60 protein-coding genes and 1 rRNA gene are annotated in these 57,097 nt (G+C 37.7%); 21 read left to right on the plus strand and 40 right to left on the minus strand.

Annotated elements, in window-relative coordinates; genetic code table 11:
• Nucleotides 1-293 precede the first annotated feature (293 nt).
• Complete coding sequence (cmoA, locus tag K0A91_RS02245; RefSeq protein WP_295007730.1) at nucleotides 294-1,001, minus strand: carboxy-S-adenosyl-L-methionine synthase CmoA; 708 nt, start codon at nucleotides 999-1,001, stop codon at nucleotides 294-296.
• A 79-nt stretch (nucleotides 1,002-1,080) separates the two neighbouring features.
• Here cmoA and K0A91_RS02250 point away from each other — a divergent pair, with 79 nt between their 5' ends.
• Nucleotides 1,081-1,425 carry a hypothetical protein gene (locus tag K0A91_RS02250; protein WP_295007732.1) on the plus strand — a complete coding sequence of 115 codons (345 nt, stop codon included), beginning with the start codon at nucleotides 1,081-1,083 and terminating at the stop codon, nucleotides 1,423-1,425.
• Between the two features lie 28 nt (nucleotides 1,426-1,453).
• Here K0A91_RS02250 and fbaA read toward each other — a convergent pair whose 3' ends face one another.
• Nucleotides 1,454-2,527 (minus strand): class II fructose-bisphosphate aldolase, encoded by a 1,074-nt coding sequence (gene fbaA / locus K0A91_RS02255; RefSeq protein ID WP_295007843.1) that lies wholly within the window; start codon nucleotides 2,525-2,527, stop codon nucleotides 1,454-1,456.
• 113 nt (nucleotides 2,528-2,640) lie between these two features.
• Here fbaA and K0A91_RS02260 point away from each other — a divergent pair, with 113 nt between their 5' ends.
• The 7 genes from K0A91_RS02260 to K0A91_RS02290 all read left to right on the plus strand — a co-directional run bounded on the left by K0A91_RS02260 (nucleotide 2,641) and on the right by K0A91_RS02290 (nucleotide 8,475).
• Complete coding sequence (locus tag K0A91_RS02260) at nucleotides 2,641-3,312, plus strand: hypothetical protein (RefSeq protein WP_295007734.1); 672 nt, start codon at nucleotides 2,641-2,643, stop codon at nucleotides 3,310-3,312.
• Nucleotides 3,293-4,966: a flagellar assembly protein A gene (locus K0A91_RS02265; protein WP_295007735.1), complete on the plus strand. Its 1,674-nt coding sequence runs from the start codon at nucleotides 3,293-3,295 to the stop codon at nucleotides 4,964-4,966. The genes K0A91_RS02260 and K0A91_RS02265 overlap by 20 nt, the downstream gene beginning before the upstream one ends.
• A gap of 218 nt (nucleotides 4,967-5,184) precedes the next feature.
• On the plus strand, nucleotides 5,185-5,424 hold the full coding sequence (locus K0A91_RS02270; protein ID WP_295007737.1) for an XRE family transcriptional regulator: 240 nt from the start codon (nucleotides 5,185-5,187) through the stop codon (nucleotides 5,422-5,424).
• Between the two features lie 4 nt (nucleotides 5,425-5,428).
• Nucleotides 5,429-5,662 carry a hypothetical protein gene (locus tag K0A91_RS02275; RefSeq protein ID WP_295007738.1) on the plus strand — a complete coding sequence of 78 codons (234 nt, stop codon included), beginning with the start codon at nucleotides 5,429-5,431 and terminating at the stop codon, nucleotides 5,660-5,662.
• Between the two features lie 96 nt (nucleotides 5,663-5,758).
• On the plus strand, nucleotides 5,759-6,043 hold the full coding sequence (locus K0A91_RS02280; RefSeq protein WP_295007739.1) for an HU family DNA-binding protein: 285 nt from the start codon (nucleotides 5,759-5,761) through the stop codon (nucleotides 6,041-6,043).
• Between the two features lie 158 nt (nucleotides 6,044-6,201).
• Nucleotides 6,202-6,747, plus strand: a complete 546-nt coding sequence (locus K0A91_RS02285; protein ID WP_295007741.1) for a peptidylprolyl isomerase — start codon at nucleotides 6,202-6,204, stop codon at nucleotides 6,745-6,747.
• A gap of 78 nt (nucleotides 6,748-6,825) precedes the next feature.
• The gene (locus K0A91_RS02290; RefSeq protein WP_295007743.1) at nucleotides 6,826-8,475 is read left to right on the plus strand and encodes an inorganic phosphate transporter; all 1,650 of its coding nucleotides are present in this window, start codon (nucleotides 6,826-6,828) and stop codon (nucleotides 8,473-8,475) included.
• A gap of 29 nt (nucleotides 8,476-8,504) precedes the next feature.
• On the opposite strand, the gene K0A91_RS02295 is transcribed toward K0A91_RS02290, so the two are convergent.
• Nucleotides 8,505-9,002 carry a nitrous oxide reductase accessory protein NosL gene (locus K0A91_RS02295; protein ID WP_295007745.1) on the minus strand — a complete coding sequence of 166 codons (498 nt, stop codon included), beginning with the start codon at nucleotides 9,000-9,002 and terminating at the stop codon, nucleotides 8,505-8,507.
• A 23-nt stretch (nucleotides 9,003-9,025) separates the two neighbouring features.
• Between K0A91_RS02295 and K0A91_RS02300 the strand changes: the two genes are divergently transcribed.
• Nucleotides 9,026-9,577: a protein disulfide oxidoreductase gene (locus K0A91_RS02300; RefSeq protein ID WP_295007746.1), complete on the plus strand. Its 552-nt coding sequence runs from the start codon at nucleotides 9,026-9,028 to the stop codon at nucleotides 9,575-9,577.
• Between the two features lie 70 nt (nucleotides 9,578-9,647).
• On the opposite strand, the gene K0A91_RS02305 is transcribed toward K0A91_RS02300, so the two are convergent.
• From K0A91_RS02305 to K0A91_RS02345, 9 genes are all read right to left on the minus strand, one after another.
• Nucleotides 9,648-13,040, minus strand: coding sequence for a molybdopterin-dependent oxidoreductase (locus K0A91_RS02305; protein ID WP_295007748.1), 3,393 nt, complete (start codon nucleotides 13,038-13,040; stop codon nucleotides 9,648-9,650).
• A gap of 12 nt (nucleotides 13,041-13,052) precedes the next feature.
• Nucleotides 13,053-13,952: an NrfD/PsrC family molybdoenzyme membrane anchor subunit gene (gene nrfD / locus K0A91_RS02310; RefSeq protein ID WP_295007750.1), complete on the minus strand. Its 900-nt coding sequence runs from the start codon at nucleotides 13,950-13,952 to the stop codon at nucleotides 13,053-13,055.
• Entirely contained in the window at nucleotides 13,952-14,590 is a 639-nt protein-coding gene (locus K0A91_RS02315; RefSeq protein ID WP_295007752.1) for a 4Fe-4S dicluster domain-containing protein, read from the minus strand. Before K0A91_RS02315 ends, nrfD begins: the two co-directional genes overlap by 1 nt.
• 206 nt (nucleotides 14,591-14,796) lie before the next feature.
• Nucleotides 14,797-15,270, minus strand: coding sequence for a DUF2231 domain-containing protein (locus K0A91_RS02320; protein WP_295007754.1), 474 nt, complete (start codon nucleotides 15,268-15,270; stop codon nucleotides 14,797-14,799).
• Nucleotides 15,271-15,347: 77 nt separating this feature from the next.
• Nucleotides 15,348-16,640, minus strand: coding sequence for a histidinol dehydrogenase (hisD, locus tag K0A91_RS02325; RefSeq protein ID WP_295007756.1), 1,293 nt, complete (start codon nucleotides 16,638-16,640; stop codon nucleotides 15,348-15,350).
• Nucleotides 16,640-17,059: a thioredoxin family protein gene (locus tag K0A91_RS02330; RefSeq protein ID WP_295007758.1), complete on the minus strand. Its 420-nt coding sequence runs from the start codon at nucleotides 17,057-17,059 to the stop codon at nucleotides 16,640-16,642. Before K0A91_RS02330 ends, hisD begins: the two co-directional genes overlap by 1 nt.
• On the minus strand, nucleotides 17,052-17,567 hold the full coding sequence (locus tag K0A91_RS02335; protein WP_295007760.1) for a shikimate kinase: 516 nt from the start codon (nucleotides 17,565-17,567) through the stop codon (nucleotides 17,052-17,054). Before K0A91_RS02335 ends, K0A91_RS02330 begins: the two co-directional genes overlap by 8 nt.
• A 2-nt stretch (nucleotides 17,568-17,569) precedes the next feature.
• A complete protein-coding gene (locus tag K0A91_RS02340; RefSeq protein WP_295007762.1) occupies nucleotides 17,570-18,868 on the minus strand; it encodes a hypothetical protein in 1,299 nt (432 codons plus the stop codon).
• Between the two features lie 15 nt (nucleotides 18,869-18,883).
• Nucleotides 18,884-19,324 carry a hemerythrin domain-containing protein gene (locus K0A91_RS02345; RefSeq protein WP_295007764.1) on the minus strand — a complete coding sequence of 147 codons (441 nt, stop codon included), beginning with the start codon at nucleotides 19,322-19,324 and terminating at the stop codon, nucleotides 18,884-18,886.
• A gap of 152 nt (nucleotides 19,325-19,476) precedes the next feature.
• On the opposite strand from K0A91_RS02345, the gene K0A91_RS02350 reads away from it, so the two are divergent.
• The 7 genes from K0A91_RS02350 to crcB all read left to right on the plus strand — a co-directional run bounded on the left by K0A91_RS02350 (nucleotide 19,477) and on the right by crcB (nucleotide 24,745).
• Complete coding sequence (locus K0A91_RS02350) at nucleotides 19,477-20,793, plus strand: S41 family peptidase (RefSeq protein WP_295007766.1); 1,317 nt, start codon at nucleotides 19,477-19,479, stop codon at nucleotides 20,791-20,793.
• A gap of 4 nt (nucleotides 20,794-20,797) precedes the next feature.
• A complete protein-coding gene (gene purC / locus K0A91_RS02355; RefSeq protein WP_295007768.1) occupies nucleotides 20,798-21,511 on the plus strand; it encodes a phosphoribosylaminoimidazolesuccinocarboxamide synthase in 714 nt (237 codons plus the stop codon).
• Nucleotides 21,512-21,655: 144 nt separating this feature from the next.
• Nucleotides 21,656-21,898: a phosphoribosylformylglycinamidine synthase subunit PurS gene (gene purS, locus K0A91_RS02360; protein WP_295007769.1), complete on the plus strand. Its 243-nt coding sequence runs from the start codon at nucleotides 21,656-21,658 to the stop codon at nucleotides 21,896-21,898.
• Complete coding sequence (gene purQ, locus K0A91_RS02365; protein ID WP_295007771.1) at nucleotides 21,895-22,569, plus strand: phosphoribosylformylglycinamidine synthase I; 675 nt, start codon at nucleotides 21,895-21,897, stop codon at nucleotides 22,567-22,569. Before purS ends, purQ begins: the two co-directional genes overlap by 4 nt.
• The gene (locus K0A91_RS02370; RefSeq protein ID WP_295007773.1) at nucleotides 22,566-23,711 is read left to right on the plus strand and encodes a hypothetical protein; all 1,146 of its coding nucleotides are present in this window, start codon (nucleotides 22,566-22,568) and stop codon (nucleotides 23,709-23,711) included. The genes purQ and K0A91_RS02370 overlap by 4 nt, the downstream gene beginning before the upstream one ends.
• The gene (locus K0A91_RS02375; protein WP_295007775.1) at nucleotides 23,689-24,387 is read left to right on the plus strand and encodes a lysophospholipid acyltransferase family protein; all 699 of its coding nucleotides are present in this window, start codon (nucleotides 23,689-23,691) and stop codon (nucleotides 24,385-24,387) included. Before K0A91_RS02370 ends, K0A91_RS02375 begins: the two co-directional genes overlap by 23 nt.
• Nucleotides 24,356-24,745, plus strand: coding sequence for a fluoride efflux transporter CrcB (gene crcB, locus K0A91_RS02380; RefSeq protein WP_295007777.1), 390 nt, complete (start codon nucleotides 24,356-24,358; stop codon nucleotides 24,743-24,745). Before K0A91_RS02375 ends, crcB begins: the two co-directional genes overlap by 32 nt.
• On the opposite strand, the gene K0A91_RS02385 is transcribed toward crcB, so the two are convergent.
• The gene (locus tag K0A91_RS02385; RefSeq protein WP_295007779.1) at nucleotides 24,735-25,304 is read right to left on the minus strand and encodes an ATP-binding cassette domain-containing protein; all 570 of its coding nucleotides are present in this window, start codon (nucleotides 25,302-25,304) and stop codon (nucleotides 24,735-24,737) included. The two genes, crcB and K0A91_RS02385, sit on opposite strands and share 11 nt — an antisense overlap.
• A 3-nt stretch (nucleotides 25,305-25,307) precedes the next feature.
• A complete protein-coding gene (locus K0A91_RS02390) occupies nucleotides 25,308-26,000 on the minus strand; it encodes a dUTP diphosphatase (protein WP_295007781.1) in 693 nt (230 codons plus the stop codon).
• 74 nt (nucleotides 26,001-26,074) lie between these two features.
• Here K0A91_RS02390 and K0A91_RS02395 point away from each other — a divergent pair, with 74 nt between their 5' ends.
• Nucleotides 26,075-26,248, plus strand: coding sequence for a uracil-DNA glycosylase (locus K0A91_RS02395; RefSeq protein ID WP_295007783.1), 174 nt, complete (start codon nucleotides 26,075-26,077; stop codon nucleotides 26,246-26,248).
• On the opposite strand, the gene K0A91_RS02400 is transcribed toward K0A91_RS02395, so the two are convergent.
• The 8 genes from K0A91_RS02400 to ovoA all read right to left on the minus strand — a co-directional run bounded on the left by K0A91_RS02400 (nucleotide 26,223) and on the right by ovoA (nucleotide 34,524).
• Entirely contained in the window at nucleotides 26,223-26,648 is a 426-nt protein-coding gene (locus tag K0A91_RS02400) for a pyridoxamine 5'-phosphate oxidase family protein (RefSeq protein ID WP_295007785.1), read from the minus strand. The genes K0A91_RS02395 and K0A91_RS02400 overlap by 26 nt on opposite strands.
• The gene (locus K0A91_RS02405) at nucleotides 26,638-26,874 is read right to left on the minus strand and encodes a hypothetical protein (RefSeq protein WP_295007787.1); all 237 of its coding nucleotides are present in this window, start codon (nucleotides 26,872-26,874) and stop codon (nucleotides 26,638-26,640) included. The genes K0A91_RS02400 and K0A91_RS02405 overlap by 11 nt, the downstream gene beginning before the upstream one ends.
• 2 nt (nucleotides 26,875-26,876) lie before the next feature.
• Nucleotides 26,877-28,067: a PatB family C-S lyase gene (locus K0A91_RS02410; protein ID WP_295007789.1), complete on the minus strand. Its 1,191-nt coding sequence runs from the start codon at nucleotides 28,065-28,067 to the stop codon at nucleotides 26,877-26,879.
• Between the two features lie 46 nt (nucleotides 28,068-28,113).
• Entirely contained in the window at nucleotides 28,114-28,839 is a 726-nt protein-coding gene (locus tag K0A91_RS02415; protein WP_295007791.1) for an iron permease, read from the minus strand.
• Nucleotides 28,823-29,284 carry a restriction endonuclease gene (locus K0A91_RS02420; RefSeq protein WP_295007792.1) on the minus strand — a complete coding sequence of 154 codons (462 nt, stop codon included), beginning with the start codon at nucleotides 29,282-29,284 and terminating at the stop codon, nucleotides 28,823-28,825. Before K0A91_RS02420 ends, K0A91_RS02415 begins: the two co-directional genes overlap by 17 nt.
• Before the next feature lie 3 nt (nucleotides 29,285-29,287).
• Nucleotides 29,288-29,671, minus strand: a complete 384-nt coding sequence (locus tag K0A91_RS02425) for a hypothetical protein (RefSeq protein WP_295007795.1) — start codon at nucleotides 29,669-29,671, stop codon at nucleotides 29,288-29,290.
• 39 nt (nucleotides 29,672-29,710) lie between these two features.
• A complete protein-coding gene (gene dcm / locus K0A91_RS02430; RefSeq protein ID WP_295007797.1) occupies nucleotides 29,711-32,197 on the minus strand; it encodes a DNA (cytosine-5-)-methyltransferase in 2,487 nt (828 codons plus the stop codon).
• 227 nt (nucleotides 32,198-32,424) lie between these two features.
• On the minus strand, nucleotides 32,425-34,524 hold the full coding sequence (gene ovoA, locus K0A91_RS02435; RefSeq protein ID WP_295007799.1) for a 5-histidylcysteine sulfoxide synthase: 2,100 nt from the start codon (nucleotides 34,522-34,524) through the stop codon (nucleotides 32,425-32,427).
• A gap of 28 nt (nucleotides 34,525-34,552) precedes the next feature.
• Between ovoA and pgeF the strand changes: the two genes are divergently transcribed.
• Nucleotides 34,553-35,278 (plus strand): peptidoglycan editing factor PgeF, encoded by a 726-nt coding sequence (gene pgeF / locus K0A91_RS02440; protein ID WP_295007800.1) that lies wholly within the window; start codon nucleotides 34,553-34,555, stop codon nucleotides 35,276-35,278.
• On the opposite strand, the gene dxs is transcribed toward pgeF, so the two are convergent.
• The 17 genes from dxs to bioD form a co-directional block, all read right to left on the minus strand.
• Nucleotides 35,259-37,082 (minus strand): 1-deoxy-D-xylulose-5-phosphate synthase, encoded by a 1,824-nt coding sequence (gene dxs / locus K0A91_RS02445; protein WP_295007802.1) that lies wholly within the window; start codon nucleotides 37,080-37,082, stop codon nucleotides 35,259-35,261. The genes pgeF and dxs overlap by 20 nt on opposite strands.
• 9 nt (nucleotides 37,083-37,091) lie before the next feature.
• The gene (gene fliH / locus K0A91_RS02450) at nucleotides 37,092-37,886 is read right to left on the minus strand and encodes a flagellar assembly protein FliH (protein WP_295007804.1); all 795 of its coding nucleotides are present in this window, start codon (nucleotides 37,884-37,886) and stop codon (nucleotides 37,092-37,094) included.
• A 1-nt stretch (nucleotide 37,887) separates the two neighbouring features.
• Entirely contained in the window at nucleotides 37,888-38,916 is a 1,029-nt protein-coding gene (gene fliG, locus K0A91_RS02455) for a flagellar motor switch protein FliG (protein ID WP_295007806.1), read from the minus strand.
• On the minus strand, nucleotides 38,913-40,628 hold the full coding sequence (fliF, locus tag K0A91_RS02460; RefSeq protein WP_295007808.1) for a flagellar basal-body MS-ring/collar protein FliF: 1,716 nt from the start codon (nucleotides 40,626-40,628) through the stop codon (nucleotides 38,913-38,915). Before fliF ends, fliG begins: the two co-directional genes overlap by 4 nt.
• A gap of 133 nt (nucleotides 40,629-40,761) precedes the next feature.
• Nucleotides 40,762-41,856, minus strand: coding sequence for a histidinol-phosphate transaminase (hisC, locus tag K0A91_RS02465; protein ID WP_295007810.1), 1,095 nt, complete (start codon nucleotides 41,854-41,856; stop codon nucleotides 40,762-40,764).
• Nucleotides 41,843-42,937 carry a prephenate dehydratase gene (gene pheA, locus K0A91_RS02470; protein WP_295007812.1) on the minus strand — a complete coding sequence of 365 codons (1,095 nt, stop codon included), beginning with the start codon at nucleotides 42,935-42,937 and terminating at the stop codon, nucleotides 41,843-41,845. Before pheA ends, hisC begins: the two co-directional genes overlap by 14 nt.
• Nucleotides 42,934-43,725 carry an HAD-IIA family hydrolase gene (locus K0A91_RS02475; protein ID WP_295007814.1) on the minus strand — a complete coding sequence of 264 codons (792 nt, stop codon included), beginning with the start codon at nucleotides 43,723-43,725 and terminating at the stop codon, nucleotides 42,934-42,936. Before K0A91_RS02475 ends, pheA begins: the two co-directional genes overlap by 4 nt.
• A 1-nt stretch (nucleotide 43,726) precedes the next feature.
• On the minus strand, nucleotides 43,727-44,938 hold the full coding sequence (gene lysA / locus K0A91_RS02480) for a diaminopimelate decarboxylase (RefSeq protein WP_295007816.1): 1,212 nt from the start codon (nucleotides 44,936-44,938) through the stop codon (nucleotides 43,727-43,729).
• Between the two features lie 64 nt (nucleotides 44,939-45,002).
• A complete protein-coding gene (locus tag K0A91_RS02485; RefSeq protein ID WP_295007818.1) occupies nucleotides 45,003-46,073 on the minus strand; it encodes an LptF/LptG family permease in 1,071 nt (356 codons plus the stop codon).
• Between the two features lie 93 nt (nucleotides 46,074-46,166).
• Nucleotides 46,167-46,727, minus strand: coding sequence for an aminoacyl-tRNA hydrolase (gene pth, locus K0A91_RS02490; protein ID WP_295007845.1), 561 nt, complete (start codon nucleotides 46,725-46,727; stop codon nucleotides 46,167-46,169).
• Entirely contained in the window at nucleotides 46,727-47,263 is a 537-nt protein-coding gene (locus K0A91_RS02495; RefSeq protein ID WP_295007820.1) for a 50S ribosomal protein L25/general stress protein Ctc, read from the minus strand. Before K0A91_RS02495 ends, pth begins: the two co-directional genes overlap by 1 nt.
• Nucleotides 47,264-47,329: 66 nt before the next feature.
• A complete protein-coding gene (locus K0A91_RS02500; protein ID WP_295007822.1) occupies nucleotides 47,330-48,526 on the minus strand; it encodes a PilT/PilU family type 4a pilus ATPase in 1,197 nt (398 codons plus the stop codon).
• Nucleotides 48,523-49,503 (minus strand): transaldolase, encoded by a 981-nt coding sequence (locus K0A91_RS02505; RefSeq protein ID WP_295007824.1) that lies wholly within the window; start codon nucleotides 49,501-49,503, stop codon nucleotides 48,523-48,525. Before K0A91_RS02505 ends, K0A91_RS02500 begins: the two co-directional genes overlap by 4 nt.
• 86 nt (nucleotides 49,504-49,589) lie before the next feature.
• Nucleotides 49,590-50,990 (minus strand): ATP-binding protein, encoded by a 1,401-nt coding sequence (locus tag K0A91_RS02510; protein WP_295007826.1) that lies wholly within the window; start codon nucleotides 50,988-50,990, stop codon nucleotides 49,590-49,592.
• 13 nt (nucleotides 50,991-51,003) lie between these two features.
• Nucleotides 51,004-51,942, minus strand: coding sequence for an aminodeoxychorismate synthase component I (locus K0A91_RS02515; RefSeq protein ID WP_295007827.1), 939 nt, complete (start codon nucleotides 51,940-51,942; stop codon nucleotides 51,004-51,006).
• On the minus strand, nucleotides 51,932-52,825 hold the full coding sequence (locus K0A91_RS02520) for an aspartate carbamoyltransferase catalytic subunit (RefSeq protein ID WP_295007829.1): 894 nt from the start codon (nucleotides 52,823-52,825) through the stop codon (nucleotides 51,932-51,934). Before K0A91_RS02520 ends, K0A91_RS02515 begins: the two co-directional genes overlap by 11 nt.
• 39 nt (nucleotides 52,826-52,864) lie before the next feature.
• On the minus strand, nucleotides 52,865-53,521 hold the full coding sequence (bioD, locus tag K0A91_RS02525; protein ID WP_295007831.1) for a dethiobiotin synthase: 657 nt from the start codon (nucleotides 53,519-53,521) through the stop codon (nucleotides 52,865-52,867).
• Nucleotides 53,522-53,581: 60 nt separating this feature from the next.
• Here bioD and K0A91_RS02530 point away from each other — a divergent pair, with 60 nt between their 5' ends.
• The 3 genes from K0A91_RS02530 (at nucleotide 53,582) to aat (ending at nucleotide 56,859) form a co-directional block, all read left to right on the plus strand.
• On the plus strand, nucleotides 53,582-53,881 hold the full coding sequence (locus K0A91_RS02530; protein ID WP_295007833.1) for an ATP-dependent Clp protease adaptor ClpS: 300 nt from the start codon (nucleotides 53,582-53,584) through the stop codon (nucleotides 53,879-53,881).
• Nucleotides 53,881-56,058 (plus strand): ATP-dependent Clp protease ATP-binding subunit ClpA, encoded by a 2,178-nt coding sequence (gene clpA / locus K0A91_RS02535; protein WP_295007835.1) that lies wholly within the window; start codon nucleotides 53,881-53,883, stop codon nucleotides 56,056-56,058. The genes K0A91_RS02530 and clpA overlap by 1 nt, the downstream gene beginning before the upstream one ends.
• A gap of 111 nt (nucleotides 56,059-56,169) precedes the next feature.
• On the plus strand, nucleotides 56,170-56,859 hold the full coding sequence (gene aat, locus K0A91_RS02540) for a leucyl/phenylalanyl-tRNA--protein transferase (RefSeq protein ID WP_295007837.1): 690 nt from the start codon (nucleotides 56,170-56,172) through the stop codon (nucleotides 56,857-56,859).
• Nucleotides 56,860-56,993: 134 nt separating this feature from the next.
• On the opposite strand, the gene rrf is transcribed toward aat, so the two are convergent.
• Nucleotides 56,994-57,097: ribosomal RNA gene (rrf, locus tag K0A91_RS02545) — 5S ribosomal RNA — on the minus strand; the annotation flags it as partial.

A 57,097-nucleotide genomic window follows, 5' to 3' on the forward strand; every position in this document is an offset into this window, starting at 1 on the left:
ATGGAAAATACAAAACGGTTTTAGGCAGTTTAGCGAAAATCTACTCTGGTACATTGAAACAAGCTAACGAAGAAATATGAAGCAGTATGCAACAACTCTATAAATTAAAATCGCAAAATAGTTCTAGGCAGTTTGTTGAAAATGTACTCTGGTACATTGAAATAAACTAACGAAGAAATATAAAGCGGTATACAACAACTCTATAAATTAAAATCGTAAAATTGTTCGAGGCAGTTTGTTGAAAATGTACTCTGGTACATTAAAATAAACTAACGAAGAAATATAAAGCGATTTTATTTTATAGCTATGAAAGTTGCGAAATTTGCCCAGCGAAATACCACCTCACAGTGTGAGAAACCGCAGTTTTTTGCCATCTTAATATTTTCATCCTCGCTGTAGGGAACTAGAACATTCTCAAGCGCTTCTCTCTTTTGCATTATCTCATACTCTGAATAGCCCTGCTCTTTTTTAAAGTCATAGTAACACTCGATCAGATCTTTGTTGAGTTTTGAATGATGGCTTATAACCTTTTCGCTAAAGATAAAAATACCCTCTTTTTTTAGTGAAGCGGATATCTTCTTTACAAGCTCCTCGCGAATAAGAGGGCGTATAAACTGAAGCGTATAGTTACTGATAAAGAGGTCAGCCTCTTTGTACTCATACTCAAGTATATCCGCGTTTGCAAGCTCAATGTCCGCCCTGAATGCTTCGCACTTCTTTCTGGCCTGCTCAAGCATAGCTTCTGAGTTGTCAAGACCGATGAGAGTTGCGCTTTTTTTTAGTTTTCTGCTTATGTTTATAAGAAGTGTTGCGGTAGAACAGCCCAAGTCATAAGCAACTCCGCCCTCTTCAAGCTGTTTTAGGGCAAAAAACTCCGTAATCTTCTGAGACTCTTTATAAAAAGGCACACTTCTTTGAAGCATATCATCAAAGACTGCAGCGACCTCTTCATCGAACTCAAACTGTTTTTTTATCGGTTTTGTAAATACTTTATCATTCATTTTAATTTCCTAGGCTGAAATTTTAACCAAAATATTATGATACAAACCATATAATCTGCAAAAAACTAAAGGCAGACCTATGGAGATAGAGACATCGCATTTAATGATGATATTTTTTATACTGCTTTTTGCAGTCAGCTTCTGGAAGATATATGCATTTTTACCCAATAAACAGCTAGAAGATGATGACACGACAAAAGAAGCACAAGAAGAGTTGCAACATTTAATGCTAAAGGTAATCAAGAAAAACGGCGGGAATCTTGAGAGCAAAAAACTTTTTGATTTAATGATTAGTGATGAAGAATTTGATAAAAAAAAATTTTGGAGATTTAACGAAAACAGATTAAACAGAGTGCTCTCTTTATATTTTTTACAAAATCCGCATCTCAAAAATATAGAAGACATTTATGAAGAGCTAAAATAACATGTAGTGGCTCTACATGTTATTTGTGTTAATTTCTACCTAGAGCATTCAGATCTGAAAAAGCACTCTCAACTCTTTGAATCAAAGTCAGCTGACCTGCCCTAAGCCATTTTCTAGGATCGTAGTAACTCTTGTTAGGCTTCCCTTCGCCCTGTGGATTTCCAATCTGCCCCTGAAGATAATCTCTATTTTTCTCATAATACTCTTTGACGCCTATCCATGTAGCCCACTGTGCGTCAGTGTCGATATTCATCTTAATTACGCCGTAGCTTATTGCTTCACGAATCTCTTGTAAAGTTGAGCCTGAACCACCGTGAAATACGAAACTAACAGGCTTTTCGCTAGTGCCAAATTTCTCCTCTATATATTTTTGAGAATTATCCAAAATTTTTGGAGTAAGCACTACATTACCGGGCTTATAAACACCGTGAACATTTCCAAATGAAGCGGCAATCGTAAAGTTTGAAGAAACTTCGCTCAGCTCCTTGTATGCATAAGCTACATCTTCTGGCTGGGTATAAAGAAGCGAGTTATCTACATTTGAGTTGTCAACTCCATCCTCTTCTCCGCCGGTAACACCTAGCTCTATCTCTATGCTCATACCGATTTTGCTCATTCTCTGGAGGTACTTTTTACAAATTGCAACATTATCCGCCAAAGATTCCTCAGACAAATCGAGCATGTGAGAGGAGTAGAGAGGTTTGCCATGAGTTTTGTAATGTTTTTCACCCTCATCCAAAAGAGCATCTATCCATGGGAGAAGTTTTTTTGCCGCATGGTCTGTATGAAGAATAACGGGTACGCCGTACGCCTCTGCCATCATATGTACATGCAACGCACCTGAGACTGCACCTACAATTGCTGCCTTTTCTCCTTCATTACTTAAACCTTTTCCTGCATAGTATAATGCTCCACCGTTACTAAACTGGATAATTACCGGAGACTTTACTTTAGCCGCAGCTTCTAAAACAGCATTTATAGAATCAGTTCCCACAACATTTATAGCAGGGATGGCGAATCCGCCATCTTTTGCATACTGATAAACTTTTTGCACATCGTCACCAAACAGTACCCCTGAATTTACAATATTTAAAACACCCATTCTTAGACTCTTTTTATAAAATTTTTGCCTAATTGTATTACAGGCTTCATTTAAAATAACTTTCATAAAAACTTTATTATGCTAAAATATCCAAAAAATAATCGGGAATTAAAATGAGACTAACAATTGATGAGTATTGTAAATATTTTAAGATGTCTAAAGAGATGATTAACTCCAAGATTAAAGCAAAGAAATTAAACTATATTATTGAAGAGAGCAAGACCTATATAATTGTCACCAGAAGTTCGCTTGATAGAGAAAAAAGGGAAGAGATTCACCAAGAAAAAAATATGACACCAAGAGAAAATACACAGATAGCAAAACCTAAAACTACTGTTGCCACCGTTATAGCTCTTTACCAAAAAGAGAACAGCTTTCTCAAGGGCAAAATCGCCCAGCTAGAGGCAAAAATAGACAAACTAGTAGATGACAAAGAGCAGATGCTGCGCGATGAGATAGAGAAAATCGAGCGTATATACATTACAAAAGATGCTCAGCTAAAGAATATTTTAGAGCTCATAGATAAAAAAATGAAGTTTGAAAGAGCAGATGCAACTATACTTGAAATTGAGAGCTTCAATTATCAAAGCGGGACTGAATTAGAACAGGGAGTTGTTGAGCTAAAAGAGTATCTAAAATCGCTAAATATTAAATCTTCTCAAAGAAAAATAATTAAAAAACGATTTTTGAATGCTTATGACAACGATTCAAGAGTGATACACAAAGAAGGCAAACTCTACCTTGATTTTTCAAAATACGATTACAGTGATTTGCTTGCTTACTAAAAAAACAAAAACCAAAAATATCATAGCCTCAATAAACAAATTTGCGACAGAGAACGACTCTTCTCCTTTGGAGTTCTCTTTTAACATCAATGGCTTAGATACATATATAAAAACAATCGCTGATGATGATTTTGTACTCTACAAAGAAGACCCAATGGGTTATTATAGTAATCATGAAAAAATGGTAAACGAACATGTAAGATTAAAACAGATATATTCCATTACAATAAAACAGAATATTAAACGCTTAATAAAGCTTAGCTACAATATAAATTTCTCAGAAAATAACGCCACTCCGGCTATAATCCTGCATCCTGAGTCTCAAATTCCCTATAAACGCTATCAACCAAAAGAGATATATCTGCTTCTCCTCAAGGAGTTTAATAATATAAAAGCGACAAACAACATATTGATAAATATTTTTGACGAAGAGATGAAAGAGAAACTCAAAGCTTTTGTAAGATATCTCTACAGCGGAAAGTTTGTTAAAAAAATCAAAATTCCGCTCTTTAATGGTATCGAGCCTGAGGTAAGAAGAAATAGCAAGCTTTTGATGCGCTTTTTAGACAAAGATACAAATCATCAGGTGATAGAGGTTGATGAGGGAGAAGTACTTGTCGAGTTTATAAAGCCAGTTTTTGGAAAAAACGGTTTAAATGCATTTGGCGAGATTATCGATAATAACTACCTAAAAAACAGCGACGATTTAAAATGTAATGTTGATAGAAAAAGCATCGAGATTTTAGAGAATGATGAGAGAAAAATCTACAAAAGCAGAATAAAAGGGTATGTTCATTTCGACAAAGACGATTTCTATATCGATAATAAAATAAAAATGCAGCATCTCTCCCGTGTTCAAGATTCTGTGGCAAAAGATGAAACCAACAATATAGAGGTAATTATTTCGCAAAGTGACACTTCGCTTGACAGCCTTGGAGAAGGCGTAGCACTGACATCAGAAACAATCCATATAAACGGGCATGTAGGCGCAAAATCAACACTAAGAGCAGTCAACCTTACAATTGAGGGCGCAACACATCAAGACTCATCGCAAGAGTCCAAGTATGCAGATATAAACAGACATAAAGGCAAACTTAGATGCCACAGCGCAAAAATCAAACTTCTTGAAGGCGGAGAGATTCATGCCACAAATGTGGATATAGAAAGCTCACTCGGGGGAACCGTTTATGCAGAAAACGTAACAATCGGACATGTAAAAAACAATCTAAAGGTTTATGCATCAAACTCTATCACCATTAGACTCGTAAGCGGAGAGGACAATCTGTTTAAAATCAACTATAAAGACATTCCTACTCTCAACAGCAGATATAACTTTATAACCAATGAGATGGAAGACCTTAAGTATAAGCTTGATGGCGTAAAAAAACACACGCCCTCTGATGTTCCGGCTATAAAAGAGCAGATCGACAAGCTAAAAGAGCAGCAAAATGCGATAACAAACGGTGTCAAGCATGCAAAAATTACAATCCAAGAGCCTTTAAGAGGGCTAAATACAGTTATTTTTACATTAAATAACGGCGAAGAACTTATATTTAAAACTGAAGAGAGGGCTTATGAGCCTTTCTATCTTCTAGAATCCAACAACTATATCACTCTTCATCCAACAAACAAAAAAATCTCCATAGACTCTTAAAAACTCCCTTTTTCTCAATAAATTTTTTTTATTTTTTTTATCTTAAAAAGATTTTTTTGTCTATCGTATACGTTATTCCGTATAATTAATACAATATAAACAATTTTATATAGCTATAAGTAATAAAAATATATGTTTTATAGTATGTATTAGTATTTATATATTATAATTACATAATTTAAATGTATATTTAAGTATTAATTCCGTACAATCGCTTCATGCAAATTAATGATCTGTTTAACATTCTTCACAACTCCATAGAATCCAAAAATAATGGAAAAAAAATATCCCTAAAAGATATGGCCAACTCATTAGGGATATCTATGCGCACATATCAGGATTGGAAGCTTGGTCGAGCAAAGCCTCAAGCTGCAATTACCGTTATGAAGATGCTAGGCAAACTTGAAGATGGAGAGATTATTAGAGCTGTAAGAAAAATCAATAGCCTGAAGGATTGAGTTTATGAGTGCACTAACAAAACAAGAGAGAGAAGGTTTGGAGGATGTATTTTTGTCTATTCATACGCATAAAGATAGATATGAAAAAATGAGAGAATTATCGTCTTTTATTATAGCTAGCAAAATTAGCAGCGTTGCCGCAAGACTACTAAAACGTGCAAAACTAGGACTTAAAAAGAGAAAAACTTCGTGTTTTTTATCATTTTTTGATAAAAAGAAGAAATCTTTAAGCAAATAAACTATAAAGTGTCTATAGCTGAATTACCTTGTTCTGAAATTTTATTTTAAGGTCTAGGTAGTTTCGGAAAATCTTTATAAATTCAAGGGTAGATTTATGAATAAAGCTCAATTCGTTGAACTAGTGCAAGCAAGCGGTAAATACAAAACTAAAGTTGAAGCTGAAGCAGCTATCAGAGCATTCACGGATGCAGTTGCATCTGCATTGGTAAATAAAGAGGATGTTTCTCTTGTAGGATTCGGAAGCTTTGGTGCTTCATTACAAAAGGGAAAAAGCGGTAAAGTTCCTGGAACTGACAAGTCTTATTCTACTAAAGATAAAATGGTTCCTAAATTTAAGGCTGGCAAAGGTCTTAAAGACCGCGTTGCTGCTGGTAAATAAAACCTAAAGTTCTGCCGCAAGTAAATTGCGGCAAACTCCATTCTCAACAAACTCATACTTTTCTCACCAACTCTTTTCAAAAAAACACATTCATTACATTTTAAATTTCAACAAAAATAGATACAATATAAATATCACATACGAAACGGGGTAAAAAGATGAAAAAAATTATACTTATCTTACTGATGTTATTCTCAGTAAACCTTAGTGCACAAGGCAAGAATCCGCATGTTGTTTTAGAGACTAGCCAAGGAGTTATAGAGATAGAGTTATTTCCAGAAACTGCACCTATGGCTGTAGAAAACTTTACCACCCTTGTAAAAAACGGCTACTATGACGGTCTTATATTTCACAGAATTATCAAAGATTTTATGATTCAAGGCGGGGATCCGAGCGGAACAGGCAGAGGAGGAGAGAGTATCTGGAAAAAAGATTTTAAAGATGAATTTACAAATAAAATATTTGACAGAGCCGGTATTCTTGCAATGGCAAACAGAGGTCCTCACACAAACGGCAGCCAATTTTTCATAACAACCGCTCCTGCTCCGTGGCTAAACGGGAGACATACGATTTTTGGACAGGTGACAGCACAGACCATAAATAGTGTGAAAAAACTTGAAAACGTTGCAACACTCGGACAAAAAGGTGGAGACAGACCTGTTGAAACACAAAAGATAATAAAAGCCTATATAAAAGCCGATTAGTTCTTTTAAAATTCAACCTGTAATAACTTTATAAATATTATTACAATATAATTGCGCCACTAACAAAAAAGGTGTTTAATGGAAATCAAAACTATTGCCAGACTCCAAAAACAGGCACTTAAAAAAAGTGCTTCTGATTTCACTAGATTGGGCTTTGCGCTTTTTTTCATGATATGTGTTTTAACATTTACATTTCTAAGCAACGGTGGCATCTCTAACAATATATTTTTGGCAGTGGCTGCGCTAATCGGCGCATACATGGCTATGAATATAGGAGCTAACGATGTGGCAAACAACGTAGGTCCCGCAGTTGGCTCAAAAGCGCTTACTCTCACTACAGCAATTATTATCGCCGCTGTATTTGAAGGGGCAGGCGCGCTTATTGCAGGTGGCGAGGTTGTTAAAACTATAAAGAACGGCATTATTGACATCTCTGCATTTGATGGCAATCCAGACCCTTTTATATGGGCAATGATGGCCGCTCTTCTTGCTGCGGCTCTTTGGCTAAACTTTGCAACAATGATGAAAGCCCCCGTTTCCACGACACACTCTATTGTCGGAGGCGTAATGGGAGCTGGAATAGCGGCTGCCGGATTTGGCGTTGTGGACTGGTGGACAATGGGAGGCATAGTTGCTTCTTGGGTTATCTCCCCTGTCTTGGGCGGAATTATCGCCGCTGCGTTTCTCTTTGCAATCAAAAAATCTATTGTTTTTCAAGAAGACAAGGTTCAAGCCGCCAAAACTTACGTTCCGGTATTTGTGGCGATTATGTCTTTGGCATTTGTAACATACCTTATACTCAAGGGTGTTAAGCAAATATGGCCTAAAATAATAGAGTCTGTCAATATATTGCCTCTTGTTTCTTTCGAAGTTACAAAAAAACCGGCATTTACAACTGCACTTGCTATCGGTGCTATTATTGCAGTTGCTGTCTATTTCTTTGTTAAGAAAAGGGTTAACTCAAATACCACGGCTCTGCAAAATACAAAAGCTTCAGTAAACACCATGTTTACCATCCCCCTTATTTTTGCAGCGGCTCTGCTAAGCTTTGCACACGGTGCAAATGACGTTGCAAATGCTATCGGACCATTAGCGGCAATCAATGATGCAGTGGTAAATAACGGTGTTTCGGCGAGTGCTTCTATTCCGCTGTGGGTTATGGGCGTAGGCGCAGTCGGTATTGCGCTTGGACTAGCGCTGTATGGTCCAAAACTAATCAAAACAGTTGGAAGTGAGATAACTGATTTAGACCAGATAAGAGCATTTTCCATAGCAATGTCAGCATCTGTAACCGTAATCATAGCTTCGCAACTTGGTCTTCCCGTCAGCTCTACACATATTGCTATTGGCGGTATATTCGGCGTTGGTTTTCTAAGAGAGTGGCTACATATAAAAGATGAAAATAATCACACGATTGAAGATGATGTCATTATTATAAAAGATGAACAGCTCAACAGAGAAGCATACAAGGCTGAGTTAAAATCGCTGCAGGAAAAAAGTGAGAAAACTCAACCAGACTATGCAAGAATAGTCGACCTTTATAAACTTATCGAGAATGAAAAAAGAATAATTAAATCGACTAAGAAAAATATCAAAAAAGCAAAAAAAGTCCAGTTTGTAAGAAGAGATGCTATCAAAAAAATAGTAGCTGCATGGCTAATTACAGTACCTGCTGCCGCTGTGCTTGCAGGAATGCTCTTTTTTACAATAAAAGGAATTATGATTTAAAACAACAGTTGAGATATTTTAAATTATAGTTATCTATAATTTTTAAAATCTCCTCTGGCAACCTCTAGCGCTTCGTAAAAATCCATTATCTCTCCGCTGTTTTGAGCCTGAAATTTTCGTGCATCCTCTTCGTTTAAAAAGGCATATTTGCTGATTTTGCTCATCGTTCCTCTAACTCTGCTTCCTACAACATAATAGGCCTTTGTAGCGTCAATAAATTTTAAAGTAGTTACATCAACTACCAATGGATTTTTAAGCTCAATGCCATCTCCTAAATGCTCTTCAAGACAATGAATAGAGCAGTATTGGTAGACCTTTTTTTCATCTGAAGCACTATGGCTTGTTTTATAATATTTGACCAAATCCATTCCGCATCTAGGACAATAATTTTTATCTGAAGCGTCTTGAAGCAAAACGGCATCCTTCTCGTCAACGCTCTGGAACATTGTTAGTTTAGTATTAAGCTCTTTTTGTGCACATCCAGCAAAAAATATCATAAATACTACTAAAATTGTATTTTTATACATATCTAAACTCCTATATTTATGTAATGTTAGCAATATATGATTACTATTTTGTTAACCGTAAAGAAAAGATGACCATTATGAAAAACAGAGCTATTAAATATGTTAAAGAGATTATTCTCTTTGTTTTTGTTATGACTATTTTTGCCAATGCATTGAGCCTATACAGAAGCAACGAGTTAAACAAAGAGGCGTTGAATATATCCAGCGTTACACTTCTGGATAACAGCATATTTACACTGCCCGTAAATGAGCCTATATTGATCCATTTCTGGGCTACTTGGTGTCCTACATGTAAAGCCGAAGCTCCAAATATACAGACTATATCCGAACACTATAACGTCTTGACAATTGCCATAAAATCTGGAAATAACTCAGAAATAGAGGAGTATCTAAAAAGCCGTGGTTTAAACTTTTATGTCGTTAATGATACAGAAGGAGTATTGGCAGAAAAATTTGGTGTATTGGTATTTCCAACAACAATTATTTATGATAAAAATGGTGAGGTTTTCTTTAGCGATATAGGATATACGACTACGTTTGGATTGTGGCTTAGAATGTTCTTTGCCGGTATGTAAAATAAGTCATAAAATGGGTAAAGCCCAAAAGATAGGGCATAAGAGCCCATTTTATGACTGCTGAGAGTAATTATTTATCTATTTTAACTACGTATGCTTTATGAGATAAAGGTACCCATGGGCGCTTGATATGCTTTGGACGTCTAAGAGTGGAGTTTTCATCCAATCCGCGAGTCAGCTGATCTCTCCAGCCCTCATAAACTTTAAAGTTATTGTCATAGTTTACAAAGATATCACCTATCTTATCACCGGCTTGCGCAGGCTCTAAAATTACCTTTTGGTGCCAGCAGTGCATACCAGAAATTGGGTCTGGATGCGGAGCAGCAACGGCATTTTGCCATGAACCGCTTAGTCCATCCCACCAGACATTTGCACTGTCTTTATTGTAGTCAGCAAATCTTTCACTGTGGAAAGGCTTGATACCATCAACATATTTGAGTTTACCCTCTTTTCCATCCATTTGAAGTTCGGCAGTTGGAACACCAAAGCTGTTAATTCCGCCTGCACCTTTATAATCTTCAATCTTAATCTGTGCTCCGTCTTTACCTGCATTTTCAAATGAGTGAGCCATGAATTTAGGATCGTTCATATTTCTTGCTATCGGCTGCGAATCAACTTTTCCATCCGTTACACCGTTAGGAATAGATACAGAGTTAACTAATTTCCATCTTCCACCGTGGTGTGAACAAGCAAGCGTTCCAGGAAGAACACCTTCTGTTGGTATTGCCATTGCTACAAAATAACCAGATTCAAGCCCTGTTAGACTATCCACAATTCTAACTCTTATGGCTTCTCCGCGCTTAAATCCTTGACGAGCTGCATCTCCTGTTGAAATCCAGATAGGGTCATGGTTTTGCGAAATTTCCATAAGGTGCTTAGAGTTAGCAGAACGAGTATGAATATTATACGGCAGACGAAAAACTGTATTAAGCGCATATGAGTTTTTCTCTGTCATAAAAGAGTGGTTTACGTGTGATACAATATGAACCATCTCTTTTTTCTCCTGCTCATTTCTTGGATAGAAAGGAATAGCATACTCAGGCCACTTCCAATCATCAGCAAGCCACTCACAGAAGAAGTCAAGTTTCTTGTCAAGAGTTGCAAAACCTTCCATGTTCTTGCCGTCAACAACAATACCGATGGCTTTCTTCTTGCCATGAGATTCAGCACTCATAACGCCTGTTCTCTTGTTAATTGTTACATCTTTTTTACTATATTTATGTCCGTGAGAAATATAGTTCTCTCCGTCATCTTTGATTTCACGCTCTTGCGCAGAGTAGATATTATTCTCTTCCATCCAAGCGCCGTAATCTCTCATGTACTCATACACAGGGTATTCTGAATTCTTGTATCTCTCATCAGATGTAGCTGTTGCTTTAAGATTTGGCAGGTTGTCTCCAAATGCAGCATCATACCACTCTGCAATAGTAACAGGTTTGCCGGGATTCTTTTTAGACTCCCACATTTTTCTAATACCAAGCTCACCGGTAGGGTCAACGTAATTAACACATAAATCAATCCAGAACTCATTTTCTTCCCAAACTTCGCCAAGTCCTGCTTTAATATGAGCTTCTAATGTAGCACGGTTTGGATTATTTGGTTTCCAGCCTGCTTTTTCAAGCGCAACTCTCATAACAGGCTGACGGAACGATGTCCAACGAGCTGGCATAGAAGGCTCAGAGTGTTGGTCATGTCTCTCGCCGGCGAGGCCAACAGGAAGAATGTAATCAACATACCAGTTAGTCTCAGACCATACAGGAGAGAGATTAAACGTAAGTTCCATTTTAGACTCATCTTTAATCGTATCAATCCATCTAAATCCATCAGGATTAATCCAAACAGGATTGTACATACGAGGAGCCCATACAGCAAGCTTCTGAGGGACTTTAAGACCTTTGTCTATCCATTTTTGCTGCCACTTTTTATCAGCAAGAAGGTGCGGTAACAGGTAAGACATCTCATAGGTTGAAATAGGCCATTCAGGCGGCCAAGAGAGTTCGTTATAAACATCTATAGGGGCTACATTAGCACCGCGCGTACCTTGTCCTACGGTTGAGCTTCCGCCTTTTCCGCCGACAGATATAACGTGCCAATAGTGAAAAAATGTACCGCCCTCAGGTCCGATAGCACCACGAAGAGCAAGCGGAAGATAGCCTGCGCGTCCACTCATCCATCCACCACGATTTCCTGCTGCTGCTGCTCTCCAGAAGTATGTAGATATCGCAGATCCAGCCCAGATAAACATATCATATAACGCCTCAAGTTTGTATCCAGGAACGTGAGTCTCTTTTACAGCAAAATCTAAAGTATAAGGAGAATATAGCTCTCTTAATACCTCAATAAACGTATCAAAATCGTCACCATCCGGAATTTTTGAGATATAGCCTTTGCTTACCATAAACTCTAGATATTTTTTATTGTCTAAGAATACTTCCCAGTTTAACCATCTTCTAACAAACTCTTTGTCAACTTTGTTTTCACTTAGAATTCTGTTTGTAAGATAAAGATAGATTACAGGCTCCGTTCCAGGCCATGCAGCAATCCAGAGATCAGCCATACCAGCCGAATTTGAAAGACGAGGGTCCATAACAACCATCTTTGCGCCCTTAGCTCTAGCCTCTGCTATAAATGCAGCAGCTTGAGCAAAGTAGTGACCAGCATCAGCAGCGTGTGATGAATTTAGAAAAAGCAGTTTTGCATTTGCCCAGTCAGGAGATGTTCTGTCATCGTTTGCCCACTGAATGGTAGGAGTACGCCCGCCAGAACTACAGATATTTGTATGCGAGTTTGTACAGTCTTGACCAAGCGTATGCCAAATTTGAGGTGTGAAACCATTCTCATTTGGACGGCCAACATGGTACATGATAGATTTTTTAGAGAGCTCATCGCCCACTTTTATCGTATCACTCATCTTTTTACCGATGGTAGTCATGGCTTCGTCCCATGTAGTACGAATCCACTTACCTTCACCACGTGCAGAACCTGGAGCACGCTTCAATGGGAATGCTATGCGATCTGGATCATACATTTGAGATTGAACAGCATAACCTTTTGCACAGTTGCGACCGCGAGAAGCAGGGTGAAAAGGGTTGCCCATATACTTTTTAACAGTAAATGATTTCTTATCAATCCAAGCCGTTAATCCACATGACGCTTCACAATTTGAACATGCAGTAGGAACGATTGCATAATCGTTAACTTCAATACCGTCTGGATTTGATTCACTTCTAACGCCGTGACGGTCAATACCCCCTCTCTTCCAGTCATCACCGTCCAACTCTTTAAAATCATTCCATTCGTTCATTGGAGGATAAAATGATAGCGAGTCTGGAGTATTTGTAAATTTGCTCTCACTAACTGACTCAGCAATAGCATCAGTAGTAAATACGCCTTTTGCGATTGCAGCGCCTGCAACAGTAAATGCAGCGCCTTTTAAAAATGTTCTTCTACTTTCTAAATACATTAAATATTCTCCCTAACTCATTGGTAATAATTGTGGAATCATCAGCCATACATGTTTAACTATTGCCAAACCAACTAACGCTAAAATTGCTGCTAGTTTTAAAATAGCATCAGATTTACCGACTCTGCTTAGTACTACAAAGAGCATCGGCAGTATATAAGTCATCCATTGACCTAGCCAGAACATAACAGTATATGGTCCGTCACCCTTGATATAATCTATTGTAGCTGCAATCTCTTCGGCCTTCATAGGTCCGAAAATATATTCTGACATGTAGATAATAAACGCCATAAGCGCACTTAGCCCTAACACAACGCCTAAAGTGTTTTTAGCTTCGTCACTAAGCTTGTTACCGCCAAGCAGAAGCATAAACGCAGAACCTGAAAGCAGTGCTGCAAGAATCATTTGAGCTGATTCAGCCGGCATTTGCCATAGTTCGCGTGCCGTAGCCTGAGACATAAGTGCTGCAGTATAAAGCGTAACCGGAATCGCAAGGATTGCTGTCCAAAGAAGTACTTTGTCAAATAGCTCATTGTTTTTCTTAAATGCCAAGAACGCAAGAAGTATTAAAAGTCCCAAGAATGCAGAAGCCATAAAAGAACCGACTGCAATAGCAGAATTCCAGTGTGGATAGACAAATATATGCCACATTCTAAATGGTTGATGTAAGTCAGCCAATGTAAAAAGTAAGAAAATGTTAATAAAAACAAATGCTGCTACTGCACTTGGAAGTCTTAAGCTTTTAGCTGACTCAGGATGCATTCTAAGAAGCATAAATAACACAAAGATAATGCCTGTACCTATACTCTTAGCCCACATATTCACAGTAACCAGCCAAGGCCAAACTATACCCGGAAGCGCTACGTCTAAAGTAACTACAGCATTTGTCGCTGCTAATGTTTCATGTACCATTAGTGGTCTCCTCCAACCGGAAGTGTTGTTATGTTGTTAAACAGTGAGTGTCCATTTACTCTATGAGAAGCAAGAGGGTTAAGAGTAACATTTCCGCCGCCTACATAGTAGTGATGAGGATTTGTTCCTTTTTCAGGCTTACGAACTTGAACTCCGCCTTGGTTAACTTGAATATATTTTGAGATATTTGAAGTTGGATCTTCAAGGTCACCAAATATATTTGCCTGAACAGGACAAGCAACAACACAAGCAGGCATCATACTAGAAGCAACTCTATGTGCACAATATGTACATTTATCTGCGGTTTGCGTCTGAGGGTCTATATATATTGCTCCGTACGGACAAGCCATTACACAGCCTGCACAGCCTATGCAACGCTCTTTATCAATATTTACGATGCCATTGTCAAGGTAGTGAAGCGCACTAACAGGGCAAATTCTCTCACATGGCGCATTTTCGCAGTGGTTACATCTTAAAGGTGTAAATGTTCTTTTTGTTTCAGGGAATGTTCCAACGTCAACATATTTAACACGAAGTCTCCATGTGCTTAGCGGAACTTCATTTTCCACCTTACATGCGATTTCACACCCCTTACATCCCATACACAGATGTAAGTCAACTAGGAAGCCTAATTGCATATATTCTCCTTATAGCCTTCAATAGACAAATGTTAAGATTTATAACTATGGTTAATCTTTTTAAAAAGAGATTCCTATTTCAAAAAGCACAAGAACTCTTATTGCAAGAATACTACCTATATAAAGCTTAAATTAGTTATAAAAATGTGATAATATTGTAATAATTTCTTCCAGTGTGAATATTCGAAAATTCTATTTTACTCATTCTAATCGTCTTCAAACAGAGCCTTTTCTTCGATACAAGCTTTTCCATCTGAATATCCCTCTACATGAGCGCCATACTTATATGTGATTTCTCCGCCCATTTTACCTTGATAGAGTACGCCCGCACTAATTGCTGCAACTAACACTATTGATAAAAGTTCCACTTTATAAAGCTTCTTGAAATATCCAAACAGATTCAGTGCTGCTACTAAACCCGTAGCTATTGCCAAATATTGTCCAAGCTTTGCATGCTCCTTAAGAGCTGATTTTCCATCGCTTGAAAGAAATTCAAAAACTGCTCCCGCATCCTCTTTGCCTGTTAGGAATGCAATGCCGACAAAAATTGCGCCAAACAGCACAAAACCGGTAGATATTTTTTGAATGGAGTCGCTTGGCTTAAGAAGATAAACCAAACCTATAATTAGAGCTATTAGTGGTAGAACCACTGCGAAGTGTACTGTAGCGGGATGTAACATGATAATACCTTTATATTAAAATATAAGTGCATTTTACATGTTAATTTTTATTCTCTCTTGTAAAGAGAAAACTAATTTTATTTTTTAAGCCTTACTCTAACAGACTGCTCGTGTGCGGTCAGCCCCTCTATATTTGCTATAAGCGCACACTCTTCGCCTATCTCGTTTATAGCTCTTTGGCTAAAAGAGATAATCGATGTCTTTTTCATAAAATTTTCAACTCCTAAAGGAGAGTAAAACTTGGCTGTCCCTCCTGTTGGAAGCGTATGGTTGGGACCTGCCACATAATCGCCGATTGCTTCAGGTGTATTATGCCCTAGAAAAATCGCTCCGGCATGCTTAATAAGCGGAAGCAGCTCAAAAGGAGACATGGTTGCAACTTCTAAGTGTTCTGGCGCAATTTGATTCATAAGAGTGATTGCTTCTTCCATATCCGCCGCTACGATTATAGCTCCGCGCTCCTCGATGGATTTTCTTGCTATGGCTTCACGTGGAAGCTTTTTTAACCAATTTTCAATCTCAATCTTAACCTCATCGGCTAGTTTTTGTGACGGAGTTATTAGGATAGAGCTTGCCATCTCATCATGCTCAGCTTGAGATAACATGTCGATTGCCATATGAGAAGGATTTGCGCTATTGTCGGCTAAAATACCTATTTCGCTCGGACCTGCTATCATATCTATATTTACATCGCCAAAAACCATCTTTTTCGCAGTTGCCACAAAGATATTTCCCGGTCCCGTAATCACGTCAACTTTTGGTATAGTCTGAGTCCCATAGGCCATAGCTGCAATTGCGCTTGCTCCGCCGACTTTATAAACCTGACTTACGCCACACAGATGGCATGCGGCAAGAAGAAGCTCATTTGGTTCATTATTTGGAGTCGGTGTGCAAACTACGATATTTTCAACACCTGCAACCTGAGCAGGAATGACATTCATCAATAGTGAAGATGGGTAAGCGGCTTTGCCTCCAGGGATATAGAGTCCTGCGCTATCAACAGGCGTAACTCTCTGTCCGAGTATCGTTCCGTTTGGTTCATCATCAAACCATGATCTAGGCTTTTGTTTCTCGTGATATATTTTAATTCTATCATATGAGAGGTGCAGAGCCGATTTTAGTTTTTTATCGAGATTTTTATATGCTTTCTCCATAGACTCAGTTGATATTCTAAGCTCATCATCACTCTCTGGAGTCCACTTGTCAAACTTGGCAATATGCTCTTTTAGCGCCTGATTTTTGTTACTTCTTATTTCGCTTATAATATTTGCAACAATGGCGCTTACATGCTCCATGTCCATCCTGCCGCGTCCGAGAAGCTCCTCAAATTCGGCTTTAAAATTGCTACTTTTTGAATTTGTAAAAATCATTATCTGCTTCTTCCTTTATTAAACTCTTTTTTTACTATTGAAATCGCCTCTAATAAATTCTCAGCATCTATTGCACCCATAATTGGCTGAAACATCGGCTCTGCGCTAGGTTCTAAAAACCAGATTGCAGGTGTGCCAGACTGCCATAACTCTTGAGGCATATAGTCATTCTCATCGCTGTATGAAATAATTGAGACGAAATTTTTATTCAACTCCTCTATCACTCTGGCATCTTTGAATGTAGTATTGTCTAATATTACACAATATTTACATTTATGGCTTGATGAAACAAACAACACAGGTTTCACTGCCGTTCTCGCATCTTCAATCCCCTCATGATAATCCTTTGCCCACGCTATCTCTGAAGCAAACAGATTGACTGCAATGCCAAGTATTAAATATATAAAAATTTTACGCAAGTTTTTTTACCTTTTCTAAAAGTTCTTTGGCACACTCAAGTGCACTTTTATCAGTCACATCGATTATTATGTCAGCAACAGCCGTATACTCTGGCAAACGCTCTTTATAAAGCTCTTTTGCTTTTCTTAGATCATTTAAAAGCGGTCTCTTTTTAAGTTTTTTGGACGCATTCGGATGACTTTTTATTCGCTTTAATATTTTATCAAAAGGTGAATTTAAAAAAACAACGATGCCGATATCTTTTAAATTTTTCTGTTTATAAAATCCGCCGCCTGTTGAGATAAGAGTATTTGTTACACTCTTTTGCAACCACAAAGAGACTTTTTTCTCCAAATCCCTGAAGTAAACTTCTCCGCTCTCTTCAAATATCTTCTTAACAGCCCTGTTCTCCATACTCTCTATCAAATCGTCGGTATCCACAGAGATAAAATCAGAGTGCTTGACAACTTCACGGGCAACACTGCCCTTCCCAACACCCATAAAACCTACTAAAATAATATTTTTCACTTTTAACTTTCCACTTTCATCGTAAACATACTCATGTCAAAATCAGGTTTTGTTTTAATGGTTTTAATGTAAATCAAAACTGGCACAGCAATATTGTACTCTAATATTATCATGCTTATTATAAATATAACTGCAAAAAGAGCTAAAAGCGAGGGAATAAAAAATGATATCATAAAGCCTATAATAGAGACGATAAAGAGAATAAATTGTAATTTTGACAATCTTTTGTCTATCATCTGGTTCATCGTAGGTATGCTCATATACCCTTTTGAATTAAGATGAAACCAGACTAGAAAAGGGATGATTTTATATAGCATTCCCGACATAATCGAGAAGATAAATCCGCCGCCGATTAGTATAGAAACAACTACAATATATTTTGCATCGTAAAGGTCGTTTATTACCCATGCAAACGAGCCTAGCGTCATAAAAATTGCCGAGCTTTTCCAATACCAGACGGTCACATCGCTTACAGGACGGCGGCGCGCATTCAGTTTTATGTAAACCGTGGTCGCAAATGCCCAGAAAAATAGGGCCACCCATACTTTTGACGCTATTGAGTACTCCTCAAAATAGAGATTAAAAATCAGCCATAAAAAAAGACCCGCACTTATAATCCAAACAACATTTTGTTTACAAAACTTTTTAAATCTAGGAGCAACGTAAAACATAGGCAGAATATGAAAAGCAACACCTATAATCAAAATGCCCGCAAAGCCAAAAATTGCCCATACGCTGTGGATATTTGAAAATAGCACATGTAGTTCTGAAAACTTCTCCAATCCGTACGATAAGAGGAGGTGAACGCCAATCAAAACTATCATAAATGCAAATATCAGGCTCGTTATCATCGCTCTTACGCTTGGAGTTATATTTTTAACCCTTATAAGTCCAAAGAGCATCGAGATTATCATAATTAAAAAACCGCTTCCCAAAAATAGCGATGCTGCAAGAGTAAGTGCTGAGTGTGCATTTTGCAGACCAAATATCATAAAAAGTGTGCCAAAAAGCAAAAGCAGATGCGAAACCGATGCAACCATGCCGACTTTGGCAATTTTTGCTCCGGCTAAAACAGGAAGCATCTGAGTAAGCGCTCCAAGCATCACAAAACTTAAAAAACCGATTGTAATCGCATGCGCAATTGCAATTGCGTCCAAAGAGTGGCGGTTTGAGAGAGTTTGCGCATCGCTAAAAAGAATCAATACTCCAGCCAAAACACCAAAAAGCGGCGCCGTTAAAAAAAATCTAAGCGGCGCTGATATGGGTGGCGCTTGATCTACAGATAGCCCGTCAAAATCCATATCCGCCTCCCTCTTCTACTGAACAATCATCGACTGCATCATATCTACTATGCGATCAGAATCTGCACTTAAGTGCTGCTGAGCCATCGTGTAGAGCATCTGCTCCTCTTTCATATTGTGCTGCTGCATTAAAATCATAAGCGTTTCGCTGTTGCCGAAAAATTTATCTTTATCTTTAGCGTCTATGGCCTTGCCCATCTCTTGTGTTAAGTTTCTCATCTGAACGTGTTCATGCCTCATAACCGCCGTTGGACCCTGCGTCATTCCCGTTTTTTGTTCAAACTCAAAAAACATAACGCGCTCTTCCATCTGGAAATGTCTCTCCGTCTCTTTTGCAAAAGCTTCATAAGCCTCTTTTGCGCTCTCGATAGATTTTGAGACCGCGTCTTCCATATTGGCAAAAAGCTCGTCACACTGCCCGTGGCTTGCAGTCAAATACTCTTTTATAGTGCTCATATTTTATACCCTGAATTTTAAAATTTTCGTATTATATTAAAAATAAATTAAATAGAAATTACTATAAATCAATAATCAATTATAGTTCTTCTTTAAACAGCTTTTTACTATTTTTTACTATAATAGCCTTTTTAATTAAGATAGGATAAATAATGAAAAACAAAAAATTAATTACTCTCGGTCTTGCCTCTGTTACAGTTGCTTTAGCTTTGTTGTTTTCTACTAATCTATTTGCATTGGATGAAGGGAAAAAAGAGAGCAAAGAAGCATCAAGACTTGAGGCTTTGGCAAAATTTACAAAAGTCATCAGTATTGTAGAGCAATACAACGTTGACAATGTTACCATCGAAGAGCTTATGGACAAAGCGCTTGAGGGTATGATGAGCAACCTCGACGCCCACTCAAACTATTTAACGCAAAAAGATTACAAAAATTTAAAAGTTCAGACAAACGGCGAGTTTGGCGGATTAGGAATCACCGTCGGAGTAAGAGACGGGGCACTTAGCGTAATTGCACCTATCGAGGGGACTCCGGCTGACAAAGCAGGCATAAAAGCGGGCGACATTATCCTTAAAATCAATGAGCAATCTACGCTAAACATGACTATCGATGAAGCTGTCTCTATAATGAGAGGCAAAGTCGGCACAAAAATCATACTGACTATTGTTAGAGACGGAGAGACTAAACCGCTTCCAATCACCATAACAAGAGCAACAATCACAATAGAATCGGTTTATGCAAAATCTATCGGGAATGATATTCAATATATCCGCGTAACGAGTTTTGACAAAAAAGTCATAAGCGATGTTACAAAAGCGATAAAGCAGAAAAAATCGACTACAAAAGGAATTGTGCTTGACTTAAGGAACAACCCCGGCGGACTTCTTGACCAAGCCGTAGGTTTAGTAGATATATTTGTAGACAAAGGCGACATAGTTTCTCAAAAAGGCAGAAACAAAGCTGATGACGAAATCTATTCTGCAAAGACTGAAAATACCGTAACCAAAGTACCGCTAGTTGTACTTGTAAACGGCGGAAGTGCAAGTGCAAGCGAGATTGTAAGCGGAGCACTTCAGGACCATAAGCGTGCGATTGTCGTGGGTCAAAATACATTCGGCAAAGGAAGCGTGCAAGTAGTTCTCCCCATAACTGAGGAAGAGGCTATCAAGCTCACTATTGCAAGATACTACCTTCCAAGCGGCAGAACCATCCAAGCCGTAGGCGTAAAACCTGATATCGAGGTTTTTCCTGGCGAAGTAAAGACGGATAAAAATGAGTACGCATTAAAAGAGGCTGACCTTAAAAAACATTTAACAGAAGAGTTAGAAAAAGTTGACGGCGCAAAAGAAGAGGAAGATACCAAAGTGGACTCAAAATTTGTTATAACCGATGAGATGATGAACAAAGACATTCAGCTAAAAGTCGGTACCGATATCATAAAAGCTTTAATTATCACAAAAGGAGTGTAACCAGATGGAAAAAAGAGAACTGCTCTACGAAGGAAAAGCAAAAAAGCTATTCACAACTGATGATGAGAATTTGCTTATCTCTGAGTTTAAAGATGATTTGACTGCATTTAACGGTGCGAAAAAATCAAGCGAAGCCGGAAAAGGCGCACTGAACAATAAAATTTCGACAGAGCTTTTTAATCTTCTAGAAGAGTGCGGCATTCAGACCCATTTTGTAAAAATGCTGGATGATAATAACATGTTGCACAAAAGAACAAAAGTTATTTTGATTGAAGTAATCGTTCGCAATATTGCAACTGGAAGCCTAAGCAAAAACCTTGGCATAAAAGACGGAACGGTTTTACCGTTTACTCTTGTTGAATTTGACTACAAAAACGATGCTCTTGGTGATCCGAAACTAAATGACCAGCATGCACTTATCCTTGGGCTTGTTGATTATCAAGACGAACTTGACAAACTTCGCCGCTTGGCAAGACAGGTAAACGATATTCTAAAGCCCTACTTCGCCTCTAAGGGTCTCAATCTTGTTGACTTCAAACTTGAATTTGGAAAAGACAGTAGCGGCAATATAATCTTAATAGATGAGATTAGTCCTGATAATTGCCGTTTTTGGGATATGACAAGCGGTGAGAAGATGGATAAGGACAGATTTCGCCAAGGTTTGGGCGGACTGAGAGTAGCTTACGAGCAAGTTTTAAACCGAATACTCGGTAAATAATAGCACTAGTGCTATGAGCTTGACGCTGAGTTGCTTATGCCCTTGTGGTACAAACTTAGCATTAGCGTAGGCAGCGGAATCTAGGTGCCCCTTGAGGGTATACTTCCGAAGCCGTAATAAAAAAATAATTTTAGGGAAATAAAAATGAAAATAGTAGTAAATGTGTTTTTAAAAGCCGGCGTTTTGGATTCTCAGGGAAAAGCGGTTCATCATGCACTGGAGTCTCTGCATTTTAACAATGTAAGCGATGTTCGCATCGGAAAACAGATAGTTATGAATATGAATGAGAACGATGAGAAAAAAGCTATGGCCGACGCTACAAAAATGTGTGAGGAGCTTCTTGCAAATACGGTAATCGAAGATTATACGATTGAGCTTGTAAAATGAAAGTAACAATCTTACAGTTTCCAGGTACCAACTGCGAATACGATACAGAGCATGCTTTTAAATCTCTAGGAGCGGATACTGAAATTTTGTGGCATAAGGCCCAGAGTGTTCCATCTGACACCGATCTGCTTGTTGTTGCAGGAGGTTTTAGCTACGGTGACTACCTAAGAAGCGGCGCTATCGCAAAATTCAGCCCTGTTATGAAAGCGGTAATAAAATATGCAAACGGCGGCGGAAAAGTTTTAGGTATATGCAACGGTTTTCAAGTCTTGACAGAGGCCGGTCTTCTTCCGGGCGCGCTTAAAAGAAATGAGACTCTTCACTTTCTCTCAAAGCACCACAATCTAAAAGTCATAAACAATGACAACACCTTTTTAAAAGAGCTAAACAAAGGCGATGTAGTCAATGTTCCTATCGCTCACCATGACGGAAACTACTATATTGATGAGAATAGTTTGCAAGAGCTATACGCTAACAATCAAGTTCTTTTAAAATATTGCGACGAAAAGGGCAATGAAAAAAATCCTAACGGAAGCGTTGACTCAATAGCCGGAGTCTGCAACAAAGAGAAGAATGTTTTTGGACTTATGCCTCACCCGGAAAGAGCAATGGAAAAGCTTCTAGGAAGCGATGACGGCGTTAAAATGCTACAGGGATTTTTTCAAGCGTGATTAAACTACTACTGTTATTGCTATTTCTTTACGGTTCAATATTTGCAAATATTGATGATTTACGTGGAACAAACGACTCTGCGACCGCGGAGGAGATAGTCAAATATAGTGACCTTGAAGAGATAAATATTGCGCCCTCTTCAAAAGTTATATACCTAAGCTATCAAGCGCTCCCTGATAGAGTTTTAAAGGGAGAGATTTTCAAGGTAACTGTCAAATCTCTCTGCGTAGTCAAAGATTTTGCAGATATAACATACGAACTCATAAACGCAAAAGGGGTAAAACTTCTAAGCAATGTTCCATCAAGAGACAAAGACTCAAAGCATTACTATGAGACATTTTATTTCTTAGCTACTTCTGAAAATGCAAAGCTTCCTGACTTTAAAGCCACTCTGCTTGATTATAACAACACCCCTTATGAATATACAATATTAGAGGGCGCAAAGCTCAACGTCATCTCGCTAAATCCGAAAAACGATTTTGTAAACATAATAGCGGACTCCTTTGAGATACTCGAATATAAAACTACAAACTATAACACTACGCACAATATTGTAGTTTTTGTAGCAACTGCGACAAACTGCGATATAACAGCCCTAAAACTGGACGGTGTTCAAAAACAGGGAATAGAGTCTGCCACTGGCTCCTATCTTGATTCTAAAATTACATACTACGCGATAATCGACAAAAAAATTGAAAATCTTCTTATGTCATATTTCAATCTCACAAAAAACAGATTTATACCTATTAACATACCTATTATTGTAAGCGATGACAGCGTAACCACCCAAAGCGACCTAAAACCGAGAGACCAGTCACATCAGATGCTAAAGATGAGCGTTGCTGCTGCAATTGCAATAATCGCATTTTTAATAATACTCTGGAGAAGAAAGTACATCTATCTTGTTTTTATCATCATCCCTCTTCTGTATATAGTCTATGTCGGTTCGCCCTCCAAAGAGGTATGTATCAAAGTAGGCTCTGAGATACACCTGCTTCCTGTTGCAAACGGAACGATATTTGAAACGACCACAAATGAGCATAAAATGCAAAAAGAGAATGAGATAGACGGGTGGGTAAAAGTACAGTTAAATGATAAAAAAATAGGATGGGTAAAAGATGAAAATATTTGCTCACATTAATTGGCTATTTGCGACAATCATAATTGTAACTTCGCTTTCATTTATGATTTTGACTTTTTATCTTTTCCCAAGACCATACGCCAGAAAAATTTCTGCTTGGCTAATCAGACTTAGTATATTTTTCAGAGTTGAGATTAAAGGCAAAGAGGACCCTGATGCCCAGATGTTTCTACTTAATCATCAAAGTGATTTAGATATTGCCATTATGGAGACGATAACAAAGAGAAATCTTGCATGGGTTGCAAAAAAAGAGCTCTTCGATATACCTTTTTTCGGTCTTGCTCTGAAGCTGCCGCAAGATATTGCAGTTGAGAGGGAGAGTAAAACATCACTTATAAAGCTACTAAAAGATGCCAAACATGTACTTAAAACAAACAGAGCTATAACTATGTTTCCCGAGGGCACACGCTCTGCAAAGGATGTAATGCTTCCTTTTAAATCCGGCGCAAAATTAGTAGCCGACGCTAACGCTCTTCGTGTGCAGCCTATTGTAATTTTACAGAGTTCAAAATACTACAATATGAAGAAGTTTTACTATATGCCTGGTAAGATTACCGTAGTTTTTATGGAATCTTTTGTTGCCGATAAAAGTGACAGTAATTGGCTGAGTGATTTAAGAATTAAAATGCAAAAAGTGTATGACGATGAGCTGGCAGACAATACTAGCAATAGGTAGCGGCGGTTTTATCGGCGCTGTGCTTAGAGCCTACCTAAACGGTCTTATTTCTCATAAAATCCCGCATGATTTGCCATATGGAACGCTTGGTGTAAACCTTATAGGCAGTTTTATAATGGGGCTTTTGATAGCCTACTTTATGCACACAACCATCTTTTCTCTACATGTAAAGTCTTTTTTATCGACCGGGATTTTAGGAGCGCTTACGACCTACTCCACGTTTGCGATAGAGAGCTTTTTTCTCCTCAACAGCGGACATATCGCTTTGGCTCTTGCAAATATCTCTCTAAACGCTTTTGGCTCTATTTTTATGGCTGGCGGCGGTTTTTATCTGGCAAAATATTTTCTCAAAGCATAATAATCTCATCCGCACACCATTTAGCAAGGTCAAGATCGTGCGTAATAAGAAGCATTCCCATTCTATCGAGATGTTTTACAAGCATACCCATAACCTCCAGCTGAATAACATTATCAAGTGCTGAAGTAGGCTCATCAAGCAGAAGCAAATCAGGTTTCATAAGCATAGCACGAAGGATGGAAGCGCGCTGAAGCTGTCCGCCCGAGAGTTCATGCGGAAGTTTTAAAAGCAGTTCGTAATCGAGGTTTATTCTATTTAGGTAGATATCCATCTCATCAAGTTTTGCCACATCTTTTATCTGATTTAAAAGCGTATAACTTGGATGAAAAGAGCTGTATGGGTCTTGAAACACCTCAGAACTAAAAGAGGTTCTAATACTCCCTTTAAGCGGTTTAAGGTTGCCGAGTATCAGCTCAAAAACTGTGCTCTTGCCTGCCCCGCTCGCTCCGACTATCGCTTTTATCTCCCCTTTTTTAAGAGAAAACGAGAGGTTCTCAAAAAGCAGACTATCCTTTTTATACCCAAAAGAGAGATTGGCGACCTCTAGCACACTGCTCAACTACTATCTCTTGTTTAGCGCTAAATATAGTTTCGTGAGCTCTTTGTAGAGTTCGCTCGGAGATACACTGCTGTTCTCCTCCAAAACTCTCTTCATAACGACATTATCCTCTTCACTGCCCCAAATCTTGATATATGAACCGTCTTTGTAGCCGTTGTCCTGTCTGAACTGGTTTAGGATATTTTTGCCGACATAGAGCTTATAGAGGCTCTCTAAATCAAGCCCGCTCATAACAACCAAATCAAAAAAGTCTGATATCATCTTCTCTAGATTCAGTTCTCCATGTGAAAGCGTATCAAGCATAATAGACTCGATTTTTTCTATAACCTCGGCCTGAGAAGCAAATAGGGTGTTTTTTCTATCAATTTTGGCAAAGCTCTCCAGCTCAGATATATTTTGTGCCAAGTCATCAATATGCCCCCTGCGAGTTTGAACATAGTTCTCTATCGCCAAACTCATAATAAAGTGCCAAACATCTACAACTTCTATCTGCAGATTATCCCAGTCAGCCTCTTGATCTATGTTTTTCCAGTGCTTCCAAGTAAAGCTGTCAATCATCTCCGCGCACTCCATATAGATGCATCGTTTCCAGTTGATAACCTTGTCGTTTTTTGTAATCCCGCTTGTCCAATCAGCGCCGTTTGTAGCCTCGTTCAAATCGGCTTGCAGCTGTAACATTAAAAGTATTTTATCCATACGCTTCTCTCTAAAATTTAATTCGCCTATTGTACCAAATATGCTAAAATATGACACTTAAAACCGAGATATATATGAAAAGAATTAATTGCAGAAAATGTGAATACTATTTTGTTACATGGGAAGCCAAAAGACCTCACGGCTGCAGAGCATACGGATTTAAATCGCCTCAAATCCCGTCTCTGCTTGTTTTCCAAAGCAGCGGAAGTGATTGCACGATGTTTAAAGAAAAGATTGTGTCCAAATAATTTTTTTGCCAAACCCCAGAGTGTTGTCGGTTAGTTTAAAGTAGTCTATTTTTATCTCCCAAAGTTTCGGATTCGTAGCCAGCGCATACGGAAAATTCTTGAAATATAGCTTTTTTAAAGCCTCATCATGAGTCTCTAAAAACTCGCCTCTAAACTGAACTCCCTCGATTTTGCCGACTATTTTTGTCTCCAAAACAACCGTTCCTGCAACTCTTTGATTTTTTGAGATGTTTTTTATATGCTCTGTCTCATCGCTGCTTGCTACGACGAAGGAGATTTTTTCAGCGTCAAATACGTAAAAAAGATTGCATGCGCTAAGTTCAAAACCATCACTGGTTGCTAGAGTAAGCACATGATGTTTTGATAAAAAAGAGGCTATCTTTTTAAGGTTATCTTGCACTGAAATTCTTATAAAGACGCTTTTCCAAATCTTCTAAAGAGCTAATCTCTCTCTTGTTTAGCATCAGAAGCGCAGTTTCATCGTTAGCCATCGTCTCATACATCTCTTTTGGCGACGTCATCTTGTAGTGGCTTTTTAAAAAATCCAACAAAATCTCGAAATTGTCATTTTTTTTCTCGCTGTATTGTTTAAAAAATTTAAAATCATCCCAATTTATCTCAATCAATGCTATCTCCCAAAATTTTTCAGTGCTTTTTCTAGTTTCTCTATCAGTTGTGACATTTTAGCAGAAGAGATGGCAAAGTTCAACCTCATAAAACCGCTCCCTTCCCTGCCAAAACTAATCCCCGCACTTAGTCCAATCCCCGCTTCTTGAACAAAAAAATCCCGCAGCTCCTTATCGCGAAGCCCCAAACCTCTGCAATCAAGCCAAGCCAAATAAGTAGCCTCTATGGGAGTGATTTTTATAGGATATTTGTCGCACAACTCTTTTAACATGTAGAAATTTTTTGCAAGATGTATCTTTAGCTCTTCAAGCCATATTTTGCCCTCTTTGTAAGCTGCTTCAAAAGCTACATGTGAGAGCGAACTTCCGTTGGCAAAGTGGATACGGTTATAGACTTTTAAAAATTTCTCTCTCAGCTCTTTATTTGGTACGGCGACACTGCTTATAGCAAAGCCAGCCATATTAAAACTCTTTCCTACACCGATAGCCGTAACCGTTATATCTCTCGCCTCTTTGTTTAGCGAAGCAAAAGGAACATGTAGATTTGGCGCATAAACCAAATCGCTATGAATCTCATCGCTAAATACGACTATGTTATGCTTCAAACATAGCTCTAAAATCTCCTCCAACTCCTCTTTTTTCCAAACTCGCCCGACTGGGTTATGCGGAGAGCATAGAAGCAGAAGTTTGGTTTTCTCATCTATCTTTGATTTTAAATCTTCTATGTCAAATGTATAACTTCCGTCTTCTCTCTGTTTGAGAGGATTTTTCAAAAGCTCTCTCTTATGCTCCATTACACTGTGAAAAAACGGCGGATATACCGGAGTTTGAACTATGACTTTATCGCCCTTCTCGGTAAATGCCTCTATGGCGACGTTCATACTCGCAACCACCGAGTGCGAATAGAGCATATCTTCTAAGGCAAACTCTACTCTGTGCTCGTTTTTCATCCACTCTATCTGGGCAATAAACATACTTGGCGGCACCTCCTCATACCCTATGACTGGATGTTCAAGGCGTTTTTTTACTGCTTCAATCACAAAATCAGGAGTGTCTATATCCATATCCGCAACCCAGAGAGGCATAACATCGTTTGTGCCAAAAAGCTTCTCTCGAAGAACGTACTTCTCCGCGTTTGTGTTTTCTCTACATGCAGAGGTTGAAAAATGGTATTTATTTTTTTGATTTTTCATGAATATACTATCTGATTAACGTAAATAATAGTAATATTCCCATTTATTACATGTTCTCAAAAAATATTTTAATTACTTCATGTTTTAATTCTTCAAAATCAATTGTATAATCAAAATCTTTTTCCAACCCTATATTAACTACATTGATAAAATTTTCTTTTGTATAGTTTCCATAACAATTTTTATAATCTATTTCAATAGAATCTAATTTTGAAATTAAACATATTGCTTGATATGCTTTATCCGATACGCTTGTTTTATTATTTGGATGGGCTCGATAAAAATGTTGATTTGGAGTTATAGCAATAATATTTTCAGCCATATCTGCTAATTCTGGAAATTTAGATGATAAAAAAATATGATGTGCTTGTGTTGCAGGATATGAATTAAATCTGTGAATTTCACTATAAGGGTGAATAGTTTTAACAAATCTTTTTGCTTTTTCGATTTGGTATTTATAAAATTTATCATTATCAATTTCTTTTTCAAAAAATTGAACATTAAACTCTTCCCTTGTAAGAGATTTATCTTTTCTAATATCTCTCCAATTTGGTCTATTATAAAGTAAATCATTGTAATTTATTTCAGCAACTTCACCTGATTTACTACCAAATTTTTTATATTTAAAACATAATGTATTCAGCATCGGATTAAATATTCTTATTGGCTCTTTATCTTTAGTGATTTTTGTATATTTTTTAATAAATACTAAATAATTATTTCGTAATTCATAAAGTGAATCTTTATCTTGTATTTTAAAAAAAAGTATCAAAATATTTCCATATATCACTATCTTTTAAAACTTTTTCAAGATATATTGATAAAAAATAAAAAGCATTTCTATCTCTTAAAGATATATACTCTATAAATTCTTTATTTACAACTATATATTTATATGGTTTTTTATCTCTATTTTCATTAATTAAACCAGAATAAGCCAGCATTTTCAGTGGCTGTGAAAAAAATTTATCATATTCCTTTTCTGCTTTTTTGACTTCTGGCTTATTAAATATTTCTGTAACTAATTCATTTGAATAGGAACAAAATCGTATATCATTAACTGTAAAAGTATTTTCATCTTTTATACAATTAAGAATACATTCACAAACTGCACTTAATACATCAGGCTGAACTTTTTGATCAAAAAACCTCGCACTCCTAGTTTTTCTAATATCCAAATCTTTATTGTGAAAATATTCTTGTATTTCAGCTCTCATAATTTAATTTGGTAAACCTAAACCTATATCAAAATCACCAATATAGTTAGTAGGAATATTTCCACGAACTATATTAACATTCTGTATCTTGCCATTAATAAATCCATAATTTTGATATAAATTACATAAAAATTCATTACAATTTGTTCTATGTTGAATATTTCCATTTCCTGCTGTTAAACTAAAGTAACCTGGTATAGACGGATTAGTTTGATAAAAATGAATTCTTCCTTCACTTCCCCAAGCACCTTGATTTTGGTTGTTTTCCCAATTTAAACTAGTAGAATTATTATTCCTAGCTAAATAACCTAAAGCTTGATAGTATTCACTTTCAGAATTAAATCGAATTTGTGCTGGATTATTTGTTCCAAAACTTGATTGATACATTCTTTTCCTTTTTAAATAAATTTACAACATTAATATTACTTATTTAAACTTAAGTAATCCAAAAAACTTTACTGAATTATTATCTATATTTAAAGACCTAGTGCCTCTATTTCTTGCAATTTTATAATATTCAGTAAATTCTTCACTACTATAATAATTTAAATGTTCTTGTGTTATATTAATACCATCTTTTGCTTTTAATAGGGCAACGGAACCATCTGCAATACTGTTTTTTGGTAAAAAAGTTGCTCTTGGGTAGTATGTCAAATTTGGCACTAAAACAATATCGTTCTGATTAAGATATTTTGATACCACAAAACTATCTATTTCATCCATAAAACAATCATAACTTTCTATATCTTTTATTTTATTGTTATCTATATTTCTTGATTTCAAAACTCTAAACTTTCCACTGCTTAAAGTATGTTTTTTTGTAATTTGCCTATCTCTAAATGTTTCAAATATATCAAGTTCCATTTTTTCAGCAATAAGATCAAAAAACTCATTTCTATATATTAGCCAGTAGGGAAATTCTTTTGAAAATATATAGTCTTTATTTTGATAAATAAGAGTATTGGTAATATAACTTTCTATTTTCATCTGCTCAAGTTTTTCTTTTTTATATGTATCAAGTAAAAAGCTTATTGTTTCAATTTTTACACCTTTAAAAGCTTTCTCTCCATAATCGGTAAGAGAGTGGAGATTATTTTTTTCTAACATCTTTCTTGTTTCATTAAATTCAGGTGCATTAATCAAACTTTTTGGAACAATCAAGGAAACATATTTACCTAGTTTTATGGATTTTTCAATAAAAAATGAAAATAGATTATTTGTATCTTTGTTTTGAGAGACTGATTTATATGATTCCAATAAAGATTTTTCATTTATAACTTTTCCATAGGGTGGATTACCTATTACTAAGTCATAAGAATATTCATTAGCCCATAATAAAAAATCCTCATTTATAAAATTAATAATGATATTTTTTGGTACTTTTGTTTTTTCTAGTAGCAGTTTCAATATCCCAAGTGAATTTTTATCAATATCAACTACATCTAAAATAACTTTTGGAATGTTTTTGTATTTTTTAAATAGTAAAGGCAAAAAGTTTCCTATACCAACAGAGGGTTCAAGTATTTTAATAGATTTTTTGTTATCAAAACTAGGTAATTTAGAAATAACATTAAAAACTATATCTTCTCTTGTAAAATATGCTTTTGTCTCACTTCTATTTACATTAGATAATTCAGCAATATTATAAAGAGTATTCATATCGCATTTAAGAGGATTGTCTTTTATAAAATTTTTTAATATATTTAAATCTAGCAGATTGTATTCTTGTATAGTTTTATTTATTTCATTAATAGATAAAACTTTTTGATTTAAAACTTTTTTAATATTTTGTGCAATTTGCTCAAATATTTTAGTTGGTACTGCTTCACCGATACAATGTCTTATATTTAATTCTTCTTGTTTTAAAAACTTTTTCTTTTCTTCATTTGATAAATTATTTAATGCTTCAAATTCAATATTTGACCATTTAAATTCATTAGGGATAGTCATCATACGCATAAGTTCTCTTATACTAAATACTCTGTTATCGGAGGGATGAATTGTATTTTGACTTGCTAAAATATCATTTCTTGTGTGAATACAAGGTGCAACTTTATCCCAATACCATCTTGCGTATTTATCACCATTTTTATTTTTGTTAAAAACCATCTTTCCATTAATAATTTTGTGTGGTATTCGCTCTACTTCAATATTGCTAAATGCTGATTGCCCTTCTTTTATAGTTTCTATCCAAGGCAACATTTTTTCATCAAAACTCCTGCAAGAGTGGAAAATATCATCTTTAGAGATTTCTCCCATAATTTTTAATGATGGTAAGTCTGATATTAAATGTTTTAATATTTTTGCTTTTTGTTCTTTTGGAAAAAGTTGATGTGGGCTTACATTTATTAAATCTTTTCTAACACCGATAACTAAAGTTCTTGTTCTACTTGATTGAGCACCATAATCTTTAAAATTTATTACTTTTGATAAAATGTTGTATGTCCCACCAAGATTTGAGTCTATAGCTTCTTTAATAGATTTTTCAATATTGTCTACATCAGTACAAAGAGTATTTAAAAAAGCTCTTACATTTTCAAAAATAAAAAATTTTGGTTTAATTTGACTAACTATTTTAATAGATTCTACTACTAAGGAATTTCTTTTGATTTCATTATTTTTTTTATGATTTGCAACAGACATCCCTTGGCACGGGGGAGTGGCTATTAAAACATCTAAATCGTTTACATTATTATTTTCTAATTCTCTGTAAATTTTATCTTGTATTTCTCGCTCTGATAAATCACCTTGTATATATCCAGTACTAAATTCACACTTATTATTAAACTGTTGTATCTTAATTCTTTTACTAAGGTATTCATTTGTTGCAACACATTTAAAACCTTGTTGCTTAAATCCGTAACATCCAATACCTGCACTACTGAAAAGAGAGACATAATTTAATAATTTCATTAAAACTCCATATTTTATACTTTTTATTACTGTATTCCATATAACTAATTTCTCAACGAGTTAGTTGTTTACTCTCATTTGATTATTATTTGCCATACTTAGAAAAACTTTGATTATATTAGACAACTTTTGACCTCCGCTCTTTATTTTTAAAATTATAACTTTTTATGCTTACATATATTACTTTCTTTTTATATGAGAACAATAAAATATGTCATTTTGCAATATTATCTTTTCCTCCAAACACTAACCTCTGCGATGCTGTGCTGAAACTTTCTTGCCGTCTCTTTGATAACAAACTCCAAATCCTGAAGATGTACAAGCTCAAATTTTTTACCCAAAATCTCTTTTAGCGTATCTATCGTTTTTATCTCTTTGGCGCTCTCATCTTTGTATCCGCCGAGCCAGAACTCTTTTTTGGTTGAGCTCTCTTGCCAAGTGTATGGCGAGGTTAAAATCAAAACGCCATCTCTGTTTAGCCTCTCATAAACGCTCTCCAAAAATAGTCTGGGATTGTAGAGCCTGTCTATGAGATTTGTAGCCATGACTAAATCGTAAGAGTTGAAATTTGGCTTGAGGTTACATGCGTCACCCTGCCAGAATGAGACTCTCTCTTTTAGATTCTCATAGCCAAGCTCCTCTATGTTCACCTTTTTTTTCTCTACCAAATCGCCCTCGGTTTTTGAAGCAAAACCGATGTATCCGTCACTTTTTAGTTTTACGCCCACGCCTATAAATCTAGCCGAGAAGTCAATCCCCTGAACCTCATCAAAACTCTTTGCAAGCTCAAAAGCCGCTCTTCCTGTCGCACATCCCAAATCAAGAGCTTTTGTGTGGTTTTTTGCAAATTTTGAGGCTATTTTTGCGCACTCTATTGCAAAGTTTTTTACGCCGAAGTTCTCATCTCCGTACTGAAACTCACAATACTGTGAAACAAGTTCGTCACTCTCGTAGACATCACTCTCTATTCTATCGTCACTGCTTGAGATAACATATCTAAAACCGGCGTTTTGAGGGAAGTGCTTACGAAATGCGTAACGGGAGTGTTTCATTATAAGGTTTCCGCTGCTAGCCCATGACGAGCCTAAAATCAGCGCATGTCTGCCATCATATGTCGGCACGGAAAAGTCATCATATGCCGAATGAACTTCAAATCCCTCAAAGCCGAATATCGGAGTTTTACTCCACTGCCAGACGTTTCCGACAACATCATATATGCCGTTGAAACCAAACTCATTTACGGGACATGAGCTAAAGTAGTGGTAAAAGTTTAGGTTTGCCCTGCTCTCATGAAAGTCCGGAATATCCTGCAAACCTGCATAATTGTATATCAGTCTATACTCCGTCTCGCTTGGCAAAGAGTAGATAACTCCATCCTTTTTACCTTTGTAACGGCAAAATGCCTCCGCTTCAAGCGCATTTACATCCGCAGGCCAGTCAAGCGGCATATCTATGAGTTTAGAGAGTGTTCTATATCTGTACATGCCCTCTTCTAATACCCAAAACAGAGGATGTTTTGCGCCGCTTATCTCTAAAAACTTTCTCCCCTCGTCATCCCAAAATTCCTCATCTTCATATCCCCCCTCTTTTACAAACTCCATAAATTCGGCGTTGCTTACCAGATATTTTGAGACTTTAAATTTTTCTATCGTCTCGCTAAACTCTCCATACTCGTTATCCCAGCCGTAGAGATTGTGTGACTTATCTTTACCTAAAACAACATTGCCGCCCTCTATTGTTATCATCTTATTTTTTGGAGCGGATGAACTATGCGGACAGATGTTGAACTCTTTTACCTCTTTTACCTTCTCAAGCGGCATCTGGCGGTGCAAAACAAGCGATGTTTCTATATGGATACGCTCATGCTCTATGCCCATAAGAACTATCCACATAGGCGATTCCTGCGTAATAGGCAGAGTCAATGGAAGCGAAGCTATAAGAGAATCAACGATATTTCTCACCTTCATTCTATATGCTCTAACATCATCCACTTTTGGCCACTTATAATGCGTGCTATTTGTATCGTCCCACTCCATCTCATCCACACCAACGGCAAAAATGGACTCAAACTCGGGATTTATCCGTTCTTTTATTATCTTCATATATATTAGTTTATTTATAAAAAAAGTGGCGGTATGTCCGAAATAAAATATCATCGGATGGCGAGTCGGCTCGGATTTTTGATAAAAAACCTCATCGCTCTTTAGTACTTCAAAAATCTTCTCAAAAATATCGTAAGTGTTGTGAAAATATGCTCTTATCTCTTCTCTTTTTGCCTCTCTGTCTGTCCCGTCTAAAGTTATGGGATATAAACTAAACTTACTCAAAATATTCCCTTTTGGATATAATTTTTCTATGAAATTTTATTATAGTGAAAAACTAAGCTTATTTACAAACCTCTTGCACGCTTTTACTACAAAAGAGAGCGGCAACCTTGCATTTCATGTCAGAGATGACGAAACAGAGGTGCAAAAAAATCATGAACTCTTGGCAAAAGAGTTAGGATATGAAAAAAATTCACTTGTTCACATGCAACAGATTCACTCCGACATCGTACATGTGGTTGCAAATGAGGATTTTAAAACTCCCCCTACATGCGACGCGCTTATAACAAATAGACCAAACACACCTCTTATGGTTATGGTTGCCGACTGCTCTCCTATACTGTTTTATGATGATAAAAAAAGGGTTATTGCTGCGGCTCATGCAGGACGTCAGGGTGCCTTTAAAAACATAGTTAAAAACGTGGTTGAGAGGATGAAAACAGAATTTGGCACAGAGGCAAAAAATGTACATGTAAGCGTGGGAGCAAGCATCGGAGTGTGCTGTTATGAGGTTGGGGGCGAGATTTACGTCGAGGCAAAAGAGAAAGGTTTAGAGTATGCTATGCAAAAAAGAGGCGGGAGCTTTTACCTTGATGTCGCCTCAATTTTGCAAAAACAGCTGCTCTCATGCGGTATAAAAAGAGAAAATATCGAGTTTTGCGATGATTGCACATGCTGCAACACGCATAAATATTTCTCTTACAGAGCAGAGGCAAAAACAGGAAGATTTGCCGGGATTATCCAACTAAAAGGGTAACTTTTTTTGCAAGCTGTGCAGGCAGAAGTCCTAAAGACTCCTCAACCAGCTTTGTGTTTCCGTGTGTGATAAACTTATCCTCATACTCAAAGCTTACAACTTCTACATGTAGAATTTTTTCACGAGACAAAAACTCTAAAATAGCGCTGCCGACTCCGCCCATTTTTGCGCTGTCGCTAAATACAAACCACTTTTTATGTTTTTTAGACATCTCTTGAAGCATCTCTTCATCAAGCGGTTTTACAAATCGCAAATCCAAAATACTTACTTCAAAATCCAAATGTTCTGCACTCTCATAAGCACGTCCTACGCCGTTTCCGTATCCTATAAACAAAATATCGCTGTTGTTTGAGCGCAGAAGCTGGGACTTTGCCAACTCAAAAGGCAAAGATTCCGGCAAAGTAGTTTGAGTAAACGAACCTCTTGGATATCTGAGCGAACACGGATATGGATACTCGGATGCAAACGCCATTGCCTGATGAAAACTCTTCTCATCACGCGGAGCAAAAAGCGTCATGTTTGGTATCGCCCTTAAAAAACTGATATCAAAGGCACCCTGATGCGTCTCACCGTCCTCTCCGACTATTCCGGCTCTGTCAAGCGCAAAAACAACAGGAAGATTCATCAAACATGTATCATGTATTATTTGATCATAACCGCGCTGCAGAAATGTCGAGTATATGGTACAAAACGGCTTAAACCCCTCTTTTGCCAAAGCTGCCATTGACGTAACGGCATGCTGTTCGGCAATAGCCACATCCCAAAATCTGTCCGGATATGCTTCCATCAGCTCATTTAAGCCTGTTCCGCTTGGCATTGCAGCAGTTGCTCCGACAATTTTAGGGTTGTTTTTTGCAAGATGCAAAAGTGCCTCCGTATATATCTGCGTTGCGCTTTTGTCAGAGCTCTTATTTGCACTTGCTCCGCTGTCAAGGTCAAAAGGACCCACCCCATGCCACTTCTCATCTTTGCCCTCTGCTATTTCATAACCTTTGCCCTTTAGAGTTTGTACATGCACGATGACAGGTTTTTTAAGATCTTTTGATTTGTGAAGTATCTCTATCAGCGACACCAAGTTATGTCCGTCAATAGGCCCGATATAGTCAATACCCATCTCTTCAAACATTATCCCCGGAGTTATCAGCTTAAGTGATTCTTCCATTCTTTTTGCCATATATCTGGCACCTTCGCCGAAATTATCAACAAAATTCTCGGTATGTTTTTTGAAATTTTGATAAAACGGAGAAGCCATTGCGGAGCTTAGCATACGGCTAATCGCGCCTATAGGCTTTGATATGCTCATCTCATTATCGTTTAGTATGATTACCATCGGATATTTTCTCTCGCCAAGCTCATTTAGCGCCTCATACACCATGCCGGCGGTCATCGCGCCATCACCAATCATTATGACGGGAACTCTTGAATCCTGCTCACCCTTTAGTGCAATAGCTTTTGCTGCACCCACGCCTAAAGAGATGGATGTGGAGCTATGCCCTGCTACAAAATAGTCGTGCTCGCTCTCGCTTGGTTTTGTATATCCGCACAATCCGCCAAACTCTCTTAGTGTATCAAACTCTTTAAATCTTCCTGTTAAAAGTTTATGCGCGTAGGCTTGGTGCGAAACGTCAAAGATAAAAGGGTCTTTTTTTGAGTCAAAAACCTCATGCATCGCAACGATAAGTTCCGTTGCGCCAAGAGTTGAGCTTAGGTGTCCGCCGTTTTTGCTGACCACCCTCAATATCTCTTCTCTTATATCTTTACAAATCTCTTCAAGCTCTTTTATTCTACTTAATTGTATATTCATATATCTTTTTTACTCACTAAGTGCTGCCTTTTTTACACGCTCAAATCTTTTTGAAATCTGCGCATCTATATTTCCTGCATCACTAATTGCAATTACACCGCCTAGAGTTACAGCACCATCGGATATCACCTCAACGTGTGCCATTGAGCCGACTGCTTGAGAAATTGCCCCATGGTCTTTCGGGTTGACTTTTAGAACTACTTTTGAAGCTCCTTGTAGCTCTTTAATAAGCTCTTTTGCTAAAGTAAACGCTACTTTTTTCGAGTTCTCTTGAAGCTCAACTTTAATTACCTCTTTTGAGATATCCAAAGCTGCACTTATCAGCTCGCTCTTAATCCCCTCCAAAGAACTCTCAAACTCTTCAGCGCTCTTCTCAAGTTTCTCTATGGATGTACTGTATTGCGACATGATATTTGATAAATTTTTCTCATCATCCTTAAGAGTCTTCTCTCTGCCCGCTTCTAAGCCCGCCGCAAAAGAGTCCTCTTTTACTTTGGCAAGCTCAGCCTTGTGCTCTTCGCTCATGTTCTCTAGTTTCATCTGAAGTTTTATAAAATTAGAAGACATCTCGTCGGTTTTATTTAAAAGAGACTCTATAAGTGAGTCTTTAGAACCTTGAGACATTGCACTTGAGTCCACTTCGCGCTCTTTAATTGGCTGCTGCGGCTCTGGCAAGGGCTGTTTTTTTACAAAAGTAGACTCTACAAACTCATCGCTTGAATCTGCACCGAGTGCAAGAATCTTAAAGTTGTACTTATCGACAGTATGTCTATTTATTTTATCGCTGCTGATTATACTTGCCAAACTACTCTACCATCTCTTCGGTTGAAGTTCCAAGCTGAATAACACCACCCTCTGCAAGACCGTTAACAACCTCAACAATTCTTCTTTGAGCGCCCTCAACATCTTTCATTTTAACAGCACCCATAAACTGCATCTCTTCTTCAAATGCCTCTTTGGCTCTCTCACTCATAGCGCTAAAGAATTTCTCTTTAAGCTCTTCTGGCGCACTCTTTAGACCTAGCATCAAGTCAGGTTTATCGATAGCTTTTAGTATCTCTGTAATTGCATTTTTATCCAGCTTTTGGATATCTTCAAATGTAAACATCATCTCTTTAATGAGGTTAGACATCTCTTCATCTCTCTCCTCAATCTTAGCGAGCGTCTCTTTGGAAGCTTTTGCGCCAAGACGGTTAAAGATATCTGCGACAGCACGTGGACCGCCGACTTCGACCTTGTACGAGGCAAGAGATTCAAGTTTTGACTCAAGCACAGCTGAGACTCTTTTGATGACCGAGGGAGAGATATCCCCTAGTTTTGCCATTCTCATGGAGACTTCACTTCTTAAGTCATCAGGGAAATATTGAAGCGTGTCTGCCGCTTCAGTTGCGTCCATATGAGCCAAGATAAGAGCGATTGTCTGAGGATGCTCGTTAATAATAAAGTCTGATAGCTGTTGGGGCTTGATTTTTGATAGATATGCAAAATTTTGAGTCTCCTGCATACTTTTTGATAGCTTTTCTAAAACTTTTTTTGCCTCTTCAGGTCCCAATGTTCTATAGAGAAGTTCTCTCGCATACTCTAAACCGCCGGATGTGATAAACTGTCCGGATTGTAAAATAGCATAAAACTCTTCGAGTATGGCGGTTGCAACAGCCTTATCAACACTTTTGTTTGTAGCTATGTTTTTTGAGACTTCAGTAATAGCATCAACGCTCATATTTGAAAATATTGAAGCCGTTGCATCTTCGCCTATTTGCATAAGCAAAATTGCAATCTTCTCCCCCATCCCCATCTCATCAAACTTAGCTTGCTGTGTAGGACTTAAATTCATCTATTTCTCCTTCCGGTTTCTGAGACATCAGATTCTTCAGATAGCAGAGCTTGAAAAACTAAAGCAATAGCTTCAGGCGATTCCTCCGCCATTGCTTTAATTTTTTCAAGAAGAACGTCATATTTGAGCTCGTCTTCACTAAAACCTTCTCCAACACCAAGCTGCTCCTCGACTTTTTTGCGCATTGTCTGGACTTTTTCAACCAAATCTTCATCTTCATCATCCTCTATTGAGAGGTGCGGCTTGCCGTGTTCATCCTCTTCCTTGGAGATTTCTAGCATCCTCTGCGCAAACGGAGAAATAGCTTTTTTGTAAACAATAAAAAGAAGAAGAAGTACAAATATATATTTAAAGAGCTCCGAAAACGGTGCCAGATATGTTTGAGAAAAGATAACAGCCTGAGCAACTCTTTTCTCTGCATTATCAATCACAGGAGCTTTAAACTGGAGGTTTTGAACGCTTATCTGATCGCCTCTCTCCTCGCTGATTCCTATTGAGCGGCTAACAAGCGCTGAGAGAGCCTCTATATCACTCTCTGAGAGCGGTTCATACTCCATTGTATCGGTAGAATTTCCGTTCTCATCAAGCTTATACTTATACTTTCCATCAACAACAACAGCCGCGGTAACTCTTTTTATTCTTGCAAATTCGCTCTTTGTGGTTGAGACTGTTTTGCCAACTTCATAATTAGTCGTACCGCTGTTTTTCTCATACTTTTCAGTAACTTGATTGTTTGAAAGCCCTTGAACCGGACCTATATTGCTTACGGTTCCGGGAACACCTCCGACCTCAGGAGGAGTTGAACCCTCTCTTTTTTCTTCGCTTATCTGCTCACTTCTCACTACGTTTTCAGGGTCAAAAACCTCTGATGTTGAACTTTGTATGGAAAAGTCGAACTCTATAGTGACCTGAGCGACGACTTTCTCCTCGCCGCCGACAAAAGGAGAGACAACCTCTATAATTTTTCTCTGCTTTTTCTTCTCTTCTTTTGTCTTAAAATTCTGCTGTACAGTTGATAGCTCACCCATCTGAGCCATCTCATCTTCATCTCCGAGCGTCTCGCCGTCATTGTCAATCAGCATAACATTTGCAGGAGTAAGATTTGGAACGGCAGCGGCTACGAGATTTTTAATCCCTCTAATCTGTTTTGTAGAGAGCCTTCTGCCCTCCACAAGTTGAAGCATTACAGAAGCAGTCGGTGTTGCCTTTTTTTCAACAAATAGAGTATCTTTTGGCAGAGCAAGACTGACACTTGCTCTCTCAATCGGCGCCAAAGCGTTTATTGTGCGGGAGAGTTCTCCCTCTATAGCACGGAGATATTTTACATTTTGGTCAAAGCTTGTAGAACCAAACTCCTGCCTGTCAAAAAGTTCAAACCCGACTCCGCTGTTTTTTGGAATACCTAGCGAAGCGATTGCGATACGCTCTTTGTAGACTACGTTTTTAGGAACTTTTATAATATTTTTATCAAATATCTCGTAAGGGACGTTGTTTTTCTCCAGCTGCTCCACAACTTTTGCAGCATCCTCTGAGGTTAAAGAGTCAAACAGCACTTCATACTTGCTCACCGTCTCCTGTTTTGCAGTATAAACAACCAGAAAAATAACAAATGCAACAATGCCTACAACAGCGGCTCCTATAATAAGCTTCTGCTCTTTCGTCAGCTTGGCATATAGAACTATTAGTTGCGAAAAAAGTACTTTAAAATCCATTAACTTCCCATTTATTATCTGATGTTACGCACTAAAGCGAACACGTCCCCTTTAGTGGCAGGGACTAACGTCCCTACAACCCCCTGAAGCTACAAAAAACAAGTTTTTCGAGAACTACAAAGTATTTTTACTATTATAAAAATTGTGTCACTAACTTAAAAAAACGACTATTTTGTTCATCAGTACCTATCGTAACCCTAATTGCGTTCATATTATAGCTACTCAAATCCCGCACAATCATCCCTTTTTGCAATAGCTGAGTCGATATTTTTGTAGAATCTTGGCTTGAATTTAGGCACAATGTAACAAAATTAGTATAGCTGTTTATTATATCTATTTTTTGTTCTTTTGCAAACTCTTCATACCTTTTCATCTGCTCAAAATTGAGAGTTACACTTTTTTTCACAAACTCCTCATCGCCAAGAGCTACACTTGCAGCCTCAAGAGAGAGCGTTGTAATGTTAAAAGGAGGTCTGAGTTTATATAGCTCTTTTATGATCTTAGAGTCTGCTACACCGTAGCCTACCCTCATGCCGCCAAGCCCGTAAGCTTTAGAAAATGTTCCGAGATAGATAACGTTGTCAAACTGCTCAACGAGCGCCTTTGCGTCTACCTTTTTCTTTACGTCTTTAGCAATTGCATACTCAATATAAGCGGCATCTATAACTACTAAAGTATCACTATCTATTTTTTCCAAAAAGTTGTATATTTTGTCGGCATCAAGCGCATCTCCAGTTGGATTGTTCGGTGTGCATATAAATATAATTTCCGGTTTCTCTTTTTTATAGAGTTCATAAAACTCATCTAGATTGTGCTCCTGCGAAGATGTTCTAATAACCTCTGCACCTACATGTTTTGAATATATCTCATACATGGCAAATGTTATTGAGTTCATTAAAATCTTAGAGCCGGCATGCGCTTTTGCATGAATGAGAAACTCTATAACCTGATCGCTTCCTGAGCCTATAATAACGTTTTCATCTTTAACGTCAAATCTTGCACTTAGCGCACCTTTAAGCTTTATCATAGAGTCATCAGGATAGAGAGCCATTTTTGAGACTATGTCACTTACAGCTTCTATTACCTTTGGGGAAGTACCATAGGGATTCTCATTAGAAGCGAGTTTTACAATATCTTTTGGCTCAATGCCATACTCTCTTACAACCAACTCTATCGGTTTTCCCGCTTCATATGTTTTAATATTTTCTAAATTTTTATTGAACTTCAATCTCTTCTCCCTTAACGTAACTTCCTAACCAAGTTACCTCTCCTTTATGTTTTTGCAATACCTTTTGAAACTTTTCATCATCTACATGTCCGTAGAAATCAATAAAGAACCAGTAGTCAAAACCGCCCTTGTCTTTGGATGGTCGAGACTCTATTTTGGAGAGATTTATATCTTGTTTGTCAAAATCCTGTAAGAAATGAACCAGTGAACCTGCTTTTATGGAATTTTCCAATCTTACCAATATCGAAGTTTTATCATCCTCGCTCTTGGCGTTCTTAAAGTCGCTTAGTATTACAAATCTTGTTTGAGAACCTATATAATCTTCGATATGGTCAAACATTATCGGAATACCGTATAATTTAGCCGCAATATGACTGCAGATAGCAGCTGCGCTTGAATCTTTTGCAGCCAAGATAGCAGCTTTTGCAGTTGACTCAACGGGAATCTGCTCGACATTTACAAGATTGTGCTCTTGAAGAAACTCTCTGCACTGTCCAAAACCTTTATCCCTCGAATAAACCTTTGTTATCTCGGATAACTTCTTTGCTTTTGTAGCAAACGACATGTGAATAGGCATATATAGTTCCGCTACTATTTTTACACTGCTGTTTGCCAACAAATCAAGAGTTTCGCCAACTATGCCGTCTATTGAATTCTCAATAGGAACAACGCCGAATTTTGCTCTTTTTGTCTCAAGCTCTTTAAAAACTGAGGGTATTGATTTCATTGAGAGATAGTCGCTCATAGCCCCAAAACGGCTCTCTGCCGCTTGATGCGTAAAACTGCCCTCAGGCCCAAGATATGCTATGCGCTCTGGGAGTTCTAGGTTTCTTGAGACCGCAAAAATTTCTAAAAAAATAGCTTCTATCGCGCTTGTGTTTAAAAGACCGCCGGCATCAATGCTGTTTTGCGTCAATCTTTGAATAATCGCTTTTTCTCTTTCAGGTCTGTAAATTGCGCTGTTGCCGCTCTTTTTTATCTCGCCGACACGCTTGACTATTTTCATTCTTCTGTTTAAAAGTTCTAAAACCTCATCGTCAATAATGTCGATTGCTTCTCTGCATTCCTCTAAAGTTTTCATCTGCTCTCCAAACTTGTTTTATCCAAAATCTCCTGCATATCCGCAGAAATACAATCGGGTCTTAATTCAGGTTTTAAAAATGGAACTATCTCATCGGCGCTTTTATATTTTCCGCTTGTCACAAAAATAGTCTTCATTCCCATCTTCTTTGCTCCGCCCAAATCACCCTTTACGTCATCACTAATAATTGTCACATCGCTAAATTTTGCGTCACTCTTTTGTTTTTGCAGCATACGCAGCGCCTCTTTGTAGAATGATACACTTGGTTTTCCGACAACTTCATAGCTGCAAGACGTAGCAAACTCAAGCATCTTTAAAATCGCTCCGACTCCAGGGTATCTTTTGGAGCCTTTGGCATATATGGATGTTTCATGCATACCTACCAAAGATGCTCCGCCGAGTAGAAAATCTATAATCTGGGCATACTCATCATGGGTAAAATTCTCTTTTATTGAAATAAGCACCGTCTTTGGATCTGTATAGTTTAAAACATACCCCATTTTTTTTAAAACATCCAAGAACTCATCTGCACCATAAGCAGCTACAGACTCTTTTGCTACGCGCGACTCGAGCATCATAAGAGGGTCAAGATAAGATGAAAACTCAAAATTAAACCCGATTGATTTTAAGAAATTGTAGAACTCGCTTGAAGCTTTTTTTGTACTGTTTGTGATAATCATGTATGGAATTTTCTTCTCATTCAGCATGTCGATAAACTCTATACTTCCGCGAATCGGAGATTTATCGCTGTCGCTGATTAGAGTGCCCTGTACATCAATAAAATACATCTTATTTAACCAAATACTCTTTCTCTAGAGCTATTAAATCTTCAAACTCTTCGCGTCTTCGGATAACTCTTGCCTCGCCGCCTTTAATTGCAACCTCTACACTTCTGCCTCTTGTGTTATAGTTGCTACCCATTCCAAAGCCGTAAGCTCCGGCACTGTGGAGTACGAGCAGATCGTTATGCTCTAGCGTAGGAAGCGGATAGTTTTTTGCAAAAAAGTCGCCACTCTCGCAAACAGGACCGACTACATCAGCCTCGCTCTCTTCTGTTTTGCTACTAGTAATCGCCTCTATCCTGTGGTACGCTTTATACAAACTAGGGCGAAGCAGATCATTCATAGCGCCGTCAACCACAACAAATCTCTTTGCGCCGTTTTTCTTCTCGTAAAGAACTTTTGTCAAAAAGTATCCGCCGTTTGCGGTTAAAAATCTTCCAGGCTCGCAGATAATAGTCAAATCCAAACCTTTTAGAGTGGATAAAACAGCCTGCGCGTAGTCATATGGTTTTATTGTAACCTCATCTTTGTATCTCACGCCAAGACCGCCGCCGATATCAAAAAACTTCAGCTCAACTTTTATGCTTTGAAGCGAGCGGACCAAATCAGCCACAATCTCTGCAGACTCATAAATAGGCTTAAGCTCAGTAAGCTGAGAACCTATGTGAAAATGGATTCCTACAGGGTCTAGATGCTCCGAGTTGTTTGCTCTGATATACATTCTCTTTGCAGCCTCTATCTCGACTCCGAATTTGTTATCATGAAGCCCTGTTGAGATGTATGGATGCGTAAGAGGGTCGATGTTAGGATTTACCCTTACACTGATTCTACATGTAACCTTTAACTCTTTTGCTATAAGCTCTACGCGCCCCAACTCTGCTTCGCTCTCAACGTTAATATACAAAATCTCTTTTTCTATCGCTTCGCGTATCTCATCATCACTCTTTCCAACACCAGAGAAGATTATTTTGTAGCTTGGAATGCCTGCTAAAAACGCACGGCGAACCTCACCGATAGAGACGCAATCAGCGCCGCTTCCCAAAGTTGCAAAGTGGCTGATAATGCTAAGGTTTGAGTTTGATTTTATCGCAAATGCCAAAATAGACTTTCTGCCCCTGAAAGCCTCTTTAAGCTCTTCGTACTGCGCAGTCATGTAGTCTAAATCATATATATAAAGCGGAGTTTTATAGGTCGATGCCAACTCTTTAAAATTTATCATAAAAGTCCCGAATATTTTTTAGGGCATTCTATCCAAAAAGTACTTATATTTTTGTTATAAAGCCTTATGTGGCGAGGCGATACGTTCTCCACTGCCTTAGTGCAACTAAAAAGAGCAGAAATGCCGGAGCTATGATTCCGAGTTCACTTGATATTGTTTTATGGCTTGAGAGCTCAATCAGCGTAAAAAGAATAGCCCATACCACTAGTGATGAGATGATTGCCGCAAAACTAAAGAGCGTCACATTTAAAAACCTAACACTCACGGGAACAAAAAAGAAGATTATAACTATTAGGCTGGGTACAAAAAGCGGATATACAAATATTTTATAGAGTGAGCTTTTTACAATGCTTGTGTTTATGTTTTGCTCTTTTAAAAGCATATACGCATCAATGGCGTCTCTTATGGTGAAGTCTACCTTGCCCTCATAAACTTGATCAAGCATTTTTGGTCTAAAGCCGTGAAGAATTTCTAAATTATTCTGCTCACTCACTCTCATGCCCAAAGAGTCAAAGCTAATATCCTCAGGCTTGGTAATGATATCTGCGGCGTCAATATACCATGCGTCATTTCTATATCTTGCACTTGAGGCTACCAAAACCTCTTTTAGCGAGTTGTCTATAAAACTAAATACGCGTATATTCTCAGCACTCTCCTGCAGCGGCAGCATTCTTGAGAAATATACAAATTTATCTTTGTAAGTAAAAAAGAGGTCTCGTGTAGGGCTTAAATACTGCGCATTTTTACGAATATTTTTGGCCATCTCATCAGCTCTTGCAAAATTTGATATTGCGTGCAAGGATATAAAAAGAATAATTACGGCGCTAGATACGGCTACGAATGGCTTAAGAATATCAACCCTTGAGTAGCCAAGGGAGTAAAATGATACGAGTGCATTTGAGCGGATTAAAAATATTTTTGTGCTTATCATCGCAAAAATCAGCGAGAGAGGAAGTAACATGTCAATAGCATAAAATGTTTTATAGACCACATAGATAAGAAGCAGGTTAGCAGAAATATCCAGCTTCTCGGCACCTCCTATGTAGTCAAAGCCTACTAGAAAAAGAACAAGGGCTGTTAAAATAATAATAAAATATCTTATATAGTGAAAAGCAATATATTTAAAAGCCAACATCTCTATCCTTCTCATGCAAACAAAACAAGTCCGGTCCATATTGAGTCACGAATGCTTCGCCTTTTGGCGAGGAACCTATTTTATATTTCACCGCTATTTTAGCTGAAATTTTTTAATTGTATATTTAGAGCTTACATCTTCGAGAGAATGTTCAAGCAAATAATCGACTGCTTTGGCGGCAAAAGAGATCCAGTCCGCAAGATGCTCCTCTTCCTCTTTGCTAAAATCGCTTAAAACGTAAGATACAACTTCCCCTTTATGTTCAGGTTTGCCTATACCCATTCTCACTCTTACGTAATCTTTTGAAATCTTCTCATCTGTGGATTTAAGGCCATTATGTCCGCCGTCGCCTCCGCCTTTTTTAAAGCGAAGCGTGCCAAACGGCAAATCCAAATCATCATGTATTACAACTACGTTATCTATCTTATAAAACTTTTTAACGGCCGCTATTGAATTGCCTGAGAGATTCATAAATGTGAGAGGTTTTAATAAAAAATGGTTTGAAAATTTAAAGAGTTCACCGTTAAACGACGATGAGGAGAGTTTTTGAGCATTTTGTCTTTTAATTAGCTCGTCTATAACCATAAATCCTATGTTATGACGAGTATGCTCGTAGTTCGGACCAGGATTTCCTAGACCGACTATTAGCATAATTACTTAGCTTTGATTACGCTCAGTACAGATACGCGCTCAGCATCTGTGAATGTAACGTTCTCAACTCTTGCTATATCACGAAGAAGTTTTGAATCTCCAACGTCCATTTTAGCAACATCAATAACGATGCTCTGCGGAACGTTTTCAATAGCAGCTTTAACTCTTAAACGAGGCTTTGAAATATGTATAAGACCTTTGTTTTTCAACCCTATAGCATCACCAACTGTTACAACCGGAACATGGTAGTGTGTTACAACACCAGGTTGTGCAACCATTAAATCAACATGTAAAAGCTTGCTTGTTACAGGATGAGCCTCATATGATTGAACAACAACGTTCATAGTTTTTCCAGCTACAGAAACTGGGAATGATAAAGAATCTTTATTACGAACAGTACGGATATATTCATTCTCTTTGAATGCGGCATGAATATTTTCAAGCCCTTTTCCGTAAATGTTTGCAATTAGATAACCATCGCGGCGAAGCGCTTTCGTGCCTTGTTTGCCAATACTCTCTCTAACTATGCCTTCTAACATATTAAATCCTTAATAAAAAATGTTTGGAATTATACATCTTTAAGCTTTAATTGTAGTTAAAGGTGATTATTTCAGATCAAATACATCCTCTTGCTCAATCTTGCCATCACCGTTTTTCTCAGCTTTATTTGCAAAATCTGCAGCTTTTCCGCTGTTTAGGCCGCTCATTTTAAGCTCTAGGTCAGCTGCGCTTGTAGCATAATCCTTTGCTCTCTCTTTTGTGATGATTCCAGCATTGTAAATATCCAAAATATGTTGGTCAAAACTTTGAGATTTATAGTGTTCACGCCCTTTTTCTATCGCCTCTTTAATCTCATAATCGCGATTTTCCAAAATAAGCTTCTCGATAGTAGGAGTTTTTACCAATATCTCCATTGCCGCAACTCGCTTGTCATCTATCGTTGGGATAAGTCTTTGAGATATTACGCCTTTTAGTACGCCTGCCAGAGAGAGACGAACACGATTTTGCTCATCATTAGGAAAAATCGCGATAATACGGTTGATCGTCTCTTTGGCATCGACTGTGTGAAGCGTTGAAAAAACTAAGTGTCCCGTGTCTGCCGCATGAAGTGCTAGCTCAATCGTCTCTCTATCTCTCATCTCACCGACAAGTATGATATCAGGGTCTTCACGAAGAGCAGCTCTTAGTGCTCTGTCAAAACTCAGAGTATCCTGTCCTACAGAACGCTGATTTATGATACATCCCCTGTCTTTATGAACGAACTCGATAGGGTCCTCGATAGTTATAATATGTTTTTTCTGTGTTATATTGATCTCATGTATCATTGCCGCAAGAGTTGTTGATTTACCGCTACCGGTTGTTCCGGTAACCAATATAAGCCCGCGCGTCTCTTTTGTAAAGGCTCTTACAGTCTCAGGATATTTCATCTCATCAATTGTCGGGATTGCCATAGGAATAACGCGAAAGACAAAAGAGGGACCGTCTGTCTGAAAAAAGATATTTACACGAAAACGGTTTCGCTCATCAAACTGATAGACTAAGTCGACCTCTTTATTCTCGACCAACTCCGAGTATCTGCCTCTAAGTATCTCTTTTGCCAAACTCATCGCATCTTCATAAGCAAATATACTTCCAGAAAAAGGAACAATCGTTCCGTTAATTCTCGCTCTGATTACGCCGTTTGATTTGACATGCAAGTCACTTCCGCCGTTTTCAATAAGTTTTTTAAGATACTCTCTAATCTTTTTTATCTGCTCAAACGTTAACTGGCTGATATCCACTTCATTTCTGTTTTCACTCATAATGACTCCAATATATCTTTAAATGCGTCTTTAAAAGATTTTAACCCATCAGATATCTGTTTATCCAAAACAGCGTTAAAATCTATACCTAAATTCTTGATTTTTTCAAAATGTTCCTCTATGATTTGAGTTGAAATCGGCAAAACACTAATTTTTGCTCCATTTGCATGAAAGGCTTTTATGGTCTCGACCGGAGCGGTGTTTACACTGTTGTACGCCAAAAGCTTCTCAACATAGTAGTGAGCCTGAAGAGAATCATCCTTAACTCCGGTACTTGCAAAAAGCGTTCTGCAGCCTTTAACGCCCATTTTTTCAACTTCTGCATATATATCCGCGCTGTTGTATATTCCGCTAAGCGCCACATCAACACCGCCCTTTGAGAGCTCATCATCCAAAGCTCTGTCTATTCTGCTTACAAAAACGCTTATGACCGTGTCAACCTTTGAGCCGTTTTTTGCTACGCCTTCTCTAAACGCCTCTGCACATGAGATGGCCTGCTCTTTTTTAAATATAAGAGTAGCATTTACGGGGATTCCGCTTCCCACAAGCTCGCGCATGGCAACATATCCTGCATCTGTTGCGGGAACTTTTATCATAACGTTTTTACGATTAATTTGCGCAAAAAGTCTCTTGCCCTCCTCTATGGTTCCCTTGGCATCATCGCAGAGATAAGGGTCTACCTCTATGCTAACATAGCCGTCATCATTTGCATCATAGAGCGGCTTTAATATGTCAGCTGCTTTTTGTATGTCATATATCGCAACCGCCTCATACTTCTCTTTAGCAGGTAAAGAGCCAAGTGATGAGAGCTGTTCTTTGTACGCACTCGAACTTAATATCGCATTTTTAAAAATTGCAGGATTTGAAGTAGCGCCATTTATTATTCCAGCCTCTATCAGCTCTCGAAACTCTTTATCTAAGTAGTTTCTTTCAATGAAATCCGCCCACAAAGAGAACTTTAAATCTTTTAAATACATATATTAACCTCAGTTGTTTTGATAAATTATATCTCAAAAATTATCAATTTTTTTTAAACATTCTGCAAAAGAGTGTTTTTGCTCTCTCATCCGATATCTTTAGGAATTTTTATAATAAACGTGGAGCCGCCACTATTAGTTATTACATCAATCTCGCCTCCAAACTGCTTCTCCACAATCATTTTGCTCATGTATAGACCCAGTCCCGTTCCATTTTTGCCCTTTGTGCTGAAATAGGGCTCAAAAAGGTGAGACAGATTTTCGCTCTTTATACCGCCTGCATTATCCTCAATGTATACAATAACTATATCTCCCGCCATTTTGGCATTTAGCGTTACAAAAGGCTCTCTTGCTTTTGCTTCATTGTGGGCGTCTATGGCATTGTTTAGTATGTTTAAAACCACCTGCACCAGCTCATTTATATATGTGCTGACCTCAATGTCAGCTGATTTGTTAATAGAGATTCTGATTCCTCTATCCTGTATTCTCGATATTGCAAAATTTACTGCTCTTTGTAGTAAATCATGTATCTCAATCCTTAATATCTCTTTATTTGGATGAAAATATGCCTGAAAGTCATCAATAGTGTCAGACAGGTAGACTATCGTGTCGCTAATGTTGCTCAGCGCGCTGTCTATATCTTCGCTGCTTCTGTCATGACCAAGCAGTTTTTTAAACTGAAGATTTGCGATTTGCAGAGTAATCGTGGAGAGCGGCTGTCTCCACTGATGCGCTATCATACTTATCATCTCACCCATGACCGCCTGCTTAGACTGCACTTCTAAAATTTGCTCCTTGTTCCTTAGCTCCTCTATTTTCTGCTTGACCTTTAGCTCCAGCGATTCATTGAGTTTTATAAGCTCTGTAGTTTTGTCGTTAACCTGTTTTTCAAGTTCTTGATTAAAATTTCGCAGCATATTCTGCTTCTCTAAAATAATAGATTTTGCTTCGTCTATCTTTTTTTGATAGAAGTAGATGATAATACTTATGATGACAAGAACAAACGAGATATAAGTCACCTGATACATGGAATATTTTATATCAATAAGATTTTGCAGAGGCGCGATTATAAGCATAAAAAGTATAAAAGCCAACCAATATACGGCATGCACGGTCTTTTGAAAATAGAGAAGAATAATAGGATACGTAAATACCCATAGATGTTTCAGGTCACTCGGCTCCCCCGCGTAGATAAGAAACAGAAACAAAAATGTATACTGAAGAGTCATGGTTATGGCAAAGAATTCAAAAAAGTGGCGATATTTTCTGAGTGCAAAAAACATTATAAAATTCATACATAAAAGCATGAGCTCAATCGGTATAAAGCCTTGGATATCTCTTATATAATTTCCGATAATCCCGTAGATAAGCCCGCTTGCCGAGAGTAAAATACCGATGTTTACCATCTGATATCTGTTTTTCAAATCCTGCTCTTCCTCATTAAACGTCCAGCCACTCGTAAAAAAACCATCTATTTTTAGCATCATTTAAAAACCTCTCTTATGGCAGGTAAACTTTATCAAAAAGTTCACTGTATTCGCTCTTGGCATCGCTGTCAAGCGTTATGCCACCTCCACTTTTATAGATATATCCGTCTTTAGTTTTCTGCACAAATCTTATCATAACACCACTATCTAGTGTTTTGCCGTCATACACGCCAAATACACCGCTGAAAAATCCGCGTTCATAGCCCTCAACCTGACTAATTATATCTAATGTGCTTTTTTTTGGAGCGCCGCTTATACTTCCTGCTGGAAGAAGCGAGTTTAAGATGTCTCCTATTCTGTCATGCCAATCCTCTGTTACATCTCCGCTGATATGTGAACTTACATGTAAAAGTTTTTTCTCACCTGCTTCAATCTCTGTTATATATCTAAACTCTTCGACTTTTACATCTTTTGCAACGATTGAGAGATCGTTTCTGAGCAAATCAACCACCATAACATGCTCTGCCATCTCTTTTTTGTTATTTAAGATAATCTCTTTTGCGTTTGGAATTGATGCATCGATTGTCCCTTTCATCGGGAATGTAGAGATTTTGGAATTTTTTATCTGGATAAATTTCTCAGGAGAGAAACAGACAAACTCATCTTTGTATCTTAGTTTGTAGTGGGCATTTGCACACTTAAAAATCTCTTCTAATGAGAGCGAAGTTTTTATAAATGTCGGCTGCGTGAGATTTAGAAGATAGGTATCGCCCGCTTTTATCTTCTCTATAACAAAGTCAAACTTCTTTTTATATTCACTAAAAGGAGCTCTCTTTTTCTCCAAAAAATCTTTATGGGCTCTGAGGGGATAATCTTCATCTATGCAAAATTCAATATCGTTTGCTTCAAGCTCATATAAAGCAGATGCGACTATATTTTGGGCTTTAAAGTCTATTATAAACAAAAACGGCTCTCTATTTTTACCAAGAGCATTTAAATCATCAAATGTCATTAATCAATTTTTTAAGCACAGCCATTCTAAGCGCGACACCGTTTGAGACCTGCTCCAAGACCTTGCATCTCTTATCTGCCAAAAGTGCATCGCAGATATCTATATTTCTGTGGACAGGTCCAGGGTGAAGCAAAATTATATCTCTCTGCCCAATAAGCTCAGTCGTTATGCAAAAATCGCTCGCATAATCTTTTAGCGAAGCATAAGTCTGAGAGGAGTGTCTCTCTGTTTGCGTTCTAAGACTCATAATAATATCTACTTCATCGACTATTTCGTTTATGTAGTGCGTTGTTCGCAGAGTTGTTTTTGGCAAAAACTGCGGCGGTGCCACTAAAATCACCTCCATGCCGAATCTCCCAAGAAGCTCAATATTTGAGTTTGCGACTCTTGAGTTTTTTATATCTCCGACTATCGCTATTTTTTTGCCTCTTAAGTCATTTTCAAAATGTTTTTTTAGCGTAAAAAGGTCCAACAGCGCTTGAGTAGGATGAGCATGAGCACCGTCTCCGGCATTAATTATGGAAGCTTTTGTATGGTTTGAGAGAATTTTGGGAACACCAGAGTTTTGATGTCGCACAATTATTGCATGCGGATTCATAGCGTCCAAATTCATCGCCGTATCAACGAGAGTCTCCCCTTTTTTGGTAGAGCTGTTTGCGACATCAAGATGGACAATCTCTGCGCCAAGCCTCTTAGCGGCTATCTCGAAAGAGCTTCTCGTTCTTGTCGAATTTTCAAAAAACAGTGTAATAATTATTTTGTCTTTTAGAATTTTATCAATCCCGCTTCCATCTTCAATCTTTGCGCTAAAGAGCTTCGCATCTTCTAAAATAGCTTCTATCTCTAAAGTTGTAAAATCGTCTGTTCTGATTAAGTGTTTCATTTTTCCCTTACGCTCGTCATTCCGTACTTTATACGAAACCTAATTTATTTTTAGATTATACAAGACATCACATATTTTTTCAATATCATTATCTACTTTTAGTACCTCAAGGCCTATATGCAAAAAATATGGTTGTGAAATTTTATTAAACTCATTTTTAATATCTTTACAATTAAATGCAACTGCATGTCGTATATTTTTATCTTCTAATGCTTTTTTACTTAAAAGCGTATCATTAATGCATCCAAGCGCACAGTGCGTAACTAAAAGTGCCGTAGCTTGTAACTGAGCAATCAAATCTATCATCATACTATTCTCATCTATTGGAACATAAAGTCCGCCAGCTCCCTCGATAACAATTAGATCGCAAAAAGCCTCAAGCTCTTCAATCTTGCTTTTAATCTTCTCTATATCAAGAGGCGCATTGTTAGATGCTACAAACGGGACCGCCGCCATCTCGTACATAAAGGGAACAATATCTTCGGCTTCTAGGTGCCACAGCTTTGGATTAAGCTCTTTAATAAGCTCTAAAAGTTCCTCGCCATCCTCTGCGTATCCATCCACAACACCTGTTTCTATGGGCTTGATAACACCGACTTTGAGTCCGCGCGAAGCGAACTCTTTCAGAAGAAGTTTTGTAGTATATGTCTTGCCTATATTTGTGTTTGTGGCGGTTATAAAAATTCGTTTTGTCATAGTTATCTCTATTTTGTTATAATTTTTTTAATTATTAAAGATAATTATTATAGGAAAATTATGGCAACAAATACAGATTTAGAAATTATCGACGAGATATCGCTTAAATACCCTAAAAAATATAAAGTGCTGATTTTAAATGACGACTATACCTCCATGGAGTTTGTAATAGATGTGCTTATGAGCATATTTCACAAAAGCTACCAAGAGGCGGAAGCCGTAATGTTTGAAGTTCATAAAAAAGAGAGGGGTGTATGCGGTATTTATTCCTATGAAATTGCGGAGACAAAAGTTATGCAGGTGCACAAACGTGCCAGAGACAGCGGCTTTCCGCTAAGAGCCGAAATGGAGGAAGAGTAGTGATAAGCCATTCATTAAACGAGGTTTTCCAAAAATCAATTATCTATGCAAAAGAGCTAAAACATGAGTATATAACCATTGAACATGTATTTTATCAACTTCTTAACTCTCCGGAGGGTGCAAAAATCATCTTTGAGTGCGGCGGTGATGTCCAAAAGATGAAAGAGCTCATAAAAGATTATATATATTCAAACACAAGCACGCTTCAGCAAAACGTGAGCGATGAGCCTTTTGAGAGTGTTGCTCTCTCACGGCTGATTGACAGGATGATAAAGCATATCCAAAGCTCACAACAGCAGAGTGCGGATATTGGCGACCTGCTTGTTGCCATCTATGATGAAGTGAACTCTTTTGCCTACATGCTGTTAAATGAGTATCATATCTCAAGACTTGATATATTAGAGATGATTTCGCACAGCGATGAAACTGATGCTCCAAAAGAGAGTGAATCATATCTTCAAAAATACTCCATAAATTTGCTTAAAAAGGCAAAAGAGGGAAAAATAGACCCCGTTATAGGCAGAGATAACGAGATAGAGAGGGTAACGCAGATTTTATGCCGCAGAAAGAAAAACAACCCCATTTTAGTCGGAGAAGCAGGAGTCGGAAAAACTGCTATTGCAGAGGGGCTGGCGCTAAAGATAGCGGCACGCGAAGTCCCAGAGATTATCCAAAACAGTGAGCTTTATGCACTCGATTTGGGAGCGATGCTTGCAGGCACAAAATATAGAGGCGATTTCGAGAAGCGCTTAAAAGGCATAATGGATGAGCTTAAATCTATTCCAAACGCTATTCTTTTCATTGATGAAATTCACACACTAATAGGCGCAGGTTCAACAAGTGGAACTATGGATGCGGCAAACCAGCTAAAACCAGCATTAGCTTCAGGTGAGCTAAAATGCATGGGTGCTACCACGTTTACAGAGTATAGAAACGGTTTTGAAAAAGACAAGGCGTTAAGCAGAAGATTCTCCAAAATTGATATAAATGAGCCTTCAGTAAAGACAACATATAAGATTCTAAAAGGGCTAAAAAGTAAATATGAAGAGCACCACAACGTAACATTTACGGACAAAGCCCTAAAAACAGCAATAGATTTGTCAAAAAGATATATAACCGATAAATTTTTACCCGACAAGGCAATTGACCTTTTAGATGAAACCGCTGCGTCATTTCATCTAAAAAACAAGAAAAAAAGAGTTGTAGGCTCTCACGATATTGAAAATACCATCTCAAAAATTGTCGGTATATCAGGCTCAAAAGTAACACAGGATGAAACACTCTCTCTAATAAACCTAGAAGAGAATTTGCAAAAAAAAGTAATCGGGCAGGACAAAGCAGTTGCAGAGGTGGCAAAAGCCATAAAAATATCCAAAGCAGGTCTTACTCCGCCAAACAAGCCAATCGCTTCATTTCTATTTTCTGGACCTACGGGCGTGGGCAAAACAGAACTTGCACTCTCTCTTAGCCAAATACTCGGCATTAATTTTGAGAGATTTGATATGAGCGAATACATGGAAAAACATGCCATAAGCAGGCTTGTAGGGGCGCCTCCTGGCTATGTAGGATATGAGCAGGGAGGACTGCTTACGGAGGCAATAAAAAGACACCCTTACACTGTTTTACTGCTTGATGAGATAGAAAAAGCTCACCCTGATTTGGTAAATATTTTACTCCAAATTATGGATAACGCAACTCTTACAGATAATAACGGCTATAAGGCAAACTTCCAAAATGTCATACTTATTATGACATCCAACATCGGCGCTACAGCTAGAAATATCATGGGCTTCAACAAAGACAGCTCGCTCTCAAAAAATGAGGAGTTAAAACTTTTCTTTACACCTGAATTTAGAAATAGGCTAAGCGCTGTAGTAGAGTTTAATCAGCTAAATATAGAGGTAGTCAAAGGAATCGTAAATAAGTTTATAGATGAGCTAAACAGTGACCTAAAGAAGAAAAAGGTAACCATTACGATATCTCCTAAAGCTGCAGAGTACATAGCAGATAACTCTTACTCGATAGAGATGGGAGCAAGGCCGATTAAAAGATATATTGCTGATAATATAACAAATAAATTAAGCGATGAGATACTCTTTGGCAAACTAAAAAACGGCGGCAGAGTAAATGTATCATTCAACAGAAAGCTGATTTTTAATTTCAAGGAATTAGAATGATTATTCTCGCCAACAGTGAAGCTTTTATTCTGTGCTTTGAAATAGCACAAAACACACGATTGACTAAATGCAACTTGAACTTGTTCAAGTTGCATGAGATAATTAAGTAATATGATACCACAGCTAAAAAAATATGAGCTGACCTTTCCAAATCCCAACGATGCTAGTGAAGAGGGCATTGTTGCATGGGGAGGCGACTTAAATCCATCTAGACTTATTCGCGCATATCAAAATGGAATATTTCCTTGGTACGCTAAAGATGACCCGATTATTTGGTGGTCGACAAACCCCAGACTTATAATGGAGCTAGATGATTTTAAATTGAGCCGCTCCCTGAAAAAAAGCATGAAAAAATTTCACTATAAATTTGATAGCAACTTCATAGAGGTTATGAAGCGGTGCAGCAGCGTAAAGAGAGAAAATCAAAATGGTACTTGGATACAAGATGAGATAATTGAAGCCTACAGCGTACTTCATGATATGGATATGGCACACAGCATAGAGAGTTATCAAGATGGAAAACTTGTCGGCGGACTTTACGGAGTTGTTGTAGGAAAAGTTTTTTGCGGAGAATCCATGTTCTCTCTGGTAAATGATGCCTCAAAATCAGCATATGCAATGCTTGTCAAGCATCTTAAATTTTGGGGATATGATTTCATAGACTGTCAAGTGCCCACAGAATATCTGAAAAGCTTGGGCGCAAAAGAGGTTGCAAGAGAGTACTTTTTAAACAGGCTAAAAAGAGTAAATATAGATACTATAAAGCATAAATGGGATATAGAAAACTCTATAATAGATTAAAATAGTGTGATAATTGATACTGAAATTTAATAACGCCTACATATAAGTTTTTTACGCTTAAGTTTTAGATTGATTTGATTAGTTTGATTGAATTGTTAAGTTTGATTGTGAGTTGTTGTTGCAAGAAATGATCAACTAGGCAGCGACCTACATTTCCACACCTGACAGGTGCAGTATTATCAGCGATGAGAGGCTTAGCTTCTGGGTTCGGAATGGGGCCAGGCGTTTCCCTCTCTCT

This window comes from Sulfurimonas sp. (assembly GCF_019429335.1).
Lineage (GTDB): Bacteria > Campylobacterota > Campylobacteria > Campylobacterales > Sulfurimonadaceae > Sulfurimonas.

Excerpts from the sequence above, each read along its gene's own strand:
- K0A91_RS02270 (WP_295007737.1), top strand. The coding sequence starts at position 5,185 with ATGCAAATTAATGATCTGTTTAACATTCTTCACAACTCCATAGAATCC.
- K0A91_RS02510 (WP_295007826.1), bottom strand. The coding sequence starts at position 50,990 with ATGATGCTAAAAATAGATGGTTTTTTTACGAGTGGCTGGACGTTTAAT.
- K0A91_RS02300 (WP_295007746.1), top strand. The coding sequence starts at position 9,026 with ATGTTAGCAATATATGATTACTATTTTGTTAACCGTAAAGAAAAGATG.
- K0A91_RS02410 (WP_295007789.1), bottom strand. The coding sequence starts at position 28,067 with ATGAAAAATCAAAAAAATAAATACCATTTTTCAACCTCTGCATGTAGA.
- K0A91_RS02350 (WP_295007766.1), top strand. The coding sequence starts at position 19,477 with ATGAAAAACAAAAAATTAATTACTCTCGGTCTTGCCTCTGTTACAGTT.
- K0A91_RS02295 (WP_295007745.1), bottom strand. The coding sequence starts at position 9,002 with ATGTATAAAAATACAATTTTAGTAGTATTTATGATATTTTTTGCTGGA.
- K0A91_RS02340 (WP_295007762.1), bottom strand. The coding sequence starts at position 18,868 with ATGGATTTTGACGGGCTATCTGTAGATCAAGCGCCACCCATATCAGCG.
- K0A91_RS02495 (WP_295007820.1), bottom strand. The coding sequence starts at position 47,263 with ATGTTAGAAGGCATAGTTAGAGAGAGTATTGGCAAACAAGGCACGAAA.
- cmoA (WP_295007730.1), bottom strand. The coding sequence starts at position 1,001 with ATGAATGATAAAGTATTTACAAAACCGATAAAAAAACAGTTTGAGTTC.
- K0A91_RS02505 (WP_295007824.1), bottom strand. The coding sequence starts at position 49,503 with ATGTATTTAAAAGATTTAAAGTTCTCTTTGTGGGCGGATTTCATTGAA.
- K0A91_RS02315 (WP_295007752.1), bottom strand. The coding sequence starts at position 14,590 with ATGCAATTAGGCTTCCTAGTTGACTTACATCTGTGTATGGGATGTAAG.
- K0A91_RS02520 (WP_295007829.1), bottom strand. The coding sequence starts at position 52,825 with ATGAAACACTTAATCAGAACAGACGATTTTACAACTTTAGAGATAGAA.
- bioD (WP_295007831.1), bottom strand. The coding sequence starts at position 53,521 with ATGACAAAACGAATTTTTATAACCGCCACAAACACAAATATAGGCAAG.
- purQ (WP_295007771.1), top strand. The coding sequence starts at position 21,895 with ATGAAAGTAACAATCTTACAGTTTCCAGGTACCAACTGCGAATACGAT.
- lysA (WP_295007816.1), bottom strand. The coding sequence starts at position 44,938 with ATGATAAATTTTAAAGAGTTGGCATCGACCTATAAAACTCCGCTTTAT.
- K0A91_RS02390 (WP_295007781.1), bottom strand. The coding sequence starts at position 26,000 with ATGGATAAAATACTTTTAATGTTACAGCTGCAAGCCGATTTGAACGAG.
- K0A91_RS02475 (WP_295007814.1), bottom strand. The coding sequence starts at position 43,725 with ATGTATTTTATTGATGTACAGGGCACTCTAATCAGCGACAGCGATAAA.
- K0A91_RS02485 (WP_295007818.1), bottom strand. The coding sequence starts at position 46,073 with ATGTTGGCTTTTAAATATATTGCTTTTCACTATATAAGATATTTTATT.
- K0A91_RS02275 (WP_295007738.1), top strand. The coding sequence starts at position 5,429 with ATGAGTGCACTAACAAAACAAGAGAGAGAAGGTTTGGAGGATGTATTT.
- K0A91_RS02375 (WP_295007775.1), top strand. The coding sequence starts at position 23,689 with ATGAAAATATTTGCTCACATTAATTGGCTATTTGCGACAATCATAATT.
- aat (WP_295007837.1), top strand. The coding sequence starts at position 56,170 with ATGATACCACAGCTAAAAAAATATGAGCTGACCTTTCCAAATCCCAAC.
- K0A91_RS02305 (WP_295007748.1), bottom strand. The coding sequence starts at position 13,040 with ATGTATTTAGAAAGTAGAAGAACATTTTTAAAAGGCGCTGCATTTACT.
- K0A91_RS02345 (WP_295007764.1), bottom strand. The coding sequence starts at position 19,324 with ATGAGCACTATAAAAGAGTATTTGACTGCAAGCCACGGGCAGTGTGAC.
- purS (WP_295007769.1), top strand. The coding sequence starts at position 21,656 with ATGAAAATAGTAGTAAATGTGTTTTTAAAAGCCGGCGTTTTGGATTCT.
- K0A91_RS02420 (WP_295007792.1), bottom strand. The coding sequence starts at position 29,284 with ATGAGAGCTGAAATACAAGAATATTTTCACAATAAAGATTTGGATATT.
- K0A91_RS02515 (WP_295007827.1), bottom strand. The coding sequence starts at position 51,942 with ATGACATTTGATGATTTAAATGCTCTTGGTAAAAATAGAGAGCCGTTT.
- fliG (WP_295007806.1), bottom strand. The coding sequence starts at position 38,916 with ATGAATTTAAGTCCTACACAGCAAGCTAAGTTTGATGAGATGGGGATG.
- K0A91_RS02280 (WP_295007739.1), top strand. The coding sequence starts at position 5,759 with ATGAATAAAGCTCAATTCGTTGAACTAGTGCAAGCAAGCGGTAAATAC.
- K0A91_RS02285 (WP_295007741.1), top strand. The coding sequence starts at position 6,202 with ATGAAAAAAATTATACTTATCTTACTGATGTTATTCTCAGTAAACCTT.
- K0A91_RS02320 (WP_295007754.1), bottom strand. The coding sequence starts at position 15,270 with ATGTTACATCCCGCTACAGTACACTTCGCAGTGGTTCTACCACTAATA.
- K0A91_RS02395 (WP_295007783.1), top strand. The coding sequence starts at position 26,075 with ATGAAAAGAATTAATTGCAGAAAATGTGAATACTATTTTGTTACATGG.
- purC (WP_295007768.1), top strand. The coding sequence starts at position 20,798 with ATGGAAAAAAGAGAACTGCTCTACGAAGGAAAAGCAAAAAAGCTATTC.
- fbaA (WP_295007843.1), bottom strand. The coding sequence starts at position 2,527 with ATGGGTGTTTTAAATATTGTAAATTCAGGGGTACTGTTTGGTGACGAT.
- K0A91_RS02260 (WP_295007734.1), top strand. The coding sequence starts at position 2,641 with ATGAGACTAACAATTGATGAGTATTGTAAATATTTTAAGATGTCTAAA.
- K0A91_RS02290 (WP_295007743.1), top strand. The coding sequence starts at position 6,826 with ATGGAAATCAAAACTATTGCCAGACTCCAAAAACAGGCACTTAAAAAA.
- pgeF (WP_295007800.1), top strand. The coding sequence starts at position 34,553 with ATGAAATTTTATTATAGTGAAAAACTAAGCTTATTTACAAACCTCTTG.
- K0A91_RS02530 (WP_295007833.1), top strand. The coding sequence starts at position 53,582 with ATGGCAACAAATACAGATTTAGAAATTATCGACGAGATATCGCTTAAA.
- nrfD (WP_295007750.1), bottom strand. The coding sequence starts at position 13,952 with ATGGTACATGAAACATTAGCAGCGACAAATGCTGTAGTTACTTTAGAC.
- K0A91_RS02250 (WP_295007732.1), top strand. The coding sequence starts at position 1,081 with ATGGAGATAGAGACATCGCATTTAATGATGATATTTTTTATACTGCTT.
- dxs (WP_295007802.1), bottom strand. The coding sequence starts at position 37,082 with ATGAATATACAATTAAGTAGAATAAAAGAGCTTGAAGAGATTTGTAAA.
- K0A91_RS02500 (WP_295007822.1), bottom strand. The coding sequence starts at position 48,526 with ATGAGTGAAAACAGAAATGAAGTGGATATCAGCCAGTTAACGTTTGAG.
- K0A91_RS02425 (WP_295007795.1), bottom strand. The coding sequence starts at position 29,671 with ATGTATCAATCAAGTTTTGGAACAAATAATCCAGCACAAATTCGATTT.
- dcm (WP_295007797.1), bottom strand. The coding sequence starts at position 32,197 with ATGAAATTATTAAATTATGTCTCTCTTTTCAGTAGTGCAGGTATTGGA.
- hisD (WP_295007756.1), bottom strand. The coding sequence starts at position 16,640 with ATGATTTTTACAAATTCAAAAAGTAGCAATTTTAAAGCCGAATTTGAG.
- pheA (WP_295007812.1), bottom strand. The coding sequence starts at position 42,937 with ATGAAAACTTTAGAGGAATGCAGAGAAGCAATCGACATTATTGACGAT.
- crcB (WP_295007777.1), top strand. The coding sequence starts at position 24,356 with ATGAGCTGGCAGACAATACTAGCAATAGGTAGCGGCGGTTTTATCGGC.
- fliF (WP_295007808.1), bottom strand. The coding sequence starts at position 40,628 with ATGGATTTTAAAGTACTTTTTTCGCAACTAATAGTTCTATATGCCAAG.